The organism is Kitasatospora sp. NPDC004272, from assembly GCF_053603035.1.
The window spans coordinates 1-51,464 of record NZ_JBSGET010000046.1; the positions used below are offsets into that span (position 1 = coordinate 1).

Here is a 51,464-nt window from a genome sequence, read left to right on the forward strand (position 1 = left end):
CCATTCACCCCCACGGGGGGCGGGGGGGGCCGCCGTGTTCCTTGGACCCCGGGATCATCCCCCGCCCCGGGCCCCCCCCCGCGTACGCGGCCCCGGCCGGACGCGCGTCCGCACGGACCCTCTCTCCTTGCCCGCCGCCGGAAGGGCCCCCGTGACCGACCCGTACACCGCGCCCGGACTCACCCCCGGCCACCTCGGCGCCCCCGCCGTCGAGCCCGAGGGCGCCCCGCCCGGCCTGCCGTACGGCGTCGAACCGCCCGACCCGGAGGAACTGCGCACCCGCGCCGCCTGCTGCCTGAGCGTGGCCGGACTGCTGGGCGTGGCGGTGGCGCTGGCGCTCACGCTGTTCGTGCTCTGGCCCGAGGGCAAGAAGCCCGCCCCCGACTACCCCGGCGGCGGCAGCGGCCAGGTCCAGGTGTCGGTGGCGCAGGGCGCCAGCCTCACCCAGATCGGCAAGGCGCTGACGGCCAAGCACGTGGTCGCCTCCACCCAGGCGTTCACCGAGGCCGCCGCCAAGAGCCCGGCGGGCAACAACATCCACCCCGGCACGTACACCCTCAAGGAGGAGATGTCGGCGGTCTCCGCGCTCAACGTGCTGCTCGACCCGTCCAACGCCAACGCCCTGACCATCCCCGAGGGCTGGCGCTCCACCCAGGTGTTCACCGCGATCGACTCCCGGCTCGGCCTGAAGCCCGGCACCGCCAAGGCCACCGCCGAACAGCACCTCGGCGACCTCGGCCTGCCCGCCGGCGCCTCCGGCCACCTGGAGGGCTACCTCTACCCGGCCACCTACCCCGTCACCGGCGACAGCACCGCGCTGAGCCTCCTCAAGGACATGGTCAAGGAGGCCGACGGCAACCTCGACGGCCCCTCCGTCGCCGACGCCGCCACCGCCAACGGAGTGACCCCGTACGGCCTGCTGGCCGTCGCCAGCCTCGCCCAGGCCGAGGCCGACAACCCCGAGGACATGGCCAAGGTCGCCCGGGTCGTCTACAACCGGCTCGCCAAGAACATGCCGCTCCAACTCGACTCCACCATCAACTACGCGCTCGGCCGCTCCACCCTCACCACCACCCGGGACGACACCAGGCTCGACTCCCCGTTCAACACCTACGCCCACCCCGGCCTGCCGCCCACCCCGATCGGCAACCCCGGCCGGGACGCGCTGCGCGCCGCGATCCACCCCGCCGACGGCGACTGGCTGTACTTCGTCACCGTCCAGCCCGGTGACACCCGGTTCACCGACAGCGAGGAGCAGCAGCGCAAGAACGTCGACGAGTTCAACGCCTACCGGGCCCAGCACTCCTCGCCCCAGCCCTCCGACTCCCCGTCCCCGTGAACGGTGAACAACCCGTGGTCGGGCCATTTGGCTACGCTGCGGTACGGTAACGTCTCCCACCACGTGCTCCTGGTAGCACGCTGGTTCGACGGACACCCTGGATGCGGCAAAGGGGATCGATGACTGATCAAAGCGGGCGCTACGGCTCCCAGGGCGACCAGCCGTGGTACCCCGGGGAACAGCTCCAGCCCCAGGACCCGTACGGACAGCAGTACGTGCAGCAACAGCAGCAGCCGGGTTACCCGCAGCAGCCGGGGATGCCGCAGCAGGACGGCTCGTACGGCGGGCAGCAGCAGTTCGCGCAGCAACAGCAGCAGGGGTACCCGCAGCAGCAGGGCGGTTCGTACGGCGGCGAGCAGCAGTTCGTCCAGCAGCAGCAACAGCAGCCGGGGATGCAGCAGCAGGGCTACCCGCAGCAGCAGATGCCGCAGCAGGGCGGCTCGTACGGCGGGCAGCAGCAGTTCGGGCAGCAGCAGCAACAGCAGCCGGGGATGCAGCAGCAGGGCTACCCGCAGCAGCAGATGCCGCAGCAGGGCGGCTCGTACGGCGGCCAGCAGCAGTTCGGGCAGCAACAGCAGCAGCAACAGCAGCAACAGCAGCAACAGCAGCAGCCGGTGCAGCAACAGCAGCCGGTGCAGCAGCAGCGCCCCGCTCCGCGCCAGGAGCCGGCGGGTGGTCCCGGGCCGGACGGCATCGACTGGGAGGCCGAGGCCGCCGCGCTCGACGGCCCGGCCCGGGGCGGGCAGCGGGCCGCCGAGCCCGAGCACGACCGGGCGGACGAGCAGGAGGACTGGGCCGAGGACGAGTACCTCGACGAGGAGGAGGGCCGGGACGGCTCGTTCTTCTCCGAGCAGGACGACTCCCGCGAGGCCGAGCGCAAGCGCAAGGAGAAGGGCAAGAAGTCGGGCCGCCGCAACGGCGGCGCCTGCCTGGTGGTCGCCCTGGTGCTGCTCGGCGGCATGGGCGGCGCCGGCTGGTGGGGCTACGGCTTCTACCAGGACCACTTCGGCCCGCCGGCGGACTTCAAGGGCGACGGCAGCGGCGCGGTCAACATCACCGTCAAGAACGGCGCCGTCGGCGACTCGATCGGCAAGATGCTGCTGGACGCGGGCGTGGTCAAGAGCGTCAAGGCGTTCACCAACGCGTACGAGAAGGACTCCCGGGGCCGCGCCATCCAGCCCGGCACCTACACCCTGAAGCACCAGATGTCCGGGGAGGCGGCGCTCAAGGAGCTGGTGGAGGCCAACGGCGGCAACGTGCTGATCATCCCGGAGGGGCTGCGGGCCTCCGCGATCTACACCAAGATCGACGAGAAGCTCAAGCTCCAGGCGGGCAGCACCGCCCAGGCCGCCAAGGACCAGGCCGGCTCGCTCGGGCTGCCCGCCGAGGCGAACGGCAACCCGGAGGGCTACCTCTGGCCGACCCGCTACTCGGTCGCCGAGGGCATGAAGCCCGAGGACCTGCTCAAGCAGATGGTGTCCAACGCCGTCGAGAAGTACGGCGCGCTCAAGCTGGACGAGGCGGCGCAGAAGCTCGGCCTGAAGAACGGGTACGAGGTGCTGACCGAGGCCAGCATCCTGCAGGCCGAGGGCAACAACTCGGAGGACTACGGCAAGATGGCCCGCGCCATCTCCAACCGCCTGAACACCAACGTCACCCAGCACAAGCTCGCCCTGGACACCACGCTCCAGTACCAGTTGGGCCGCAAGGAGCTGACCTACAAGGAGGTCAACGACGGCTCGCTGAAGTACAACACCAACATGAACCCCGGTCTGCCGCCGACCCCGATCGGCAACCCCGGCGAGGAGGCCATCCAGGCCGTCCTCAATCCGACCCCGGGCGACTGGGCGTACTGGCTGGCGGTCTCGCCCACCGAGACCAAGTTCGCGGCGACGGACACCGAGCACGCGCAGAACACCAAGGACTGGTGCATCTCCCGGGGCATGCAGTACGACCCGAAGCAGGTCGTCTGCAAGTGAGCGCACGCGCGCGGCCGGTCCCCGCGACCGGCCGCGCCGCCGTGTTCCGGTGGGTGGAACGGCTTTGCGGGGCAGCCGGGTGGGGCGAGTAGCGTGATCCGGATGGAGACACCGGAGAAGACGCCGCACCTGCCCGAACCCGCCCTGCTGGAGGCCGCCCACGTCGACGTGGTGCGGGGCGGGCAGTACCTTTTGCGGGACGTCTCGCTGACCGTCCGGGCCGGCGAGCACTGGGCGGTGCTCGGGGCCAACGGGGCGGGCAAGAGCACCCTGCTGTCGCTGCTCGGCGCGGTCGAGCACCCCACCGCCGGCACCGTGAAGGTGCTCGGGCGGCAGCTCGGCCGGGTCGACGTCCGGGAGCTGCGGGCGCACCTCGGGCACGTCAACCCGCGGCACCCGCTGCGCTCCCCGCTGACCGTCCGCCAGGTCGTGCTGACCGGCACCACGCAGACCATCGAGCCGGACCTGTGGCACAAGCCCACCGCCGAACAGCTCGACCACGCCGAGGAGTTGATCCGCACCCTGGGCATCGCGCACCGCGCCGAGAACCCCTGGACCACGCTCTCCCAGGGCGAGCGCGGCCGGGCCCTGATCGCCCGCGCGCTGATGCCCGAACCCCGGCTGCTGCTGCTCGACGAACCCGCCACCGGGCTCGACCTCACCGCCCGCGAACAACTCCTGGAGAGCCTGGACGAACTGCGCGCCCGCTACCCCGAGGTGGCGTCCGTGCTGGTCACCCACCACCTGGAGGAGCTCCCCGAGACCACCAGCCACGCCCTGCTGCTGCGCGACGGCCTGACCACCGCGGCCGGCCCGGCCACCGAGGTGCTGACCACCGACCTGGTCTCCGAGTGCTTCCGGCACCCGATCCGGATCGCCCACAGCGAGGGCCGCTGGTCCGCCCGCACCCGCCGGGGCACCGAGTGAGCGCACTCCCCGCCTGGACGCTGCGCCCCGCCACCGCCGCCGACCTGGAACCGCTGGTCGAGCTGCGGGCCGGGGCGATGCGCCCCGACCTGGAGCGGCTCGGCCGCTACGACGAGCACCGGGTCCGGCAGCGGATGCGCGACGCGTACCGGCCCGAGCACACCTCGGTGGTCGAACTGCCGGGGCCCGCCGAGCCGTTGGCCGGCTGCCTGGCGCTCGCCCCCGACGAGCGCCCCGGCACCCTGCTGCTGGAGCACTTCTACCTCCGCCCGGAACTGCACGGCCGCGGCCTGGGCACCGCGGTGCTGCGCGCGGCGCTGGACCGGGCCGACGCCGCGGGCCTGGCCGTCCGGCTGAACGTGCTGCGGGGCAGCCCCGCCCGGCGGCTGTACGAACGGCACGGCTTCGCGCTGGAGTCCGAGGACCCGGTCGACGTTTACCTGCACCGCCCCGCCCGTCCCGTTGATCCTGGAAAGGCCGTTTCGTGACCACCCCGCACCGGGCCGCCGTGCTCGGCTCGCCGATCGCCCACTCGCTCTCCCCGGCCCTGCACAACGCCGGGTACGCCGCGCTCGGGCTCGCCGACTGGCACTACGACCGGTACGAGATCGACGAATCGACCCTGGCGGACTTCGTCGCCGGGCTCGACCCCGCCGAGTGGGCCGGACTGTCGCTGACCATGCCGCTCAAGCGGGCGGTCCGCCCGCTGCTGGACACCGTCAGCGCCACCGCCCGCGCGGTGGACGCCGTCAACACCGTGGTGATCGACCGCGACGGGCGGCGGCACGGCGACAACACCGACGTCCCCGGCCTGGTCAACGCGCTGCGCGAACGCGGCGTCGAACGGGTCGAGTCGGCCGCGGTGCTGGGCGCCGGGGCCACCGCCTCCTCCGCGCTGGCCGCGCTGGCCCAGGTCTGCGACGGCGAGGTGACCGCGTACGTGCGCAGCGCCGAGCGGGCCGCCGAGATGCGGGAGCTCGGGGAGCGCCTCGGCGTGCCGGTGCGCACCGCCGACTGGGCGGACGGCGCGCGGGCGCTGGACGGGCCGCTGACCGTCTCCACCACGCCGGTCGGTGCTACCGACGGCTTCGCGGCGCAGCTGACGGCGGCCCCGGGCGTGCTGTTCGACGTGCTGTACCACCCGTGGCCGACGAAGCTGGCCGCGGCCTGCCTGGAGCGCGGCGGCACCGTGCTGGGCGGGCTCGACCTGCTGGTGCACCAGGCGGTGCTGCAGTTCGAGCGGTTCACCGGCGTGGAGCGCGGCCCGCTGGCCGCGATGCGGGCGGCCGGGGAGGCGGCGCTCGCGGGCTGAGCGGGCTGAGCGGCAGGGTGGGTCGGCAGGCGTCGGGCAGGCGGGCGTCGGGCAGGCGGGCGGACGGGTCGAGCAGGTCGTCGTGCGGGGGGCGGCGGTGCTGTCCACTTCCTGACGTCCGCTGTCCGCCACGCGGACCGTGGCCCCGGTGACCTGCGGGACGTGAAAGGATCGGATCCGCCCCGTCGCGTTCCCGCGGCCGGGCAGGACGAGACGCCGGGCCGGCCGCCGTTCACGGCGCGGGCCGCTGACGAAGGAGCTTTCGGTGGGTAGCTTGCGCTGGCTCACGGCGGGGGAGTCGCACGGCCCCGCTCTGGTCGCGACGCTGGAGGGCCTGCCGGCCGGGGTGCCGGTCACCACCGCCATGGTGGCCGACGCGCTGGCCCGCCGACGGCTCGGTTACGGTCGCGGCGCGCGGATGAAGTTCGAGCAGGACGAGGTGACCTTCCTCGGCGGCGTCCGGCACGGCGAGACCATGGGCTCCCCGGTCGCGGTCATGGTGGGCAACACCGAGTGGCCGAAGTGGGAGCAGGTCATGTCGGCCGACCCGGTCGACCCCGAGGTGCTGGCTGGCCTGGCCCGCAACGAGGCGCTGACCCGCCCCCGCCCCGGCCACGCCGACCTGGCGGGCATGCAGAAGTACTCGATCGACGAGGCCCGCCCGATCCTGGAGCGCGCCAGCGCCCGGGAGACCGCGGCCCGGGTCGCGCTCGGCGCGGTCGCCCGCTCCTACCTCAAGGAGACCTGCGGCATCGAGATCGTCAGCCACGTGGTGGAGCTGGCCGCCGCCAAGGCCCCGGCCGGCGTGCTGCCGCTGCCCTCCGACGAGGCCCGCCTGGACGAGGACCCGGTGCGCTGCCTGGACGCCGACGCGTCCAAGGCGATGGTCGCCGAGATCGACCAGGCCCACAAGGACGGCGACACCCTCGGCGGCGTGGTCGAGGTGCTGGCGTACGGCGTGCCGGTCGGCCTCGGCTCGCACGTGCACTGGGACCGCCGGCTGGACGCCCGGCTGGCCGCCGCGCTGATGGGCATCCAGGCGATCAAGGGCGTCGAGGTCGGCGACGGCTTCGAGCTGGCCCGGATCCCCGGCTCGCAGGCGCACGACGAGATCGTCCCCACCCCCGAGGGCATCAAGCGCACCTCCGGCCGCTCCGGCGGCACCGAGGGCGGCCTGTCCACCGGCGAGCTGCTGCGGGTGCGGGCCGCGATGAAGCCGATCGCGACCGTCCCGCGCGCGCTGCAGACCCTGGACGTGCGCACCGGCGAGCCCGCCAAGGCGCACCACCAGCGCTCCGACGTGTGCGCCGTCCCGGCGGCCGGCATCGTCGCCGAGGCGATGGTGGCGCTGGTCCTGGCGGACGCGGTGGCGGAGAAGTTCGGCGGCGACAACGTCTCCGAGACCCGCCGCAACGTGCAGTCGTACCTCGACAACCTGATCGTCCGATGAGCACGCCGGCCACGCCCGCGGTGGTGCTGGTCGGCCCGCCCGGCAGTGGCAAGTCCACCGTCGGGCGGGTCCTCGCCGAACGCCTCGGGCTGCCGTTCCGCGACACCGACGCCGACGTCGAGCAGGCCGCCGGCAAGCCGATCCCGGAGATCTTCGTCGACGAGGGCGAGCCGCACTTCCGGCAGCTGGAGCGGGAGGCCGTCCGGGCCGCCGCCACCGGCTACGCCGGCGTGCTGGCGCTCGGCGGCGGCGCCGTGATGGCCGAGGAGACCCGGGCGCTGCTCGCCCCGCTGCCGGTGGTGTTCCTGGAGGTGGCGCTCGGCGACGCGGTCAAGCGGGTCGGCCTGGACGCCCCCCGCCCGCTGCTCGCGGTCAACCCCCGGGCCCGCTGGCGCGAGCTGATGGAGGCCCGCCGCCCGCTCTACCTGGAGGTCGCCACCGCCGTGGTCGACACCGAGGGCCGCACCCCCGAGCAGGTCGCCGACGCCGCACTCGAAGCACTGGAGTTGAAGGACCCCCATGTCTGACGCCGACATTGTCAGGATCCAGGTCGCGGGCAGCGACGGCCACGCCCCGTACGAGGTGCTGATCGGCCAGCAGTTGCTCGGCGAGCTCGCCCCGCTGATCGGCCCGAAGGCCAAGCGGGTCGCGATCATCCACCCGGAGGCGCTGGAGGCCACCGGCGAGGCGATCCGCGAGGACCTCGCCGGGCAGGGCTACGAGGCCATCGCCCTGCAGGTGCCGAACGCCGAGGACGCCAAGAGCGCCGAGGTGGCCGCGTACTGCTGGTCGGTGCTCGGCCAGACCGGCTTCACCCGCAGCGACGTCGTGGTCGGCCTCGGCGGCGGTTCCACCACCGACCTGGCGGGCTTCGTCGCGGCCACCTGGCTGCGCGGGGTGCGCTGGATCTCGGTGCCCACCACGCTGCTCGGCATGGTCGACGCGGCCGTCGGCGGCAAGACCGGCATCAACATCGCCGAGGGCAAGAACATGGTGGGCGCCTTCCACCCGCCTGCGGGCGTGCTGGCCGACCTCGGCACCCTGGAGACGCTCGGCAAGCACGACTACGTCTCCGGCCTGGCCGAGGTGATCAAGGCCGGCTTCATCGCCGACCCGGTCATCCTCGACCTGATCGAGGCCGACCCGGAGGCCGCCACCAGCCCGTCCGGCCCGCACACCCTGGAGCTGATCCGGCGCGCCATCCAGGTCAAGGCCGACGTGGTCTCCGGCGACCTGAAGGAGTCCGGCCGCCGCGAGATCCTCAACTACGGCCACACCCTGGGCCACGCCATCGAGCGCAACGAGCGCTACAAGTGGCGGCACGGCGCGGCGATCTCCATCGGCATGGTCTTCGCCGCCGAACTCGGCCGCCTGGCCGGACGGTTGGACGACGCCACGGCCGACCGCCACCGGGCCGTGCTGGCCTCCGTCGGCCTGCCGCTCACCTACCGCGCGGACGCCTGGCCGAAGCTGCTGGACGCCATGAAGATCGACAAGAAGTCGCGCGGCGACCTGCTGCGCTTCGTCGTCCTGGACGGCCTGGCCAAGACCTCCATCCTGGAGGGCCCGGACCCGTCCGTGCTGGTCGCCGCCTACGGGGAGGTCTCCGGATGAGCGGGCCCGTCCTGGTGCTCAACGGCCCCAACCTGGGCCGCCTCGGCTCCCGCGAGCCCGACGTGTACGGCTCCACCTCGTACGCCGGACTGGTCGAGCGGTGCGCGAAGCTCGGCGCCGAACTCGGTCTCGACGTGGAGGTCCGGGAGACCAACTCCGAGGCGGAGATGGTCGGTTGGCTGCACGAGGCGGCGGACGCCGGGACCCCCGTGGTGATCAACCCCGGCGCGTTCACGCACTACTCGTACGCCATGCGCGACGCCGCCGCGCAGCGCACCGCGCCGCTGATCGAGGTGCACATCTCCAACCCGTACACCCGCGAGACCTTCCGCCACAATTCGGTCATCGCGGCCGTCGCCTCCGGCACCATCGCCGGATTCGGCCTCGGTTCGTACGAACTCGCCCTGCGCGCCCTCGCCGAGCAGCTCACCAGCCGCTGACGGCACCCCGGCCCGGTGGCGGACTTGTGCCCGCCACCGGGCCCACGTGTACATTCGGCGCAGGGAGGTGGCGGTGAGCCAGTACGCGCAGAACCAGCACGCGGGGGGCCAGGTGCCGCCCCGGCCGGCTGCTGCCCCGCACCCGCATCCGCACCCGCACCCGACGGGCCATCAGCCGCCGTACTCCGGAAGCACCCAGCCGATGCCCGCCCTGGGGCCCACCGCGCCCCGGCCCGACCGGCCGACCGTGCCGCTCAAGGCCGTCGCCCCGATAGCCCCCGGCGGGACCGGACACTTCCTGCTGCCCAGCGGAACCGCCGTCCAACTGCCCGCCCCGCCCCCGCACCAGCCCGCGCTCCCCGCCCCGGTCCCGGTCGGCCCGATCGCCGTCCTGCTGATCGGCGCGGCCGGCGCCGGCAAGACCACCGTCGCCCGCTACTGGGCCGAGCGCCGCCCCACCCCCACCGCCCACATCAGCCTCGACGACGTCCGCGAGTGGGTCCAGTCCGGCTTCGCCAACCCGCAGTCCGGCTGGAACACCGACTCCGAGGCCCAGTACCGGCTCGCCCGCCGCACCTGCGGCTTCGCCTGCCGCAACTACCTCGCCAACGGCATCTCCTGCATCATCGACGACGCCGTCTTCCCCGACCGCCCCGCCATCGGCCTCGGCGGCTGGAAGCGCCACATCGGCCCCGGCATGATCCCCGTCGTCCTCCTCCCCGGCCTCGATCGCGTCCTCGCCCGCAACGCCGAACGCTCGGGCAACCGGCGCCTCTCCGACGACGAAGTCGCCCGCATCCACGGCCGGATGGCTGGCTGGCGCACCTCCGGCCTCCCGATCATCGACAACTCCAACCTCAGCGTGCCGGAGACGGCGGCGGCACTGGACCACGCGATCCTGAGCCGGTTGCAGGGGCGTTGAGGGTTTGCTGCGCGGTGAGGGGGTTCCGCTGCGCGGCGAGGGGGTGGGGTGTGCCGGGGACGGCGGCGGCGCGGCGGAGCGCGGTGCTGGGCCGGTTGCAGGGGCGTTGAGGGTTTGCTGCGCGGTGAGGGGGTTTCGCTGCGCGGCGAGGGGGTGGGGTGTGCCGGGGACGGCGGCGGCGCGGCGGCGCGCGATGCTGGGCCGGCTGCACGGGCGTTGAGGGTTCGCTGCGCGGTGAGAGGGTTGGGCGGGGGAGAGGCGGCGGGGCTGGGGCATGCGGTGCCGAGTGGGTTGCGAGCGGGCTGGGGTTTCGCTGCGCGGCGCGGGGGTTGGGGCGGGGAGGGACGGCGGCGGCGCGGGGGCGCGCGATGCTGGGCCGGCTGCACGGGCGTTGAGGGTTCGCTGCGCGGTGAGAGGGTTGGGCGGGGGAGAGGCGGCGGGGCTGGGGCATGCGGTGCCGAGTGGGTTGCGAGCGGGCTGGGGTTTCGCTGCGCGGCGCGGGGGTTGGGGCGGGGAGGGACGGCGGCGGCGCGGGGGCACGCGATGCTGGGCCGGTTGCAGGGGCGTTGAGGGTTCGCTGCGCGGCGAGGGGAGGTGGCGGCGGGGCTGGGGTGAGGGGGTGTGGGGTCGGGGGCGGGTGGGTCAGTTCTCGGTGAAGTAGTGGTCCTCGTTCAGGTCGTCGAGCAGGCTCGGGTGGGTGGGCTGCCAGTCGAGCAGGGTGCGGGTGGTCTCGGCGGAGGCGGGCATGTCGAGGGGGACGATGCGGGACAGGAAGCCGAAGTGTTCGGCGGCGCGGGCTTCTTCGACGGGGGCGGTGGGGAGGCCGAGGCGGATGCCGATGCGCTCGGCGATCTCGCGGAAGGGGACGCCCTGGTCGTCCACGCCGTGCAGCCGGCTGCCGGCGGGGGCGTGTTCGAGGGCGAGCCGGTAGAGGCGGGCCGCGTCGAGGGTGTGGACGGCGGGCCAGCGGTTGGTGCCCTCGCCGAGGTAGCCGGAGGTGCCGGTGGTGCGGGCGGTGCGGATCAGGATGGGGACGAAGCCGTGCCGGTCGAGCGGGCTGTGCACGACCGGGGGCAGCCGGACGACGCTGGTGCGCACGCCCTCGGCGGCCGCGTCGACCAGGGCCTGTTCGGCTTCGGTGCGCGGGGCGCCCGGGGCGACCCGGGTTTCGAGGGAGAGCCGGCCGGGGGCGCCGCCCGCGCCGGTGCCGCCGGTGCCGACGAGGGGCTTGCCGGTGCCCGCGAGCGCCTCGACCAGGGCCCGGACGGCCTTCAGGTCGTCGGCCATCGCGCCGGCGTAGTCGCCGCCGAGCATCGCCTCGTGCTTGAAGGCCAGGTGCACGACGCCGTCGGCGGCCGCGGCGGCGGCCCGCAGGCCGTCCAGGTCGTCGAGGTCGCCGCGGCGGACCTCCGCGCCGAGGGCGGTGAGGGCGGCGGCGGAGGCGTCGGAGCGGGCCAGGCCGGTGACCCGGTGGCCGGCCGCGAGCAGGTCGGGGACGAGGGCGGAGCCGAGGTGGCCGGTCGCTCCGGTGACGAAGACGTGCATAGTGGACCTCCAGTGATGAGACCTTGTCCCGTCACCATAGCCCGTGGAGCCGCGTGATGCGACCAAGTCCCGTCACGTAGACTTCGGATCATGGCCAGATGGGACCCGAACGCCCGCGAGCGGCTGGGGCGCGCCGCGCTGGAACTCTTCGTCCGGCAGGGCTACGACCGCACCACCGTCGCCGAGATCGCCGAACGCGCGGGCCTGGCCAAGAGCACTTTCTTCCGGCACTTCGCGGACAAGCGCGAGGTGCTCTCCGGCGGTGACGCGCTGGCCCGGCTGTTCACCGGCGCGATCGCCGCCGCCCCGCCCGGGGCCGGGCCGCTGGAGGCCGCCGGGGCCGCGCTGGCCGCCGCCGGGGAGCAGGCCTTCACCGCCGAGCGGTACGGGACGGTCTGCGAGCGCCAGCAGGTGATCGCCGCCAACCCCGAGCTCACCGAGCGCGAACTCCTCAAGCGCGAGGCCCTCGCCGCCGCCCTCGCCGCCGCCCTGCGCGAGCGCGGCGTCCCCGAGCCGGCCGCCGTCCTCACCGCCCAGCTCACCCTGCTCGCCCTGGGCACCGCCCTGGCCCGCTGGACCGCCCGCCCCGGCCAGGACTTCACGGCCCTGGCCCGCGAGGCGCTCACCACCCTGCGCGACACCGCCGCCACCCTCTGAAGGAGCCCCCGTGCGCCCGCCCGTCGCCGACATCGGCGAGCACGACGCCCTGATCGTCCGCACCGACCACACCGACGGCCACGAGCCCGGCTGGCAGGCCCTGCGCGCCGCGCTCGGTGCGGACGTCCACCTGGTCGACGACCCCGGCTGGGCCGACGCCGCCCCCGCCGAGGTGGTGGCCGCCGCCCGGGCCACCGCCGACGGCGGCCCGAACGTGCTGTTCCTCGCCGACCGCACCGCGCTGACCGGCCCCGGCCACCCGCTGCTCGCCGTCACCACGCTGCTCCCCGAGGACTGCGCGGAGCCCGGGTGGTACGCCCAGGAGATCGAGCACGGCGCCGAGTTCCGCGCCCTGGCGGCCGCCGTCGGGGAGATCAACGCCAACCTGTCGATCGGCAACCTCGGCTTCGAGGAGTTCGCCGCCGCCGCCCGCCGCGACCCGGAGGGCTGCTACCGGCCCGGGGCCGGCTGACCGGGCTGTCCGTGCGCCCTGGGAGGATGGACTCCTCGCCGACCACCACGACCGAGGAGTTGACGCCGGTGCCCGAGGGGCATGTGATCCACCGCCTGGCCAGGGAGAACGACGAGCGGTTCGGCGGCCGCCCGGTCCGGGTGTCCAGCCCGCAAGGGCGCTTCGCGGAGGGGGCCGCGCTGATCGACGGGCGGGTGCTGGACGAGGCGGAGGCGCACGGCAAGCACCTGTTCCTCGGCTTCGGCGAGCACTGGCTGCACGTGCACCTGGGCCTGTACGGCAAGTACGAGTTCGGTGCGGGCGGGGCCCCGGCGCCGGTCGGCCAGGTCCGGCTGCGGATGGTCAACGACGGCGGCTACGCCGACCTGCGCGGCCCGACCGCCTGCGAACTGCTCACCCCCGCCGAGAAGGCCGCCGTCCACCGCCGGCTGGGGCCGGACCCGCTGCGCCCGGGCGAGGCGGGCGACGCGGCCTGGCAGCGGATCTCCCGCAGCGGCAGCACGGTCGCCGCCCTGCTGATGGACCAGAAGGTGCTGGCCGGCGTCGGCAACGTCTACCGCGCCGAGGTGCTGTTCCGGCTCGGCATCAGCCCGCACCGGGCCGGCCGCGACCTCTCCCGCGCGGAGTGGGACGCGATCTGGGCCGACCTGGTCGCCCTGATGCACGACGGCGTGGCCGCCGGCCGGATCGACACCGTCCGCCCCGAGCACACCCCGGAGGCGATGGGCCGCCCCCCGCGGGTGGACGACCACGGCGGCGAGGTGTACGTCTACCGCCGGCACGACCAGCCCTGCCTGGTGTGCGGAACCCCGGTCCGCACCGAGGAGTTGGCGGCCCGGAACCTGTTCTGGTGCCCGCGCTGCCAGCAGGTCTGACGGGCCGTCGGCGGATCAAGCCTTGACGCAAGGTTGACCACGCCTTGGGCGAGGGCCCGGAACGGCGCTCCTATTGTCGGGTGCATGCCCGTGCAACCGTTCCAGGGCCCGCGCCCCACCCCGGCGCTCCCGGTCCTGCCGTACCGCAAGCCCACCAGGGGACGCGACTACTGGGTGCTGGACGACGTCCTGCCGGACCCGGACGCGGTGCGGGCCCGGCACCTGGCCCGCACCGACTGGGACGAGGGCTACCCGCACCGGCCGGAGTCCTGGCCGGGGCTGCGCGCGATGCCCGGGCTGGAGCCGGACGAGCTGGCGCACGTCGAGGAGCTGGTCCGCGGGGCCACCGGGGCGGAGCGGATCTGGGCGCTGGACGAGGCCGGGGGCGGCACCTTCAACCACAACTGCGTGCAGGTGGTCGGCGCGGGGGAGTGCGAGCCGCGCCCGCACACCGACTCGCGCTCGCTGTGCCGGTACGCCGCCGTGCTGTACCTCAACCCGGCCGTCCCCAAGCGCTGCGGCACCAGCTTCCACCGGCAGAGCTTCCCGGGCGGCCGGCTCGGCGGCAACAGCGTGGTCGCCCCGCACGACAACCTGGTGGACGCGCTCGGCACCCGCTTCGTCCCGCCGGACTCGTTCACCGAGGACCTGGCCGTCCCGCACCGCTACAACCGGCTGCTGCTCTACACCGCCAACCTGATCCACACCGCGACCGAGTACCACGGCGCGACGCTGGAGCAGAAGCGGATGACCTGCGTCTTCTTCTGGATGGCCTGAGCCGCCCGGACGGCCTGACCGCTCGTCAGCACGGCCCTGACCAGGCGTGATCTGCGCCACCCGGACCCGGGGGCGCCCTTGCCGCCGCGCCCCCGGCGGGCCTACGGTGGGCGGGCCGTGGTGTTCGGGAAGCCGGTGCACTGCGTCCGTCACGAGAGTGGGACGCAGGAGTCCGGAGCGGCCCTCGCCACTGTGATCGGGGAGTCGTCGGCTCCCACCCCGTGCCACTGGCCGCTCGCGGCCGGGAAGGCCGGGAGCCGGCGCGCAACACCCCGTCAGCCAGGAGACCGGCCACGGCATCTCACGAAGTGATCCACGAGGTGCTGGAGCGTGAACGCGGATGACCGCGCATGAGTCGACCCTGCCCGGGCACAAGCCCGGCTCCCCCCTTCCCTCCTTCCGCTGGCGGCGCGAGGACACCCTGCGCACGGCCGGCCTGATGGCGGTGATCCTGGCGCTGCACGTGGTGGCGTTCGGGACGCTGCTGTTCCTGGTGGCGCCGTACGACTACAAGGTCGGCACCCAGGTGTTCGGCGTCGGCCTGGGCGTCACCGCCTACACCCTGGGCATGCGGCACGCCTTCGACGCCGACCACATCGCGGTGATCGACAACACCACCCGCAAGCTGATGGCGGACGGCCGCCGCCCGGTCTCGGTGGGCTTCTGGTTCGCGCTCGGCCACTCCTCGATGGTGGTGCTGATGGCCGGCCTGGTGGCCGGGGGCGCGGCGCTGGCGGGCACCCTGATGGACGAGGACTCCACCACCCACCGGGTGCTCGGCACCATCGGCACCACCGCGTCCGGCGCCTTCCTCTACCTGATCGCGGCGCTCAACCTGGTGGCCCTGCTGGGCATCTGGCGGGTGTTCCGGGCGATGCGGGCCGGCCAGTACGACGAGGCCGAGCTGGAGAAGCACCTGAACGCCCGCGGCCTGCTGGCCCGGCTGCTGAACCGGGCCACCCGCTCGATCAGCCGCCCCGGCCAGATGTTCCCGGTCGGGATGGTGCTCGGCCTGGGCTTCGACACCGCCACCGAGGTGACCCTGATGGTGATGGCGGGCTCCGGCGCGGCCTCCGGGCTGCCCTGGTACGCGGTGGTCTGCCTGCCGCTGCTGTTCGCCGCCGGAATGAGCCTGTTCGACACCCTGGACGGCACGTTCATGAACTTCGCCTACCAGTGGGCGTTCGCCAACCCGGTCCGCAAGGTGTACTACAACCTGACCATCACCGGGCTGTCGATCGCGGTGGCCTTCGTGATCGGCACCATCGAGCTGGTCGCGGTGCTGCACGACAAGTTCGACCTGGCCGACCCCGTCACCGGATGGATCGCGGGCCTCAGCCTGGACAACGTCGGCTTCGTGATCGTCGGCCTGTTCGTGGTGGTCTGGGCCGCCGCGATCGGCTACTGGCGGATCGCCAAGCGCTCCCGGGCCTTCGGCGGAGCGGGCGCCGGGGCCTCCTGACGCACCGTCGGGCGGGTCGCGCAGTACAGTTCGGTGGACCTCCCCGGCCGCCGGAGCGCGGCCCGCCCCGACCCGAACAGGGACCCCGCGTGCCGGAACCCGACCTCGTCACCCAGGCCCTCGCCCGCAACCTCAAGCGGATGCGCCTCGACCGCGGCCACACCCTGGACGCGCTGGCCGCCCGTTCCGGGGTCAGCCGCGGCATGGTGGTCCAGATCGAACAGGCCCGCACCAACCCGAGCATCGGCACCGTGGTCCGGCTCGCCGACGCGCTCGGCGTCTCGATCGCCCGGCTGCTCGACTACGACGCCGCCTCGGCCGTCCGGATCGTCCCCGCCGAGGAGGCCGTCCGGCTGTGGACCGGCCCCGACGGCGGCAGCGGCACCCTGCTCGGCGGCGCCGAGGCCCCCGGCCCGCTGGAGCTGTGGGCCTGGCTCCTGCACCCCGGGGAGTCGCACGCCTCCGACCCGCACCCGCCCGGCAGCGTCGAGATCGCCCGGGTCGACGAGGGCGTCCTCACCCTCGTCCTGGACGGCCGTGAGCACCGCGTCCCGGCCGGGTCCACCGCCTCCTACGAGGCCGGGACCGCGCACGGCTACCGCAACGACGGCGAGGTGCCCTGCCGGGTCACCATGGTGGTCTCCGTCCCCCCGCCCGGCGCCTGAACGGGCGAGGGGCCCCGGGCGAACCCGGGGCCCCTCGCTCCGCGCGCCGTCAGCCGCCGTACCGGCGCCGGTACAGCTCGACCCGGCCCTCGGTGTCCATCAGGCGGGCCCGGCCGGTGTAGAACGGGTGGCTCGCCGAGGACGTCTCGACGTCGACCACCGGGTACGTCCGCCCGTCGGCCCACTCGACCGTCCGCTCGCTCGCGGCGGTGGAGCGGGTCAGGAACGACAGGCCCCCGGTCTTGTCCCGGAACACCACCGGACGGTACTCGGGGTGGATTCCCTGCTGCATGACTGCTTCCTCCTCGCTGGGTGCGTGCTGGATCGGACGGGTGCGGGTCAGCGGGCCTCGCGGAACTCCACGTGCCGCCCGGCCACCGGGTCGAACTTCCGCAGGACCATCCGGTCCGGGTCGTTGCGGCGGTTCTTGCGGGTCACGTACGCGAAGCCCGTCCCCGCCGTGGACCGGAGCGTGACCACCGGTCGCAGTTCGCTGCGTGCCATCGTCTCGACCTCCCTCTCCCGGCAACGATTGCCGTTTTCACTACGCCACAACACGGGCACCCCCGCGGGCATTCCCCACCCGCCCAGCCGGTTCCGACAGGCGGCCGCCCCGACCCGTTCGTACGCTCGGACCATGTCCGACGCGCACGCCGCCCGACGCGAACGCCTCCGCGAGTACTGCAGCGCCTCCGGGGCCGACGCCGCGCTGATCACGCGCGCCGCCAACGTCCGCTACCTCACCGGCTGCCCGCCGCTGGGCGCCGCGCTGCTGCTCACCCGCGACCGCGCGGTGCTCGCGGCGCCCGAGGGCGCCGAACCAGAGGAGGGCGGCGAGCGGCAGGCCGACCCCGAGGTCACCCGGTTGCCGGTGCCCGCCGAGGCGGACGCCGCGTCCGCCGCCGCCGAGGCCGCCGCCCGGCTGCGGGTGCGCGACCTCGCCGTCGAGGAGCACGACCTCACCGTGACCAGGCACCGCACCGTCGCCCGGCTCGCCGGGGCGGTCCGGCTGCTCGACCTGGACCGGGCGGTGGAACGGCTGCGGGTGGTCAAGGACGAGTACGAGATCGCCGACCTGCGGATCGCCGCCGAGATCGCCGACCAGGCCCTCGGGGAACTGCTCGAATCCATCCTGGTCGGCCGCACCGAGCGGCACCTGGCGATGGAGCTGGAGCGCCGGATGATCGACCACGGCGCCGACCGGGCCGCCTTCCCGGTCTCGGTCGGCACCGGCAGCCACTCCGGCCTGGAGCAGCACCAGCCCACCGACCGGCGGGTCGAGGAGGGCGACTTCCTCACCGTCGCGCTCGGCGCCCGCTACCGCGGCTACGGGATCTCCACCGCCCGCACCTTCGTGATCGGCGCCGCCCCCGCCGCCTGGCAGGTCGAGCTGCACCGCCTGGTCTTCCGTGCCCAGCGGGCCGGCCGGGAGGCCCTCGGACCCGGCGTCGAGCAGCACGTCCCGGACGACGCCGCCCGCTCGATCCTCCAGGCCGCGGGCCACGCCGAGCACTCCGTCCACGCCCTGGGACACGGCATCGGGCTGGAGATCCGGGAGGCTCCGCGCCTGGGGCCCGCCGACATGGGTAAACTGGACAATCGCGTGCCGGTCACCGTCGGTCCAGGGGTCCATCTCCCGGGCCGGGGCGGCGTCCGGATCGAGGACACGCTCGTGGTGCGGCCTCCCGAGGAGGGCGGGCCCGAGCTGCTCACCATCACCACCAAGGAGCTCCTCGCGCTGTGACCGGAGCCGGTCGCGGTGGCGCGCGGCTTGGTGTTCCTTGACAGCGGACATATCAGGAGTAAGTGCGCCCGTGGCTACCACGAACGATCTCAAGAACGGCATGGTCCTCAAGCTGGACGGCGGCAAGCTCTGGACCGTCGTCGAGTTCCAGCACGTCAAGCCCGGCAAGGGCCCGGCCTTCGTTCGCACCAAGCTGAAGGAGGTCCTCTCCGGCAAGGTCGTCGAGAAGACCTTCAACGCGGGCATCAAGGTCGAGACCGCCAACGTCGACAAGCGGACGATGCAGTACTCGTACCGCGACGGCGACGCGTTCATCTTCATGGACATGGACACCTACGACCAGGTCCCGGTCGACTCCGCCACCGTCGGCGACGCCGCCAAGTACCTGCTGGAGGGCTTCGAGGCCCTGGTCGCGCAGAACGAGGGCGTCCCGCTGTACGTCGAGCTCCCCGCCGCGGTCGAGCTGGTCATCTCCGAGACCGAGCCGGGCGTGCAGGGCGACCGCTCCACCGGTGGCACCAAGCCCGCCACCCTGGAGACCGGTGCCGAGATCCAGGTGCCGCTCTTCGTCACCACCGGCGAGAAGGTCAAGGTCGACACCCGCGACGGCAGCTACCTCGGCCGGGTCAAGTAACCGTGGCCGCTGCTCGTAGCAAGGCCCGCACCCGGGCCTTCCAGATCCTGTTCGAGGCGGACCACCGAAGCGTGTCCCCCGAGCGGGTGCTCGCCGACTGGATCGCGCGGGCGCGCGACCCCCGTCCGGACGAGGGCATTCCGCAGGTCGCGGAGTACACGATGCAGCTGGTCGAGGGGTACGCGCAGCACGCGCGCACCATCGACGACCTGATCTCCACCTACGCGGTGGGCTGGACGCTGGACCGGATGCCGATCGCCGACCGCAACGTGCTCCGGCTCGGTGCATACGAGCTGATCTGGGAGGACGGGACGCCCGACGCGGTGGTCCTGGACGAGGCGGTGGAGATCGCCAAGGAGTTCTCCACCGACGAGTCGCCGGCCTTCGTGAACGGCCTGCTCGCCCGTTTCATGGAGCTCAAGCCGAGCATCCGGCGCTGAGCCCCGCACGCCCCCCCCGGAGGCCGTCGGACCTGTTGGTCCGGCGGCCTCCGCGCGTAAGCTACCGGCAAGTAGTTTCTGTTCCGCCGCGCAGAAGGGCCGCGAAGCCATGCCGGAAAGCACCCCCGCCTTCGAGTTCGACCAGGGGATCGCGCTCACCCCGCACCCCGACGAGCCCGGCCGTCACGACGGCGAACTCGGCGACGGCTGGCAGATCGGCGGCGGCGTCAACGGCGGCCTGCTGCTCGCCTTCGCCGCGCACGCGCTCGCCCGGGAGGCCGGACCGGCCCACCCGCACCCGCTCACCGTCAGCGGCACCTACGTGTCCGCCTCCCGGCCCGGGCCCGCGACCGTCCGCACCGAGATCCTCCGGCGCGGCCGCAGCCTCACCACCGGCAGCGCGATCCTCTCCCAGGACGGCCAGGAGCGGCTGCGGGTCACCGCCTCCTTCACCGACCTCGCCGCGCTCGACGAAGAGGTCTCCACCACCGCGCTCCCGCCCGAACTGCCCGCCCCCGAGCAGTGCGTGGGCGTCGAGCACGCCCCGCGCGAACTCCTCACCCAGGCCGCCCTGCTGGAGCGCCTCGACCTCCGGCTCGACCCGGCCACCATCGGCTGGGCGGTCGGCCAGCCGTCCAAGCAGGGGCGCATCCAGGGCTGGTTCCGGCTCGCCGACAAGCGCCCCGCCGACGCGCTCTCCCTCCTCCTCACCGCCGACGCCCTCCCCCCGGTCACCTTCGACCTCGGCCGCCCCGGCTGGGCCCCCACCATCGAACTCACCGTCCACGTCCGCGCCCTGCCCGCCGACGGCTGGCTGCGGGTCTCGCACGCCACCCGCAACGTGGCCGGCGGGTACTTCGAGGAGGACTGCGAGGTCTGGGACGAGAACGGGCGACTGGTCGCCCAGTCCCGGCAGTTGGCCATGGCGCCCCGGTAGGGGGCGTTCGGGGGCTCGGGGAACGGCGAGACCGTGGCTGCTGCGGGTTCACTGCCGTGGCGCGCGTCGGCTTCCGGTTCGGTCAAAGGCGCGCAGCAGCACGGACACTTCGATGGGCCCCGGCCACCAGCAGCACGGACTCGCCGTTCCCGAGCCCCTGTCGGGGCTCTCTCCTGACGGTCAGTTGCAGAGTTGTGACAGGGCGTGTGTGTGGGACGGGTGTGGGCGGGGAGGAGTGGGGCAGCAGTTGCTCGACCGAGATCCCCGGGAGCCACCGATGTCCAGGAACAGCCGCCGGCCGCGCCGTTGCAGTGCAGAGCCCTCGCAGCGGAGCGAGGAGGCGTTCGTGACGGGCATCCTGACCAGCGAGGCGGACTTCGAGCGGGTGCGGTCCTGGCGGGTGACGGACGCGCCGGACTACGGGACGTACCTGCGGGAGGCCGGGGAGCTGCTGGCCGGGGCGGTGGAGGAGTACGGGACGGTCCGGGCGCGGATGTTCCACCCGGAGGACTTCGAGGACTACTGCCTGCTGCACGGGCTGGACGTGCGGGAGCAGGCCGCGCGGGACGGCTACCTGGTCAACCCGCCGCTGCGGACCCAGCTGGTGACCTACCGCGGCGAGGACCTCGCGGACTTCCTGCCCCGGCTGGTCCGGGCCCGGGAGGGCGGCCTCGTGCTGTGCCACGCCGACCTGCTGATGGACGGCGCGCTGTGCGGCGCCGAGGGCGCGGCGGCCGACCCGCGGGTGCGGTGGACGTACCAGCAGGCGTCGGAGGTGTTCCGGCGGGTGCTGGTGGGCGCGGGCTGCGGGGCCTACGAGTTCCGGGTGGTGGTGGACGCGCCGGGCGGGCCGCTGGAGGCCCGGGCGCGGGTGCTGCACTGGGAGGACGGCGCGGTGCGGATCAACGACGAGGACCTGGACCTGGTCACCGCGGTGCTGTGCGCCGGGCTGTACTGCGAGCTGCCGGGCGCCGCGGTGCTGCACGGGACGCAGGGCTCGGGCGCGCTGTGCGGGGAGTACCGGCAGGTGGCCTGGGCCTGGCGGAGCACCGGCTACGAGTGGTCGCCGGCCGAGCTGGCGGTGGCCGGGGTGGCCGCGGCCCCCGGGTTCAGCCTGGGCACGGTGGTCTGAGCTGGCGGCGGTTCCGGGGCGGCGACAGCGGGGCGGGACACCGGGCTATTGCCGGTGTCCCGCCCCGCTGTGACGTTTCTTCAGACGGCGAGTCGACCGCAGGTCAGCTCGCGTCCTCCTCGCGGACGGCGCGCCGCGCGTCCGGGTTCAGCACGCCCCAGCTGATCAGCTGCTCGGTGAGGATCGAGGGGGACTGGTCGTAGATGACGGCCAGCGTGCGCAGGTCGTCCTGGCGGATCGAGAGCACCTTGCCGTTGTAGTCGCCGCGCTGCGACTGGATGGTCGCGGCGTAGCGCTGCAGCGGGCCGGCCTTCTCGGACGGGACCTGGGTGAGCCGCTCCAGGTCGAGGACCAGGCGCGGCGGCGGCTCGGCGGCGCCGCCCGGGGTGCCGCCGGGCAGCAGCTCCTGGACCGGCACGCCGTAGAACTCGGCCAGCTCGGCGAGGCGCTGGACGGTGACCGCGCGGTCGCCGCGCTCGTAGGAGCCGACGACCACGGCCTTCCATCGGCCCTGGGACTTCTCCTCGACGCCGTGCAGGGAGAGCCCCTGCTGAGTGCGGATCGCCCGGAGCTTGGCCCCGAGCTGCTTCGCGTAGTCGCTGGACATGGATCTCCCCGGACGAGATTGCTGCGCGTGCGCTTGCTTCGCGTGCGCCGAAAAGTGAGCGACGGAGGGCTCGCTGCGGAGCACCTTCGTAACTCACTGTGAGGTTACGTAGAGTGAGGGTTGCGCGTCAAGCCGAATGGGGCACTCGTGCGAACGGGCGGCGAACGGCCTTCGATCAGCACGCTGCTACCATTGACGCGGCTCCGGCTGCGGCCGGAAACCATTCCAGACATCCTTTAAGACCCGTCCCGTGAGGCGGGGAAGGAGGTCCGCTTCGGCATGACCACACCCAGTTCCACCCCCCGCGCCCCGCACCAGGTGCTGGACGCCACCGACATCGCCCGGGTCGTCACCCGGATCGCCCACGAGATCGTGGAACGCGCCAAGGGCGCGGAGGACGTGGTGCTGCTCGGCATCCACACCCGCGGTGTCCACCTGGCCCGCCGGCTGCAGGCCAAGCTGACCCAGATCACCGGCCGGGACATCCCGTTCGGGACGCTGGACATCACCATGTACCGGGACGACCTGCGGCTGAAGCCCGCGCGGGCCCTGGAGCACACCGAGATCCCGGCCGAGGGCATCGACGGCAAGCTGGTGATCCTGGTCGACGACGTGCTGTTCTCCGGCCGGACCATCCGGGCCGCGCTCGACGCGCTGGGCGACATCGGCCGTCCGCGCGCCGTCCGCCTCGCCGTCCTGGTCGACCGCGGGCACCGCGAACTCCCGATCCGCGCCGACTACGTGGGCAAGAACCTGCCCACCTCGCTGCGCGAGGCCGTGCAGGTCCGGCTGGCCGAGTCCGACGGCCTGGACGCCGTCCTGCTGGGCGACCGCGACTACGCCGCCCGCTCCTCCCAGGCCCTGGCCGCCGACCCCGAACTCCCGGAGTAGAACCGCGTGAAGCGCCACCTCGTCTCCACCGCCGACCTCGGCCGCGACGACGCCCTGCTGATCCTGGACACCGCCGAGGAGCTCTCCCAGTTCTCCGGACGGGCCGTCAAGAAGCTGCCGACGCTGCGCGGCCGCACCGTCGTCAACCTGTTCTTCGAGGACTCCACCCGCACCAAGACCTCCTTCGAGGTCGCCGAGAAGCGGCTCTCCGCGGACGTCATCAACTTCTCCGCCAAGGGCTCCTCGGTCTCCAAGGGCGAGAGCCTCAAGGACACCGCGCTGACCCTGCAGGCGATGGGCGCCGACGCCGTGGTCATCCGGCACCACGCCTCCGGCGCGCCCGCCCGGCTGGCCGGCTCGGACTGGCTGCACGGCTCGGTGATCAACGCCGGCGACGGTACCCACGAGCACCCCACCCAGGCCCTGCTGGACGCCTTCACCCTGCGTCGCCACCTCAACCCCGGCACCGGGCGCGACCTGGCCGGCCGCCGGGTCGCCATCGTCGGCGACATCCTGCACAGCCGGGTCGCCCGCTCCAACGTGCACCTGCTGACCACGCTCGGCGCCGAGGTGGTCTTCGTCGCCCCGCCGACCCTGCTGCCGATCGGCATCGAGACCTGGCCCTGCGAGGTCTCCTACGACCTCGACAGCGTGCTGCCCAAGGTCGACGCGGTGATGATGCTGCGGGTCCAGCGCGAGCGGATGAGCGCCGCCTTCTTCCCCACCGAGCGCGAGTACTCCCGGCGCTACGGCCTGGACGGCACCCGGCTGGCCAAGCTGCCCGAGCACGCCGTCGTCATGCACCCCGGTCCGATGGTCCGCGGCATGGAGATCACCGCCGAGGTCGCCGACTCCCCGCGCTGCACCGTGGTCGAGCAGGTCGCCAACGGCGTGTCCGTCCGGATGGCCGTGCTCTACCTGCTGCTCGGCGGCGCGGTCTTCGCCGACGCCCCCGCCGACGCCCCCCGCACCACCGAACTCCCGGAGGCCGCCCAGTGACCACCTACCTGATCCGCAACGCCCAGATCCTCGGCGGCGCCCCCCAGGACATCCACGTCGTCGACGGCGTCTTCGCCGCGATCGGCGAGGACCTCGACGTCCAGGCCGACATCGACATCGACGCGCACGGCCTGATCGCCCTGCCCGGCCTGGTCGACCTGCACACCCACCTGCGCGAGCCCGGCCGGGAGGACGCCGAGACCGTCCTCACCGGCACCCGGGCCGCCGCGATGGGCGGCTACACCGCCGTGCACGCGATGGCCAACACCTTCCCGGTCGCCGACAGCGCCGGCGTGGTCGAGCAGGTCTGGCGGCTGGGCCGCGAGTCCGGCTACTGCGACGTGCAGCCGGTCGGCGCCGTCACCGTCGGCCTGGAGGGCAAGCAGCTCGCCGAGCTCGGCGCGATGCACGACTCCGCCGCCGGGGTGCGGGTCTTCTCCGACGACGGCAAGTGCGTGGACGACGCGGTGATCATGCGCCGCGCGCTGGAGTACGTGAAGGCGTTCGACGGCGTCGTCGCCCAGCACGCCCAGGAGCCCCGGCTGACCGCCGGCGCCCAGATGAACGAGGGCCTGGTCTCCGGCGAGCTCGGCCTCGGCGGCTGGCCCGCCGTCGCCGAGGAGTCGATCATCGCCCGGGACGTGCTGCTCGCCGCGCACGTCGGCTCCCGGGTGCACATCTGCCACCTCTCCACCGCCGGCTCGGTCGAGATCGTCCGCTGGGCCAAGAGCAAGGGCTGGGACGTCACCGCCGAGGTCACCCCGCACCACCTGCTGCTCACCGACGAACTGGTCCGCAGCTACGACCCGGTCTACAAGGTCAACCCGCCGCTGCGCACCGCCGAGGACGTCGAGGCGCTGCGCCGCGCGCTGGCCGACGGCACCATCGACGCCGTCGCCACCGACCACGCCCCGCACCCCGCGGAGGACAAGGACTGCGAGTGGGCGGTCGCCGCGATGGGCATGGTCGGCCTGGAGACCGCGCTGTCGGTCGTGCAGCAGACCATGGTCGACACCGGCCTGCTGAACTGGGAGGGCGTCGCGGACCGGATGTCGCACCGCCCGGCCCGGATCGGCCGGCTGGCCGGGCACGGACGGCCGATCTCGGTGGGCGAGCCTGCCAACCTGGTGCTGTTCGATCCCGCGTACCGTGGAGTGGTGAACCCCGACACCTTCGCGACCCGCTCCCGCAACAGCCCGTACCGGGGCATGGACCTGCCCGGACGGGTGCACGCCACCTTCCTGCGCGGCGAGGCCACCGTGCTCGCCGGCGAACTGGTCGAGCGCTGATGCGGCTCGCCACCGAGAAGGGCCACGTCACCGACTGGCCCGGGTACGTCGGCGCGACGGTGGGCCTGCTGGTCCTGATCGCGCTGGTGTACTGGCTGATGCGGCAGGGCTGGAACTGGCGGCGCACCCTCCAGTCCGACCTGCCGGAACTGCCCGCGGTGCCCGCGGAGACCGGCCCGGCGCTGCTGACGGCGCCCGGCCGCTACCACGGCTCCACCACCGCGGGGAACTGGCTGGACCGGGTCGTCGCGCACGGCCTGGGAACGCGCAGCCTCGCCGAACTGACCCTCACCGAGCGGGGCCTGCTGGCCCGCCGCCCCGGCGAGGCCGACCTGTGGATCCCCGCCGCCGCGCTCACCGGCGCCCGCACCGACTCCGGCATCGCCGGCAAGGTCGTGCCGAGCGGGCTGCTGGTGGTCGGCTGGACGCACGGGCCGCGCGCGCTGGAGAGCGGCTTCCGGCTGGACGCCGCCGACGCGCACGAGGACTGGGTCGAGGCCGTCGAGGCACTAGTGACACGTACGAAGACGATGAAGACGGAAGAGGCCGCCACATGACCGCACCTGCCCCCACCACGCAGCGCACCAGGCGGGAGCGCGTGCCTGCCGTGCTCGTCCTGGAGGACGGCCGGACCTTCCGCGGCCAGGCGTACGGCGCGGTCGGCGAGACCTTCGGCGAGGCGGTCTTCAACACCGGCATGTCCGGCTACCAGGAGACCCTGACCGACCCGTCGTACCACCGCCAGGTGGTCGTGATGACCGCCCCGCAGATCGGCAACACCGGCTGGAACGACGAGGACGACGAGTCGCAGCAGATCTGGGTGTCCGGCTACGTGGTCCGCGACCCCGCCCGGGTCGCCTCCAACTGGCGCTCGAAGCGCTCGCTGGACGAGGAGCTGGAGCGCCAGGGCGTCGTCGGCATCAGCGGCATCGACACCCGCGCGCTCACCCGCCACCTGCGCGAGCGCGGCGCGATGCGGGTCGGCATCTTCTCCGGCCCGGCCGTCGCCGACCAGGCCGAGCTGCTCGCCAAGGTGCAGCAGGCCCCGGAGATGAAGGGCGCCGACCTGTGCGCCGAGGTCGCCACCAAGGAGACCTACGTCGTCCCGGCGATCGGCGCGAAGAAGTTCACCGTCGCCGCCCTCGACCTGGGCATCAAGGGCATGACCCCGCAGCGGATGGCCGAGCGCGGCATCGAGGTGCACGTGCTGCCCGCCAACTCCACCGTCGAGGACATCTACGCCGTCCGGCCCGACGGCGTGTTCTTCTCCAACGGCCCGGGCGACCCGGCCACCGCCGACCGCCAGGTCGAGGTGCTGCGCGGCGTGCTGGCGAAGAAGACCCCGTTCTTCGGCATCTGCTTCGGCAACCAGCTGCTGGGCCGGGCCCTCGGCTTCGGCACCTACAAGCTCAAGTACGGCCACCGCGGCATCAACCAGCCGGTGCAGGACCGCACCACCGGCAAGGTCGAGGTGACCGCCCACAACCACGGCTTCGCCGTGGACGCGCCGCTGGACCAGGTGAGCGACACCCCCTTCGGGCGGGTCGAGGTCTCCCACGTCTGCCTCAACGACGACGTGGTCGAGGGCCTGCAGGCACTCGACATCCCCGCCTTCAGCGTGCAGTACCACCCCGAAGCGGCAGCCGGCCCGCACGACGCCGCCTACCTCTTCGACCGCTTCGTGAGCCTTATGGAGGGCCAGCGTGCCTAAGCGCACCGACATCAAGTCCGTTCTGGTCATCGGCTCCGGCCCGATCGTCATCGGCCAGGCGGCGGAGTTCGACTACTCGGGCACGCAGGCCTGCCGGGTGCTCAAGGCCGAGGGGCTGCGGGTCATCCTGGTCAACTCCAACCCGGCGACCATCATGACCGACCCGGAGATCGCCGACGCCACCTACGTCGAGCCGATCACCCCCGAGTTCGTCGAGAAGATCATCGCCAAGGAGCGCCCCGACGCGCTGCTGCCGACCCTCGGCGGCCAGACCGCGCTGAACACCGCGATCTCCCTGCACAAGGCCGGCACGCTGGAGAAGTACGACGTCGAGCTGATCGGCGCCGACGTCGACGCCATCAACAAGGGCGAGGACCGCGAGCTCTTCAAGGGCGTCGTCGAGGCCGTCAACGCCAAGATCGGGTACGGCGAGTCCGCCCGCTCGGTGATCTGCCACTCGATGGAGGACGTCCTCGCCGGCGTCGACACCCTCGGCGGCTACCCGGTCGTGGTCCGCCCCTCCTTCACCATGGGCGGCGCCGGCTCCGGCTTCGCGCACGACGAGGAGGACCTGCGCCGGATCGCCGGACAGGGCCTGGCGCTCTCGCCGACCACCGAGGTGCTCCTGGAGGAGTCCATCCTCGGCTGGAAGGAGTACGAGCTGGAGCTGATGCGCGACAAGCACGACAACGTGGTCGTCGTCTGCTCGATCGAGAACTTCGACCCGATGGGCGTGCACACCGGTGACTCGATCACCGTCGCCCCGGCGATGACCCTCACCGACCGCGAGTACCAGGTGCTGCGCGACATCGGCATCGCCGTGATCCGCGAGGTCGGCGTCGACACCGGCGGCTGCAACATCCAGTTCGCGGTCAACCCCGAGGACGGCCGGGTCATCGTCATCGAGATGAACCCGCGCGTCTCGCGCTCCTCCGCGCTGGCCTCCAAGGCCACCGGCTTCCCGATCGCCAAGATCGCCGCGAAGCTCGCCGTCGGCTACACGCTGGACGAGATCCCCAACGACATCACCGAGCAGACCCCGGCCTCCTTCGAGCCGACCCTCGACTACGTCGTCGTCAAGGTGCCGCGGTTCGCGTTCGAGAAGTTCCCGTCCGCCGACGCCACGCTGACCACCACCATGAAGTCGGTGGGCGAGGCCATGGCGATGGGCCGCAACTTCCCCGAGGCGCTGAACAAGGCGCTGCGCTCGCTGGAGAAGAAGGGCTCCCAGTTCACCTGGGTCGGCGAGACCGGCGACAAGACCGAGCTGCTGGCGAAGGCCGTCGTCCCGACCGACGGCCGGATCAACACCGTCATGCAGGCGATCCGGGCCGGCGCCACCCCGGAGGAGGTGTTCGAGTCCACCAAGATCGACCCGTGGTTCGTCGACCAGCTCTTCCTGATCAACGAGATCGCCGTCGAGCTGGGCGAGGGCGCCGAGCTCGACCCCGAGCTGCTGCGCCACGCCAAGCGGCACGGCTTCTCCGACCAGCAGATCGGCGAGATCCGCGGCCTGAAGGCCGACGTTGTCCGCGAGGTGCGGCACGCGCTGGGCATCCGCCCGGTGTTCAAGACCGTCGACACCTGCGCCGCCGAGTTCGCCGCCAAGACCCCGTACTTCTACTCGTCCTACGACGAGGAGAGCGAGGTCGCCCCGCGCACCAAGCCCGCCGTGATCATCCTGGGCTCCGGCCCGAACCGGATCGGCCAGGGCATCGAGTTCGACTACTCCTGCGTGCACGCCTCCTTCGCGCTCGCCGACGCCGGGTACGAGACCGTGATGGTCAACTGCAACCCGGAGACCGTCTCCACCGACTACGACACCTCCGACCGGCTCTACTTCGAGCCGCTCACCCTGGAGGACGTGCTGGAGATCGTCCACGCCGAGCAGCAGGCCGGACCGCTGGCCGGCGTGATCGTCCAGCTCGGCGGCCAGACCCCGCTCGGCCTGGCCCAGGCGCTCAAGGACAACGGCGTGCCGATCGTCGGCACCCCGCCGGAGGCGATCCACCTCGCCGAGGAGCGCGGCGCGTTCGGCCGCGTCCTGAAGGAGGCCGGGCTGCCGGCCCCCAAGCACGGCACCGCGTTCTCCTTCGAGGAGGCCAAGGCGATCGCCGACGAGATCGGCTACCCCGTGCTGGCCCGCCCGTCCTACGTGCTCGGCGGCCGCGGCATGGAGATCGTCTACGACGAGCCCTCGCTCGCCTCCTACCTGGAGCGGCACGCCGGCCTGATCTCCGAGCACCCCGTGCTGATCGACCGCTTCCTCGACGACGCCGTCGAGATCGACGTCGACGCGCTGTACGACGGCGAGGAGCTGTACCTCGGCGGCGTCATGGAGCACATCGAGGAGGCCGGCATCCACTCCGGCGACTCCGCCTGCGCGCTGCCCCCGATCACCCTCGGCGGGTACGACATCAAGCGGCTGCGCTCGGCCACCGAGGGCATCGCCAAGGGCGTCGGCGTGCGCGGCCTGATCAACATCCAGTTCGCGCTGTCCGGCGACATCCTCTACGTGCTGGAGGCCAACCCGCGCGCCTCCCGCACCGTGCCGTTCACCTCCAAGGCCACCGCCGTCCCGCTGGCCAAGGCCGCCGCCCGGATCTCGCTCGGCGCCACCGTCGCCGAACTGCGCGCCGAGGGCCTGCTGCCGCGCGAGGGCGACGGCGGCACGCTGCCCGCCGACGCGCCGATCTCGGTCAAGGAGGCCGTGATGCCGTGGTCGCGCTTCCGCGACGTGCACGGCCGCGGCGTCGACACCGTGCTCGGCCCGGAGATGCGCTCCACCGGCGAGGTCATGGGCATCGACCGGGTCTTCGGCACCGCGTACGCCAAGTCCCAGGCCGGCGCGTACGGCGCCCTGCCCACCACGGGCAAGGTGTTCGTCTCGGTCGCCAACCGCGACAAGCGCAACCTGGTCTTCCCGGCCCGCGCGCTGGTCGAGCTCGGCTTCGAACTGCTCGCCACCACCGGCACCGCCGAGGTGCTGCAGCGCGGCGGCATCCCCGCCACCGTGGTGCGCAAGCACTCCGACGGCGAGGGCCCGGGCGGGGAGAAGACCATCGTCCAGCTCATCCACGAGGGCGGGGTCGACCTGATCATCAACACCCCGTACGGCACCGGCGGCCGCCTCGACGGCTACGAGATCCGCACCGCCGCGGTCTCCCGGGGCGTGCCCTGCCTGACCACCGTGCAGGCGATGGGCGCGGCCGTCCAGGGCATCGCCGAGCTGCGGCGCGGCGAGATCGGCGTGATGTCGCTGCAGGAGCACGCGACGCTGATCAACTCCGGCCGCAACTAGGCCGAAACCGTGGGGGGCACGCCGGTCCGGTTGCCGGGTGCCCCCCACGTCCATGTCCCGGCTCGGCACGGCTTACGGCTCACGGCCCACGGAGGGTTGCCCGCGCGATGTACAAGCTCCTGTTCAACCTGGTCTTCAAGAAGATGGACCCGGAGAAGGCCCACCACCTGGCGTTCTTCTGGATCCGGCTGGCCGCCTCGGTGCCCGGCCTGCGCTCCCTCGTGCGCGCCGTGCTCGCCCCGCGCGACCCCCGGCTGCGCACCACCGCGCTCGGCCTCGACCTGCCCGGCCCGTTCGGCCTCGGCGCGGGCTTCGACAAGAACGGCATCGGCATCGACGGCCTGTCGATGCTCGGCTTCGACTACGTCGAGATCGGCACCGTCACCGGCGAGCCGCAGCCCGGCAACCCCGCCCCCCGGCTGTTCCGGCTCGTCGAGGACCGCGCCCTGATCAACCGGATGGGCTTCAACAACCAGGGCTCCGCCCGGGTCGCCACCCGCCTCGCCGCCCGCCCGCACACCAGCAACACCCCCGTCCTCGGCGTCAACATCGGCAAGACCAAGGTCGTGCCGGAGGACGAGGCGACCGCCGACTACCTGAAGAGCGCGAGGGCGCTGGCGCCCCACGCCGACTACCTGGTCGTCAACGTCTCCTCGCCGAACACCCCCGGACTGCGCAACCTGCAGGCCGTCCAGGTGCTCGGCCCGCTGCTCTGGGACGTCCGCAAGGCCGCCGACGAGGTCACCAACCACCACGTCCCGCTGCTGGTGAAGATCGCCCCCGACCTCGCCGACGAGGACATCGACGAGATCGCCGACATGGCCCTGCACCTCGGCCTCGACGGCATCATCGCCACCAACACCACCATCGGCCGCGAGAACCTGCGCACCCCCGCCGCCCGGATCGAGGAGATCGGCATGGGCGGCCTCTCCGGCGCCCCGCTCAAGGCCCGCTCCCTGGAGGTGCTGGAGCGGCTGCGCAAGCGCACCGACGGCCGCCTCGCCATCGTCTCGGTCGGCGGCATCGAGACCGCCGAGGACGCCTGGCAGCGGATCCTGGCCGGCGCCGACCTCGTCCAGGGCTACTCTGCGTTCATCTACGAGGGGCCGTTCTGGATGCGCAAGGTCCACAAGGGCCTGTCGGCCCGGCTGCGGGCCGCGGGGTACGCGAGCATCGGGGAAGCGGTGGGCAAGGGCAACCGCTGAGCCGCCGGCCCGCCGGCCCGCCGGCCGCGGGGGCCCCGGGGGTCTCGGGGGCAGGAGCTTCGGGGAGCGGGCGGGGAGGGCGACCGCCGAGCCGCCGGCCGGGGGAGCGGCGGCGGGCGGAGGGTCGGACGAGGACGACCGCTGTGGCGGCAGGCGTGGCGGAAGGGAGCGGCGGGGATGGCCGATCCGGTGGTGGTCCGGGCCGAGGTGGGCGGCGGCCCGGTCGCCTTCGGGCTCGCCGTGATGCGCACCGGCCGGGACGCCCTCGAATCCACCCCGGCCGGCGCGTCCGGCGTCGCGGTCGGCTCCGAGCCGCTGCGCGACCCGACGGCGCCGCTGCGGACCCCGGACGAACTGCGCGCGCGGCTTCGCCGCCCACACCGACGCGGTGGGGCTCGCCCACCGCACCACCACGACGGAAGACGGAAGACAGCAGATGACTGACAGCACGCCCTTCGGCACCCGCCTGCGGACCGCCCTCGACACCCGGGGCCAGCTCTGCGTCGGCATCGACCCGCACGCCGCGCTGCTCACCGCCTGGGGCCTGAACGACGACCTGGCGGGCCTGGAGACCTTCTCGCGCACCGTGGTCGAGGCGCTGGCGGACCGGGTCGCGGTGCTCAAGCCGCAGTCCGCGTTCTTCGAGCGGTTCGGCAGCCGCGGCGTGGCCGTGCTGGAGCGCTCGGTGGCCGAGGCGCGGGAGGCCGGGGCGCTGGTGCTGATGGACGCCAAGCGCGGCGACATCGGCTCGACCATGGCGGCGTACGCGGAGGCGTTCCTGTCGCCGGACAGCCCGCTGTTCTCCGACGCGCTGACCGTCAGCCCGTACCTGGGCTTCGGCTCGCTGCAGCCGGCCGTCGACCTGGCGCACGCGAACGGCTGCGGGCTGTTCGCGCTGGCGCTGACCTCGAACCCGGAGGGGCACGAGGTGCAGCGGGCCGTCGGCGCGGACGGGCGGAGCGTGGCGCAGGCCGTGCTGGGGCGGTTGGCGGCGGAGAACTCCGGCGCCGAACCGCTGGGCTCGTTCGGCGCGGTGGTCGGCGCGACGCTCGCCGACGCGGGGGTGGACCTGGCGATCAACGGCCCGCTGCTGGCCCCCGGGGTGGGCGCGCAGGGCGCCACCGCGGCCGACCTGCCGCGGGTCTTCGGCGACCAAGTCCGCAACGTGGTGCCCTCGGTGAGCCGTGACGTGCTGAAGCACGGGCCCTCGGTGCAGGCCCTCCGGCAGGCCGCGCAGGTGTTCGTCGACGATGTGAGGGCCGTCACAAACCGATGAGTATCGGGGCGCCAACTCGGTTGATTTGACCGGAAAACTCCCAGGTCGGCCCCTGCTGACCTGGACTTTTCGTGTTCTTTTCCTGACGCGGCGGCCCAAGTTGGGTAGTGTCCGGCGGTAGGACGCCAGTTGGCGGTGGTCACGGCCACCTCCGCAGGTCAGAGACCTGTGGCGTCCCGGCACCACCAAGTCATGGCTCATCCCTTCCATCCACACCTGAGGTGAACGGCGTGGCTCTTCCGCCCCTTACTCCCGAACAGCGCACCGCCGCGCTCGCCAAGGCCGCCGAGGCTCGCCGGAAGCGTGCCGACGTCAAGAACCGGCTGAAGCACTCGGGCGCCTCGCTGCACGACGTCATCAAGGCCGGCAAGTCCGACGACGAGGTCATCGGCAAGATGAAGGTCTCCGCCCTGCTGGAGTCCCTGCCGGGTGTCGGCAAGGTGCGCGCCAAGCAGATCATGGAGCGCCTCGGCATCTCCGAGAGCCGTCGCGTGCGCGGCCTCGGCACGAACCAGATCGCCTCCCTGGAGCGGGAGTTCGGCGGCGCCGCCTCCTGATCGGAGGCCGGTGTCGGCGGAACGTCCGCGATCCGGGATAATCGGTACATGAGTGAGCGTCCGCGGCTGACCGTGCTCTCCGGCCCCTCCGGGGTCGGCAAGAGCACGGTCGTCGCTCATATGAGGAAGCAGTTCCCCGAGGTCTGGCTGTCGGTGTCGGCGACGACCCGGCACCCGCGCCCGGGTGAGCGCGACGGCGTGCAGTACCACTTCGTCGACCACGAGCAGTTCGACAAGCTGGTGGCCAACGGCGAGCTGCTGGAGTGGGCGGTCTTCGCCGGGAACCGGTACGGGACGCCGCGGCAGGCGGTGCTCGACAAGCTGGACAAGGGCGAGCCGGTGCTGCTGGAGATCGACCTCCAGGGGGCCCGGCAGGTCAAGGAGTCCATGCCCGAGGCGCAGCTGGTCTTCCTGGCCCCGCCGAGCTGGGAGGAGCTGGTGCGCCGGCTCACCGGCCGGGGCACCGAGTCGCAGGACGTGATCGACGAGCGGCTCGCCGCGGCGAAGGTCGAGCTGGCGGCCGAGGCGGAGTTCGACACGACGCTTGTCAACACCTCCGTCGAGCAGGTGGCGGCCGAACTGCTAGCCTTGCTCGGTGTAGCCTGACCGGATCGGTTGCATCCAGCCGATACCTGTAAATCACTTCGGAAGGTTTAGCGTGTCCTCTTCGATGACCGCGCCCGAGGGCATCATCAACCCGCCGATCGACGAGCTGCTTGAGGCCACCGACTCCAAGTACAGCCTGGTGATCTACGCGGCCAAGCGCGCCCGCCAGATCAACGCGTACTACTCGCAGCTGGGCGAGGGCCTGCTGGAGTACGTCGGCCCGCTGGTCGACACCCACGTGCACGAGAAGCCGCTGTCGATCGCGCTGCGCGAGATCAACGCCGGCCTGCTCACCGCCGAGGCGGTCGAGGGCGCCTGAGCCCCGGTACCACCCGCAGGGCCCGTTCCGATGCCGTTCCCGGCACCGGGGCGGGCCCTGCGGCCGTGTGCCCGGCGACACGTCGCAGCCGTCCGGCGGGGGGTCGTAAGGTGGGCCCGAGTCCGTCGCAGCCCGTCACGGCCCGTCGCAACGCCCGTCGCAGCAAGGAGAGCCGACCGTCATGAACGCGTCCCGTGTGGTCCTCGGGGTGAGCGGCGGGATCGCCGCCTACAAGGCCTGCGAACTGCTGCGGAGGTTCAGCGAGTCCGGGCACGAGGTGACGGTGGTGCCGACCGCGGCGGCGCTGCACTTCGTCGGCGAGGCGACCTGGGCGGCGCTGTCCGGGCGGCCGGCGGCGACCGAGACCTGGGAGCGGGTGCACGAGGTCCCGCACGTGCGGATCGGGCAGCAGGCGGACCTGGTGGTGGTCGCCCCCGCGACCGCGGACCTGCTGGCGAAGGCCGCCCACGGCCTGGCCGACGACCTGCTGACCAACACCCTGCTGACCGCGCGCTGCCCGGTGGTGTTCGCGCCCGCCATGCACACCGAGATGTGGGAGCACCCCGCCACCCAGGAGAACGTCGCCACGCTGCGGCGGCGCGGCGCGATCGTGATCGAGCCCGCGGTGGGCCGGCTCACCGGCGTCGACACCGGCAAGGGCCGGCTGCCCGACCCGGCCGAGATCTTCGCGGCCTGCCGCCGGGTGCTGGTGCGCGGCGGCCTGGAGCGGGACCTGACGGGCCGTCACGTGGTGGTCTCGGCGGGCGGCACCCGCGAGCCGCTCGACCCGGTGCGCTTCCTCGGCAACCGCTCCTCCGGCAAGCAGGGGTACGCGCTGGCCGCCACCGCGCTGGCCCGCGGCGCCCGGGTCACCCTGGTCGCGGCGAACACCGCGCTGCCCGACCCGGCCGGGGCGGACGTGGTCCGGGTCGGCACCGCGATGCAGCTGCGCGAGGCGGTGCTGCGGGCCGCCGAGGACGCCGACGCGGTGGTGATGGCCGCCGCCGTCGCCGACTTCCGGCCCGCCGAGTACGCCACCGGCAAGATCAAGAAGGTGGACGGGGTCGAGCCCGCGCCGATCGCGCTGGTCCGCAACCCCGACGTGCTGGCCGAGGTGTCGGCCGACCGGGCCCGCGAGGGACAGGTGGTGGTCGGCTTCGCCGCCGAGACCGACGACGTCCTCGCGCACGGCCGGGCCAAGCTCGCCCGCAAGGGCTGCGACCTGCTGGTGGTCAACGAGGTCGGCGACGGCAAGGCGTTCGGCCAGGACACCAACAGCGCCGTGCTGATCGGAGCGGACGGTTCCGAGGTCCACATCGCGGACAGTCCGAAGGAGATCCTGGCCGACGCGATCTGGGACCAGGTCGCCGCCCGGCTGCCCCGCGCGGAGCCGGAAACGGAGCGTTAACCCGGGCAACACCCCTGGTCGCCCCGGTAGTTGGCTCCGGCCGGCCGGCCGGTCCGACGGCGACCCGGGCTGACCGGCGAAGATCCGCACGGTGTGATTCGCGTCCCGGACACGACAGACCTTCGCACGCAGCACCCACGATCGGTAGCCGACCGTTACACTCCACTCCAGGAATCAAGTCTTTCCGGATGCCTCGGGACTTCCGAGCGCATTCAGTCAGCAGCCGCTGCAACCCCAGGGAGCGCTGTGTCTCGCCGCCTGTTCACCTCGGAGTCCGTCACCGAGGGACACCCCGACAAGATCGCTGACCAGATCAGCGACACCATCCTGGACGCCCTCCTCAAGGACGACCCGACCTCCCGCGTCGCCGTGGAGACCCTGATCACCACCGGCCTGGTGCACATCGCCGGCGAGGTCACCACCAAGGCGTACGCGCCGATCGCGCAGCTGGTCCGGGAGAAGATCCTGGAGATCGGCTACGACTCGTCCAAGAAGGGCTTCGACGGCGCCTCCTGCGGCGTGTCGGTGTCGATCGGCTCGCAGTCCCCGGACATCGCGCAGGGCGTGGACACCGCCCACGAGCACCGGGTCGAGGGCGACGTCGAGGACGAGCTGGACCGCCAGGGCGCCGGCGACCAGGGCCTGATGTTCGGCTACGCCTGCGACGACACCCCCGAGCTGATGCCGCTGCCGATCACCCTCGCGCACCGGCTCTCCCGCCGCCTGACCGAGGTCCGCAAGAACGGGACCATCCCGTACCTGCGCCCCGACGGCAAGACCCAGGTCACCATCGAGTACGACGGCGACCGCGCCGTGCGCCTGGACACCGTGGTGGTCTCCTCGCAGCACGCCAGCGACATCGACCTGGACTCGCTGCTCACCCCCGACATCCGCGAGTTCGTGGTCGAGCCCGAGCTCAAGGCGCTCGCCGACGAGGGCATCAAGCTGGTCACCGAGGGCTACCGGCTGCTGGTCAACCCGACCGGCCGGTTCGAGATCGGCGGCCCGATGGGCGACGCCGGCCTGACCGGACGCAAGATCATCATCGACACCTACGGCGGCATGGCCCGCCACGGCGGCGGCGCCTTCTCCGGCAAGGACCCGTCCAAGGTCGACCGCTCCGCCGCCTACGCGATGCGCTGGGTCGCCAAGAACATCGTCGCCGCGGGCCTGGCCAGCCGCGCCGAGGTCCAGGTCGCCTACGCGATCGGCAAGGCCGAGCCGGTCGGCCTGTTCGTCGAGACCTTCGGCACCGAGACCGTCCCGGTCGCGAAGATCCAGGACGCCGTCACCCGGGTCTTCGACCTCCGCCCGGCCGCCATCATCCGCGACCTCGACCTGCTGCGCCCGATCTACCAGCAGACCGCCGCGTACGGCCACTTCGGCCGCGAGCTGCCGGACTTCACCTGGGAGCGCACCGACCGCGCCGAGGCGCTGAAGGCCGCCGTCGCGAGCTGAGCCCGCTGCTGCGCTCGGAGCCGCCGGCCGGGGAGTCCCTCCCCGGCCGGCGGCTCCGTCGTGTTGTCGGCGGGGTCCGCTAGGTTGGGGGCGTGAGCAGCGCGGACGGCACCGGGGAGCAGTTGGCGTTCATCCGGGAGACGGTGCGCCGGGCGAAGCCGAGGGCCGCGCGCGGGGTGGTGCTCGCCGAACGGAAGCCGGTCGCCCGGGTGCTGGTCGACAAGGGCGTGCTGAGCCTCGACCAGTACTTCGACTACGCGGTGCCCGAGGCGATGTCCGAGGACGCCCAGCCCGGCGTCCGGGTCCGGGTCCGCTTCGGCGGCCGGGTCGGCGCGCACGGGCGGCGCGAGGGCGGCTCGCTGCACGACGGGTTCGTGGTCGAGCGGCGGGACGACTCCGACTACGCGGGCCCGCTGGCCCCGCTCGCCCGCGTCCTGTCGCCCGAGCGGGTGCTCACCCCGCCGCTGCTGCGGCTGTGCCGGGCCGTCGCCGACCGCTACGCCGGCACCCTCGCCGACGTGCTGCAACTGGCCGTCCCGCCGCGGCACGCCGGGGCGGAGGGCGAACCCTCGCCGCGCCCGCTGCCCCCGCCGGGGGTTCCGGCGCCCGGCAGCTGGGAGCGCTACCTGCACGGCCCGGAGTTCCTGGCCTCGCTGGCGGGCGGCCACGCGCCGCGCGCGGTGTGGACGGCGCTGCCCGGCCCCGACTGGCCCGCCGAGATCGCCCGCGCCGTCGCCGCGACCCTCGCCGCCGGGCGCGGCGCGCTGGTGGTGCTGCCGGACGGGCGCGCGGTCGCCCGCGCGGACGCGGCGCTGCGCGCCCTGCTCGGCGAGGGGCGGCACGCGGTGCTGGCCGCCGAGGCCGGCCCGCAGGAGCGCTACCGGCGCTGGCTGTCCGTCAGCCGCGGCTCGGTGCACGCCGCGATCGGCACCCGGGCGGCGGTGTTCGCACCCGTGCGCGACCTCGGACTGGTGGTGGTCTGGTCGGACGGCGACAGCAGCCACAGCGACCCGAACGCCCCCTACCCGCACGTGCGCGAGGTCGCGCTGCTGCGGGCCGCCGAGGAGGGCGCGGCGGTGCTGCTCGGCGGTGTGTCGATGACGGTCGAGGCCGCGCAGCTGCTGCGCTCCGGCTGGGCGCGCCCGCTGGCCGCCGCCCGGGAGACGGTCCGCCGGACCGCGCCCCGGGTGCGCACCGTCACCGAGTACGACCAGGCCCGCGACGGCGCGGCGCAGGCCGCCCGGCTGCCCTCGGTCGCCTGGGAGACCGCCCGGGAGGCACTGACCTGCGGGCCGGTGCTGGTCCAGGTCCCGCGCCGGGGCTACGCGCCCCGGCTGGCCTGCGCCCGCTGCCGGGAGGCGGCCCGCTGCCGGGCCTGCGGCGGCCCGCTGGAGTCCCCGGCGGCGGACGCGGCGCTGGTGTGCGCCTGGTGCGGCACGGAGGAGCAGGACTGGCACTGCGCCGAGTGCGGGTCGTTCCGGCTGCGGGCCGCGGTGGTGGGCGTGCGGCGCACGGCGGAGGAGCTCGGCAAGGCGTTCCCGCGGGTGCCGGTGCGCACCTCCGGGCGGGACGCGGTGCTCGCGACCGTGCCGGGCGCGCCCGCGCTGGTGCTGGCCACGCCGGGCGCCGAACCGGTCGCCGACGGCCCCGGCTACGCGGCGGCCCTGCTGCTCGACGGCTGGGCCCTGCTCAACCGGCCCGACCTGCGGGCCGGCGAGGAGGCGGTGCGGCGCTGGCTGACCGCGGCCGCGCTGGTCCGACCGGCCGACGAGGGCGGCACCGTCGTGGTCGTCGCGGAGGCGGCGGCGCGGGCGGTGCAGGCCCTGGTGCGGTGGGACCCGGCCGGGCACGCGGGCGTCGAACTCGACGAACGGGAGGAGCTGCGCTTCCCGCCGGTCTCCCGGATGGCCTCGGTCACGGGGCCCGCGCAGGCGGTCGCGGACCTGCTGGGACTGCTCCGGCTCCCCGCGGGCGCGGACGTGCTGGGCCCGGTGCCGGTCTTCGGCGGGGGCGGAGGCGGGGCCGGGAGCGGAGGCGCAGCCGGGGCCGGGGGCGGGGGTGGCGCGAAGGGGGCGCGGGAGGAGGGGGTGGAGCGCGCGTTGGTACGGGTCGCGCCGGGGCAGGGGGCCGCGCTGGCCGCCGCGCTGAAGGCGGCGCAGATCGCGCGACTGGCCCTGCGGGGGGCGGAGACGGTGCGGATCCGGGTGGACCCGACGGACATCGGGTAGGACGGAGCGGGGGCGCGGCGGGTTTCTCCGCGCCCCCGGACGTACGGCGGGGTCAGCGGGTGCGCTGGGGCATCAGGGGGCTGGCCTGGCGGGCCTGCGGGATCGGGGGGCGGGCGGCCGTCGCGGCGGCGGCGGGGACGGGCGGTGGCGGGGGTGCGGGGGCGTCGATCTCGCGCGGGGAGGGGAGCAGCTCGCCGGTGGGGCGGCGCATGCCGTAGCGGCGGTGCACGGCCTGCTTGGTGACGCCCAGCGCGGAGCCGACCGAGTCCCAGGAGAAGCCGAGGGCGCGGTCGAACTCGACGGCGGCGGCGACCAGGGTCTCGACGCTCTCGCGCAGCTCCTGGGCGAGGCGGACGGTCGGGGCGGGCGCGCGGCCGTAGACCACGAATCCGGCGGAGGTGCTGGGGCGGCGGGGACGGTAGACGTTGCCCAGCTGGGCGGTGAGCGTCCGAAGGGCGTCGACCTGGCGTCGGACCCGTTCGATGTCCCGCACCAGCAGGTGCAGGGACGCCCGGGCCCGGGCGTCGTGGTTGATCTGCTCGGCCATGGCCTCGTTGCCACCTCTCGGTCGGGTCGCGTGCTCGGGGCGCTCGCGCGTCCCGGTCAATTCGCATTGACCAACGCACGGCGGGTCGTTGGGTCACGCGCGGAGTGCGACTCGGGATATGCCAGTGGCCGCTCCGAACCGGCGGCGGGGATTGCATAGACTTCCCGGAGGCCGTCGTTTCCGGGCGGTCGTGTCGGTGCAGAGGGAGTCGCAGTCTTGGCAGTTCAGCCGATCCGGATCTTCGGCGACCCGGTGCTGCGGGCGACCGCGAAGCCGGTGACCGTCTTCGACAAGGAACTGCGGAAGCTGGTGAAGGACCTCACCGACACCATGCTGGAGGCGCCCGGCGCGGGGCTGGCGGCGCCGCAACTGGGCGTCTCGCTGCGGGTGTTCACCTACAACGTGGACGGCGTGGTGGGCCACCTGATCAACCCGGACCTGTCGCTCAGCGAGGAGGAGCAGGACGGCCCGGAGGGCTGCCTGTCGCTGCCCGGCCTGCGGTTCGACACCAAGCGGGCGTACGGCGTGGTCGCCCGGGGCGTCAACATGCACGGGGAGCCGGTGGAGGTGGAGGGCACCCAGCTGCTGTCGCGGTGCATCCAGCACGAGACCGACCACCTGGACGGGATCATCTTCATCGACCGGCTGGACCGGGAGACCCGGAAGGCCGCGATGAAGGCGATCCGGGAGAGCGACTGGGGCGGCGGCCCGGCGCCGACGGTGCGGATCTCGCCGCATTCCACGTTCGGGCCGATTCGCTGACCGCGCGCCGGGCCGCGCCGCCCGCGCGCCCGTCTCCCCGAGCGGATCGGGAAAGCCGGTGATCGGGTGGGACGCCCGTCCGACGGTCATTCTCCGGCAATCCGATCTTCCGACCTTCCCACTCCACTGAAAGGCCCCCGCCCGTGCGTCTCGTCTTCGCCGGCACCCCCGAGGTCGCCGTTCCCGCCCTGGACGCCCTGCTGGCCTCCCGGCACGAGGTGGTCGCCGTGGTGACCCGCCCCGACGCGCCGGCCGGGCGCGGGCGCAAGCTGGTGGCCAGCCCGGTCGCGCAGCGCGCCGCGGAGGCGGGCATCGAGGTGCTCAAGCCCGTCCGGCCGAGCGAACCGGAGTTCATGGCCCGGCTCGCCGAGATCGCCCCCGACTGCTGCCCCGTGGTGGCGTACGGCGCGCTGATCCGGCCCGGCGCGCTGGAGATCCCGGTGCACGGCTGGGTCAACCTGCACTTCTCGCTGCTGCCCGCGTGGCGCGGCGCCGCGCCCGTGCAGCACGCGGTGATGGCGGGCGACGAGGTCACCGGCGCGTCCACCTTCCGGATCGAGGAGGGCCTCGACTCCGGGCCGGTGTTCGGCGTCCTCACCGAGACCGTCAAGCCCACCGACACCAGCGGCGACCTGCTCGGCCGGCTCGCCCGCGCGGGCGCCGAACTGCTGGTGCGCACCATGGACGCGATCGAGGACGGGCAGGCCCGCCCCGAGCCGCAGCCGCTCGCCGGGGTCACGCTGGCGCCCAAGCTCACCGTCGAGGACGCCCGGATCGAGTGGACCCACCCCGCGCTGCGGGTCGACCGGGTGGTGCGCGGCTGCGCGCCCGCGCCCGGCGCCTGGACCACCTTCCGCGGCGAGCGGCTCAAGGTCACCGGGCCGGTCCGGCTGCTGCCGGACGAGAGCGCGCTGGCGCCGGGCGAGCTGGCGGTCGCCAAGAACAGCGTCCGGGTCGGCACCGGCAGCCACGAGGTGGAACTCGGCGAGGTCCGCCCGCAGGGCAAGAAGGCGATGCCGGCCGCGGACTGGGCGCGCGGCGCCCGGATCGAGTCCGGGGAGCGCTTCGAGGGCTGAGGCGCGGGCGGGGCCTTCGGGCGGCGGGCGCGCGGCGGGTTCGGCCTAGACTTGGGGCGAGGCCCCTCGGCGGGCCGGACCTGATCCGCAGCACCTTTGGTTTCGAGGCACCGTTTTGAGCACCCCCGCCGGCGCGAAGCGCGCCCCCCGCCCGCACCGCCGTCCCAAGAAGGACCCCGCCCGGATCGTCGCGTTCCGGGCGCTGCGGGCCGTCGACGAGCGCGACGCGTACGCCAACCTGATCCTGCCCTCGCTGCTGCGCGAGGCCGAGCGCAAGGGCATGGAGCGGCGCGACGCCGCGCTCGCCACCGAGCTGGTGTACGGCACGCTGCGCGGCCAGGGCACCTACGACGCGGTCATCGCGGCCTGCGTGGACCGCCCGCTGCGCGAGGTCGACCCGCCGGTGCTGGACGTCCTCTCGCTGGGCGCGCACCAGCTGCTCGGCACCCGGATCCCCAGCCACGCCGCGGTGTCCGCGACCGTCGAACTGGCCCGGGTGGTGCTCGGCGACGGCCGCGCCAAGTTCGTCAACGCCGTGCTGCGCAAGATCAGCGCCCAGGACCTGGCGGGCTGGGTCGCCCAGGTCGCCCCGCCGTACGAGGACGACGCCGAGGACCACCTCGCCGTCGTCCACTCCCACCCGCGCTGGGTGGTCTCCTCGCTGTGGGACGCGCTCGGCCGCTGGCAGCCGGACGCGAGCGGGCGGCAGGCGATGGAGCAGCTGCTGGAGGCCGACAACGCCCGCCCCGAGGTGACCCTGGTGGCCCGCCCCGGCCGCTCCTCGGTCGCCGAGCTGCGCGAGGCGCTGCCCGAGGTCGAGGACGGCCGCTGGTCGCCGTACGCGCTGCGACTCACCGACGGCGGCGACCCGGCCGGGGTCGACGCGGTGCGGGAGAACCGGGCCGGCGTCCAGGACGAGGGCAGCCAGCTGGTCGCGCTCGCCCTCGCCAACGCCCCGATCGACGGCCCCGACCGGCTCTGGCTGGACGGCTGCGCGGGCCCCGGCGGCAAGGCCGCGCTGCTCGGCGCGGTCGCCGCGGAGCGCGACGCGGCGCTGGTCGCCTCCGAGAAGCAGCCGCACCGCGCCCGGCTGGTCGCCCGCGCGCTGGACGGCAACCCCGGCCGGTACGCCGTCATCACCGCCGACGGGACGCGCGGCGCCTGGCAGCGGGGCGCCTTCGACCGCGTCCTGGTCGACGTGCCCTGCTCGGGCCTGGGCGCGCTGCGCCGCCGCCCCGAGGCGCGCTGGCGGCGCCGCCCCGAGGACATCGCCGGATTCGGGCCGCTGCAGCGGGAGTTGCTGCGCTCCGCGCTGGACGCGGCCCGTGTCGGCGGCGTGGTCGGCTACGCCACCTGCTCGCCGCACCTGGCGGAGACCCGGGCCGTGGTCGACGACGTGCTGCGCGGCCGGGAGGACGTCGAGTGGATCGACGCCCGCCCGTTGCTGCCCGGCGTCCCCGACCTCGGCGAGGGCCCGGACGTCCAGCTCTGGCCGCACCTGCACGGGACGGACGCGATGTACCTGGCGCTGCTGCGGCGAACCGCCTGACCGTACGCGGGAGTCGAGCCGGCGACTCGCCCGGCCGCCGGTCGCCCTGCCCGGGGAGGTGCCGTTCCACGAGGCGCAGCCAGGGCTCCACGCGCCCTGCCCCGCTTCGGCACCGACCTGACGGAGGGGCAGTTCCCGTTCGGGGGCGGGCGTGTCCCCCGGGGCGGGGGCGGCTCCCGGTGCGGTGGCCGTTCGGACGGGCAGCGGGTACTGGACAAGCGGGCCGGGGCGGCAGAGGGTGGTGACCATGGAGTACACCCACCTCGGCCGCACCGGCCTGTCCGTCTCGCCGCTCTGCCTCGGCACCATGAACTTCGGCCCGCACACCGTGGAGGCCGACGCGCACCGGATCATGGACGCCGCGCACGAGCACGGCATCAACTTCTTCGACACCGCCAACGTCTACGGCTGGGGCGAGAACAAGGGCCTCACCGAGACCATCATCGGCAACTGGTTCGCCAAGGGCGGCGGTCGGCGCGAGAAGACCGTGATCGCCACCAAGCTGTACGGCGACATGGGGGACTGGCCCAACGAGGGCAAGCTCTCCGCGCTCAACATCCGCCGCGCCGTGGACGCCAGCCTGCACCGCCTGCAGACCGACCACATCGACCTGTACCAGATGCACCACGTCGACCGGGACACCCCCTGGGACGAGATCTGGCAGGCGATGGAGGTGCTCACCCTCCAGGGCAAGATCATCTACGTCGGCTCCTCCAACTTCGCCGGCTGGCACCTCGCGCAGGCCCAGGAGGCCGCCAAGGCCCGCAACTTCCTCGGCCTGACCAGCGAGCAGTCGCTCTACAACCTGATCGAGCGCAGCGTCGAGCTGGAGGTGGCCCCCGCCGCCCAGCACTACGGCCTCGGCCTGATCCCGTGGTCCCCGCTGCACGGCGGCCTGCTCGGCGGCGTGCTGCGCAAGGAGCGCGAGGGCGTCCGCCGCGCCTCCGGCCGCGCCCTGGACACCCTGAACGAGCGCCGCGAGCAGATCCAGGCGTACGAGGACCTGTGCGCGGAGCTCGGCCACGAGCCCGGCGACGTCGCGCTCGCCTGGCTGCGCACCCGGCCGGCCGTCACCGCCCCGATCATCGGCCCCCGCACCGAGGAGCAACTGGCCGCCGCCGTCCGCTCGTTGGACGTCCAGCTGGACGCCAAGACGCTGGAGCGGCTGGACGAGATCTTCCCCGGCTACCGCACCGCGCCCGAGCACTACGCCTGGTGACGGCGGGCCGTCGGCCCGGAGCGGGTGGGCCGGGGGCCTGAGGCGGGCGGCCTGGAGGGCTTGACGGTTCAGCCGGTGGCGCGGACGTGGACCCCGCCCGAGCCGTCCGGACCGGGGGGCCGCCGCCGGACGCCGCCCTCCGGGCCCCCGCTGCCGGGAGCAGGGCGGCCTCGGCCGGCTCGTCGCCGGGCGGGGCCGCCCTCGGGTCGTCCGGGCGGGGCGCCGCGCCGCCGGGCCCGGGGAGGTCGTAGGTGCGCGGGAAGGCGTCGAGTCAGAAGTACACCGCGCAGCCGCGCCGTTCGAGGGCGTCGACCAGGTGCGGGGCGGGCTGGCCGGCGGCCCAGCGCAGGTCGAGCTTCTCCAGGGAAGGGAGTTCGGCCAGCCAGGACGGGACCTTTGCCAACGGGTTTCCGCGCAGGTCGAGTTCGCGCAGCAGGGGCAGTTCGGCCAGGGTGCGGGGCAACGACTCCAGCCGGTTGTCGCGCAGTTCCAGGCAGCGCAGTTCGCGCAGTCCCGGGAGCGAACCGGGCAGCGCGGTGAGCGAGTTGCCGCGCAGCCGCAGTTCGCGCAGCCGGGCCAGGTCGCCGATCCGGTCCGGAAGCGCGGTCAACCGGCAGTCCTGCGCGCGCAGTTCGAGCAGACCGGTCAACGCGCAGACAGTGTCCGGGAGTTCGGTGAGGGGGTTCTCGCCGACGTTGAGGTAGCGCAGCCAGTGCAGGCGACCCAGGGTGGCGGGCAGCGCGGTCAGCCGGTTGTCGTGCAGGTAGAGGAAGTCGGACAGTCCGGTCAGGTCGCCGATCCGCTCGGGGACGGCGGTGAGCGCGTTGTGCCCCAGGTCGAGCGTCCGGAGGGCGGTGAACTCGCCGATGGTGTCCGGGAGTTCGGTCAACCGGTTGTCCGCGAGGATCAGCACCTCGGCGTCCGTGCGCTCCCACACCTCGTCCGGCACGGTGTCCAGCCCCGCCCGCCACAGGTTCACCGTCGTGTCCGTCACCGCGCCCCCTCCGGCCGGTGCGCGGTCTCCGGGGCGTCGGCGGGGTCGGGGCGGGTGGCGGTCAAGGCTGCTCCGTTCACGGGCGGGCGCGGGTGAGGGTGTGGACGATACTGCGGAACGCCGGGCGGTGCCGGGTTCGTGGGGGTGTTCAGGGGGTGGGGCGCTGGAGGACGTTCAGGTTGCCCGCGTCGGGGTCGCCGAAGGAGAAGAACAGGACGAGCCGCTGCTGCTCGTCGTGGTCCAGTTCGAAGCGCCAGCGGTAGGGAGCGCCGATCGGCCCGGGGCGGGCGGGGGAGGGGAGGGTGATGCGGGGGGACGCGGTGGGGGCGGGGCGGGAGTCGGTGGAAGTCCGGGTGGTGAGGTCGAGCACGAGCTGCTGGCCCGACTTCCGGTCGTCGAGTGCCCAACTGCCGGTGCCGGAGAGGCGCCAGCCCTCGTCGAAGTCGTAGTCCTTGCCGTCGAGGTGCTCGATCCGGGCGGCGCCGTCCTCCTGGAGGGTCAGCCGGGTGCCGTCCGCGCCCACCCAGTCGCCGGCCGCCTCGGCGCTGGTCACGCCGTGCGTCCCGGTGCCTTCGGCGTACTGGTAGGGCCCGGCGCAGGCGCCCAGCAGCGACGGCAGTGACAGCAGCAGCGGGGCGAGGAGCAGGGCTCGGGCGGGGCGGGTGCGCATGGTTCGGGTCCTTCCGATCTCGGTGCGGGCCCACCTTCGCAGAGAAACTGAACGCGTTCAAGTTAGTGGTGTCGCGGACGGCGCTCCAGGGGATCCGGGTGAAAGTACGTCAGGATGACCGGGTGAAGCCGATCAGCCACCAGGTGCCCTACTACTCCCAGTGGGAGTCGCCCGAACTCGTGCCCGACATCCTGGACGGCACGCTGCGGGCCGCCGACGACCCGCTGTGGGAGCGCTCCGGCGCCGCCGACGAGGACGAGTACGAGTACTGGTCGTGGCGGCTGTGCGGGATGGCCTGCCTGCGGATGGTGCTCGACCACTGGTGGGGCGTCGCCCCCGCCGCCGTCCGGCTCGCCGAGGAGTGCCAGCGGGCCGGCGCGTACGTCCGGCACCCCGACGGGCGGCTCGACGGCCTGATCCACGCCCCGTTCGCCGCGTACGCCCGCACCCGTTGGGGGCTGCACGCCGAAGCCGTCGCCCGGTTGCCCGCCGAACGGGTCGCCGCCGAACTCGCCGAGGGCCGGCTCCCGATGCTCTCCGTGCACCCCGGCATCCGCACCCTTGCTCCCGAAGTCCCGCGCACCGGCGGTCACTTGGTGCTCGCCGTCGGCGCCGACGACGAGGCGCTGCGGATCCACAATCCGTCCGGCTTCCCCGACGGTTCCCAGCGCGCGGCCCGCGTGCCCTGGAGCGACCTCGACCGCTTCTACGCCGGGCGCGGCATCGTCCTCGGCCCGCCGCCGTACTGAGGGACGGGGACGGGGCGAGGGGACGGGCTGAGGGGCGGGGGGAACGGGCGCGGGGCGAGGGGACGGGCTGAGGGGTGGGGGGAACGGGCGCGGGGCGAGGGGCGTTCGCGTCGGGCCGTCGGGGTCAGGCCGCGTTGGGGAGGCCCATGGGGGTGCTCGGGGCGAGGTCGGCGCGGCAGGCGGCCGAGATCGGGTGCAGGGCGTCGAGGAGCTCGTCCAGCTCGGAGCGGTGGAAGTGGGTCCAGACCCGGGAGGCGGCGAGGTCGGTGGCGGCCTCCAGCGCGAGGTGGCGGCGGCGGCCCGCGAGGGTCAGCGAGCCGTTCGGGGCCAGCCACTGGCGTTCGATCAGACGGGCGGTGGCCTCGTCCCACTCGGTGTCGCTCCAGCCGCGGTGCGGCTGCAGGTTCTCGCGGCGGGTGTCGAGGGCGCAGCGGAGCACCAGGGCCTCGCAGCCGTCGAGGCCCTCGGCGACCAGGGCGGCGACGTGGCCGTCGCCCCGGTGCTCGCGCAGTACGGTGGTGGCCTGCCACAGGCGGGCCAGGCGGTCGTCCGGGCGGGGGAGTTCGGCGTTCGCGGCGGCCAGCACGCGCCCACAACAGTCCAGTCCGTCGACGGCGCGTTCCAGCAACTCCACCGAACGGTCGATCAAGTCCGGCTGCACGTCGACCAGGAGGCGCTGCAGCGCCCCCGTCGCACCCTCGACCCGGGCCTCCAGCGCCCGCTCCGGGCTCGCCAGCGCCCAGAGCCCCGGCAGCGCCCGTTCCACCATCTGCGGTGCGAAGTTGAAGAACGCGGCCACCACCGGCGCCGCGTCCACCGCGCCCAGCGGGGCCGAACGCCCGCCGAAGTACCCGCGCCAGTACCCGCGCAGCCCCGCCGCCTCGTACGCGGCGCGGGCCTCCGGGGAGAAGTAGGTGAGTGCGTGGACGGGTTCGAAGAGCCACCAGAGGGCACGGGCGGGGTGGACGACCTGGGTCATCGGAACGCCTTTCGGTGAGGGTCGAGCAGCGCGTTTCCGCTTGCTCTGGGAGCCTGCCAGAGCCGGACGGTGCCGGAAAGGGAAAGTGTTTCGGGCGCGTGAACACTTCGGCGGAGCGGGCTCCGGGTGCTTGCTCGGGGCATGCCAGGTGTGCTGTGCGGGGGACGGCGGGGAGGGGCGCGGAGGGCCGGCCGCCCGCGGGGGATGATGGTCACGAGCGGTCGCACCGGCCGCCCGCACCGAATCGTGAAGGTACCCTCGCCATGGCGCAGATCAACCCCAGCATCCTGTCCGCGGACTTCGCCCGCCTCGCCGACGAGGCCGAGGCGGTGCGCGGATCGGACTGGCTGCACGTCGACGTGATGGACAACCACTTCGTCCCCAACCTCACGCTGGGCGTGCCGATCGTCGAGTCGCTGGCCCGCGCCACCGACACCCCCCTCGACTGCCACCTGATGATCGAGCAGCCCGACCGCTGGGCCCCGCAGTACGTCGAGGCCGGCGCCGGATCCGTCACCTTCCACGTCGAGGCCGCCGCCGCGCCCGTCCGCCTCGCCCGGGAGATCCGCGCCAAGGGCGCCCGCGCCGCGATGGCGCTGCGCCCCGCCACCCCGATCGAGCCCTACGAGGACCTGCTGCCCGAACTCGACATGGTGCTGATCATGACGGTCGAACCCGGCTTCGGCGGCCAGGCGTTCCTCGACATCATGCTCCCCAAGATCCGCCGGACCCGGCAGTTGATCGACAAGCACGGCCTCGACCTGTGGCTCCAGGTCGACGGCGGCGTCGCCCCCGCCACCATCGAAGCCTGCGCCGAGGCCGGCGCGGACGTGTTCGTGGCCGGCTCGGCGGTGTACGGCGCCGCCGACCCGGCGGAGGCCGTCCGGGCGCTGCGCGCGCAGGCGGAGGCGGCCAGCGCCGAGGCGTGGTGGGCCTGCAAGCACTGAGGTCGGGACGGGGACGCTGTCGGGCTCGGGACGGGGACGCTGTCGGGGCTCGGGGCTGGGGGCTCGGAGCTGGGGATTGGGGCGCGGGCGCGGGGTGGGGTGCTGCCGTGCGGTGCTGCTGCGGTGCCGTCCGAGTGCGATCCGGCGGCGCCGGAAACCGCGACGCGTCGTTCCGGCGTCCAGTGAAGCGCCCGGGCACCGGTCCGGGCACGAGGACGGCGGAGCGGAGCCAAGGTGCGGAGCGGGGCGGACGCAGGTGCGGCGGCGACAGCGGGGGCGGGGGCGACGGGCGCCGAGCGGCAGTCGGACGGCGAGCAGTCGGACGGCGAACGGCAGCCGGGGGACGAGCGGTCGGATGCCGGACGGCTGGGTGCCGGCGGCGCGGGTCTCGGACGGCGGCGGCTGGTCGGGGCGCTCGCGGTGAGCGTGCTCGGTGCCGGGGCCGTGGCCGGGGCGGTCGGCGGGGCGATGGTCGAGGACGTGCTCCCCGGCGGCGTCCGGCTGCGGCGGCTGCTCGGACTGACCGGGCCGGACGGCACGGTGCCGCAGATCGCGGCCGGGCCGGTCCGCACCGAGACGGTGCGTTCCGCCGCGCGGGGCCGGGACGTCCGGTTGGTGGTGTTCGACCCGCCGGGCGAGCACCCCGACGACCTGCCGGTCTGCCTGGCCCTGCACGGCCGCGACGGCGACGCGGCCACCTTCACCGGGCTCGGCACCGCCCAGTTCCTCGCCGCCGCCGTCGCGGCCGGCACCCCGCCGTTCCGGGTGGTCGCCGTCGACGGCGGCGCCGCCACCTACTGGCACGCCCGCACCCCCGGCGACGACCCGATGGCCATGCTCACCGGCGAGTTGCCCCGCTGGCTCGCCGACCGTTCGATGCCCGAACCGACCCGCGCCCTGGGCATCTCGATGGGCGGCTCCGGCGCCCTCCAGTACGCCCGGGCCCGCCCGGGGCGGCTGGCCGCCGTCGCGCTGCTCAGCCCCGCGCTGTTCCGCACCTGGAACGACGCCCGCAACGTCGACGCCTACCGCGACGAGGCCGACTGGCGCGAGCACGAACCGTTGCTGCACACCGACGCCGTCACCGGGTCCGGCACCGGGGCCGGGGCCGGCCGGATCGCGCTCTGGTGCGGCACCGAGGACCCCTTCTGCCCCGCCGCCCGCCGCCTGGCCGCGCTGCCCGGCGTACGGGCGTCCCTCCCGCGCGGCGAGCACACCGGCGGCTTCTGGCGGCGCGTCATGCCGGAGGCGATGGCCGAGCTCGGCGCGAGCTGAGCGTCCGCCCGTCCGCCCGCCCGTCCGCCCGTCCGCCCGTCCGCCCGTCCGCCCGTCCGCCCGTCCGTCCGCCCACCCGTCCGCCCGTTCGTCCGTCGTCCGTCCGGCCGGGTGGGCGGCCTCCGGACGTGCGGCCCGTCGTACCCCGGGGCGGCGGGCCGTCCGGCCGATACTGGCGGCCATGAGCAACCTCGACCGGAAACCCGCCCCGGCCGTCTGCGGACGCCAGGCCGCCACCGGCCCCGTCAAGGACCTGTTGACCGGGCGCCGCGTCCCGCTCGGCGAATCCACCGTGGTCCGGCGGCTGCTGCCCAACCTCGGCCGCCGGATGGTCGGCGCCTGGTGCTTCGTCGACCACTACGGCCCCGACGACATCGCCGACGAACCCGGCATGCAGGTCCCGCCGCACCCCCACACGGGCCTGCAGACCGTCAGCTGGCTGCACGAGGGGAGCGTGCTGCACCGGGACAGCCTCGGCAGCCTGCAGACCGTCCGCCCCCGCGAACTCGGCCTGATGACCTCCGGCCGGGCCATCGCGCACTCCGAGGAGTCCCCGCGCGAACACGCCCCCCTGCTGCACGGCGCCCAGCTCTGGGTCGCCCTCCCCGACGCCCACCGGCACACCGCCCCCGCCTTCGAGCACCACCCCGAACTCCCCGTCGTCACCGCCGACGGCCTGCACGCCCACCTCATCCTCGGCACCCTCGACGGCGCCACCTCACCGGGCACCACCCACACCGCCCTCACCGGCGCGGACCTCACCCTCCGCGAGGGCGCCGCCCACCGCCTCCCCCTCGAACCGGACTTCGAGTACGCCGTCCTCGCCATGACCGGCAGCGTCGACGTCGACGGCGTCCCCGTCGAACCCGGCTCCCTCCTCCACCTCGGCTGCGGCCGCCGCGAACTCCCGCTGCGCGCCCGCACCGACGCCGCCCTGCTGCTCCTCGGCGGCGAACCCTTCGAGGAGCGCATCGTCATGTGGTGGAACTTCATCGGCCGCTCGCACGAGGAGATCGCCCGGGCCCGCGCCGACTGGGAACGGGGCGACCGGTTCGGCGAGGTGCACGGGTACGACGGCGAGCGGCTGGCCGCCCCGCCGCTGCCCGCCACGCCGCTGAAACCGCGCGGGCGGGAGCGCTGAGTCGCCGGTCGGGGCGGTTCGGGGGAGAGCGGTCCGGTCTCCGGTTCGCGTGCGGATTCCAGGTCCGATCGGGGCGCGTCGGATTTTCGTCGACTTGCGTGGTGGAGCGTCAATGTGTGGGCCCGGCAAGAATCGTGCGGGTTTCCACGGAGGCGTTTCGGCCGTACCGCCCGTCCGGTCGATTCTGTTCGAACACAAGGGGGGTCGGAAGGATTTTCCGGCCTCGGGTTCGGCGTCCTCCGTCCGGGCGGACCACCGGCACCGGTCGTGGTCGAAGTGTCGGGACCGGCGGCGTCCCCGCCACCGGGATTTCACCGGAGCGCGAATCGCACCGCGGCGCGCGGGGCGGCCCCCCCTGCCGTCGGCGGCCGGGGCGCG

52 protein-coding genes and 1 riboswitch are annotated in these 51,464 nt (G+C 73.9%); of the genes, 44 read left to right on the forward strand and 8 right to left on the reverse strand.

From position 1 onward, the window contains the following. The first annotated feature begins 151 nt into the window (after positions 1-151). From mltG (ACWEO5_RS16330) to ACWEO5_RS16375, 10 genes are all read left to right on the forward strand, one after another. The gene (gene mltG / locus ACWEO5_RS16330) at positions 152-1,339 is read left to right on the forward strand and encodes an endolytic transglycosylase MltG (protein WP_452163008.1); all 1,188 of its coding nucleotides are present in this window, start codon (positions 152-154) and stop codon (positions 1,337-1,339) included. Between the two features lie 119 nt (positions 1,340-1,458). Next, on the forward strand, positions 1,459-3,318 hold the full coding sequence (gene mltG / locus ACWEO5_RS16335; protein ID WP_452163009.1) for an endolytic transglycosylase MltG: 1,860 nt from the start codon (positions 1,459-1,461) through the stop codon (positions 3,316-3,318). A 102-nt stretch (positions 3,319-3,420) separates the two neighbouring features. Further along, a complete protein-coding gene (locus ACWEO5_RS16340) occupies positions 3,421-4,245 on the forward strand; it encodes an ABC transporter ATP-binding protein (protein ID WP_344551449.1) in 825 nt (274 codons plus the stop codon). Beyond that, positions 4,242-4,733, forward strand: coding sequence for an N-acetyltransferase family protein (locus ACWEO5_RS16345; protein ID WP_452163010.1), 492 nt, complete (start codon positions 4,242-4,244; stop codon positions 4,731-4,733). Before ACWEO5_RS16340 ends, ACWEO5_RS16345 begins: the two co-directional genes overlap by 4 nt. Beyond that, on the forward strand, positions 4,730-5,557 hold the full coding sequence (locus tag ACWEO5_RS16350) for a shikimate dehydrogenase (protein ID WP_452163011.1): 828 nt from the start codon (positions 4,730-4,732) through the stop codon (positions 5,555-5,557). The genes ACWEO5_RS16345 and ACWEO5_RS16350 overlap by 4 nt, the downstream gene beginning before the upstream one ends. Positions 5,558-5,822: 265 nt before the next feature. After that, complete coding sequence (aroC, locus tag ACWEO5_RS16355) at positions 5,823-7,007, forward strand: chorismate synthase (RefSeq protein ID WP_344551446.1); 1,185 nt, start codon at positions 5,823-5,825, stop codon at positions 7,005-7,007. Continuing rightward, entirely contained in the window at positions 7,004-7,534 is a 531-nt protein-coding gene (locus ACWEO5_RS16360) for a shikimate kinase (protein ID WP_344551445.1), read from the forward strand. Before aroC ends, ACWEO5_RS16360 begins: the two co-directional genes overlap by 4 nt. Beyond that, positions 7,527-8,621, forward strand: a complete 1,095-nt coding sequence (aroB, locus tag ACWEO5_RS16365) for a 3-dehydroquinate synthase (RefSeq protein ID WP_452163012.1) — start codon at positions 7,527-7,529, stop codon at positions 8,619-8,621. The genes ACWEO5_RS16360 and aroB overlap by 8 nt, the downstream gene beginning before the upstream one ends. Continuing rightward, on the forward strand, positions 8,618-9,061 hold the full coding sequence (gene aroQ / locus ACWEO5_RS16370; protein WP_452163013.1) for a type II 3-dehydroquinate dehydratase: 444 nt from the start codon (positions 8,618-8,620) through the stop codon (positions 9,059-9,061). The genes aroB and aroQ overlap by 4 nt, the downstream gene beginning before the upstream one ends. Positions 9,062-9,263: 202 nt before the next feature. After that, on the forward strand, positions 9,264-9,983 hold the full coding sequence (locus ACWEO5_RS16375; RefSeq protein WP_452163014.1) for an AAA family ATPase: 720 nt from the start codon (positions 9,264-9,266) through the stop codon (positions 9,981-9,983). A 642-nt stretch (positions 9,984-10,625) separates the two neighbouring features. On the opposite strand, the gene ACWEO5_RS16380 is transcribed toward ACWEO5_RS16375, so the two are convergent. Next, positions 10,626-11,528: an SDR family oxidoreductase gene (locus tag ACWEO5_RS16380; protein ID WP_452163015.1), complete on the reverse strand. Its 903-nt coding sequence runs from the start codon at positions 11,526-11,528 to the stop codon at positions 10,626-10,628. 90 nt (positions 11,529-11,618) lie between these two features. Here ACWEO5_RS16380 and ACWEO5_RS16385 point away from each other — a divergent pair, with 90 nt between their 5' ends. The 6 genes from ACWEO5_RS16385 (at position 11,619) to ACWEO5_RS16410 (ending at position 16,436) form a co-directional block, all read left to right on the forward strand. Next, the gene (locus tag ACWEO5_RS16385) at positions 11,619-12,185 is read left to right on the forward strand and encodes a helix-turn-helix domain-containing protein (RefSeq protein ID WP_452163016.1); all 567 of its coding nucleotides are present in this window, start codon (positions 11,619-11,621) and stop codon (positions 12,183-12,185) included. 10 nt (positions 12,186-12,195) lie between these two features. Continuing rightward, a complete protein-coding gene (locus tag ACWEO5_RS16390; protein ID WP_452163017.1) occupies positions 12,196-12,657 on the forward strand; it encodes a DUF6924 domain-containing protein in 462 nt (153 codons plus the stop codon). A gap of 68 nt (positions 12,658-12,725) precedes the next feature. Further along, positions 12,726-13,532, forward strand: coding sequence for an Fpg/Nei family DNA glycosylase (locus ACWEO5_RS16395; RefSeq protein ID WP_452163041.1), 807 nt, complete (start codon positions 12,726-12,728; stop codon positions 13,530-13,532). 84 nt (positions 13,533-13,616) lie between these two features. Next, complete coding sequence (locus ACWEO5_RS16400) at positions 13,617-14,309, forward strand: DUF6445 family protein (protein WP_452163018.1); 693 nt, start codon at positions 13,617-13,619, stop codon at positions 14,307-14,309. A gap of 101 nt (positions 14,310-14,410) precedes the next feature. Continuing rightward, positions 14,411-14,619: riboswitch (cobalamin riboswitch) on the forward strand. A 30-nt stretch (positions 14,620-14,649) separates the two neighbouring features. Further along, on the forward strand, positions 14,650-15,771 hold the full coding sequence (locus ACWEO5_RS16405) for a HoxN/HupN/NixA family nickel/cobalt transporter (protein WP_452163019.1): 1,122 nt from the start codon (positions 14,650-14,652) through the stop codon (positions 15,769-15,771). An 89-nt stretch (positions 15,772-15,860) separates the two neighbouring features. After that, entirely contained in the window at positions 15,861-16,436 is a 576-nt protein-coding gene (locus ACWEO5_RS16410) for an XRE family transcriptional regulator (protein WP_452163020.1), read from the forward strand. Between the two features lie 49 nt (positions 16,437-16,485). On the opposite strand, the gene ACWEO5_RS16415 is transcribed toward ACWEO5_RS16410, so the two are convergent. Both ACWEO5_RS16415 and rpmG read right to left on the reverse strand, forming a co-directional pair. Then, a complete protein-coding gene (locus ACWEO5_RS16415) occupies positions 16,486-16,728 on the reverse strand; it encodes a type B 50S ribosomal protein L31 (RefSeq protein ID WP_344551436.1) in 243 nt (80 codons plus the stop codon). Positions 16,729-16,775: 47 nt separating this feature from the next. Further along, the gene (gene rpmG / locus ACWEO5_RS16420) at positions 16,776-16,940 is read right to left on the reverse strand and encodes a 50S ribosomal protein L33 (protein ID WP_344551435.1); all 165 of its coding nucleotides are present in this window, start codon (positions 16,938-16,940) and stop codon (positions 16,776-16,778) included. A gap of 133 nt (positions 16,941-17,073) precedes the next feature. On the opposite strand from rpmG, the gene ACWEO5_RS16425 reads away from it, so the two are divergent. The 5 genes from ACWEO5_RS16425 to ACWEO5_RS16445 all read left to right on the forward strand — a co-directional run bounded on the left by ACWEO5_RS16425 (position 17,074) and on the right by ACWEO5_RS16445 (position 21,323). Next, positions 17,074-18,180: an aminopeptidase P family protein gene (locus ACWEO5_RS16425; RefSeq protein ID WP_452163021.1), complete on the forward strand. Its 1,107-nt coding sequence runs from the start codon at positions 17,074-17,076 to the stop codon at positions 18,178-18,180. 70 nt (positions 18,181-18,250) lie between these two features. Further along, positions 18,251-18,814, forward strand: a complete 564-nt coding sequence (gene efp, locus ACWEO5_RS16430; RefSeq protein WP_452163022.1) for an elongation factor P — start codon at positions 18,251-18,253, stop codon at positions 18,812-18,814. Positions 18,815-18,816: 2 nt separating this feature from the next. Then, entirely contained in the window at positions 18,817-19,254 is a 438-nt protein-coding gene (nusB, locus tag ACWEO5_RS16435; protein WP_344551433.1) for a transcription antitermination factor NusB, read from the forward strand. Between the two features lie 109 nt (positions 19,255-19,363). Continuing rightward, on the forward strand, positions 19,364-20,191 hold the full coding sequence (locus tag ACWEO5_RS16440; protein ID WP_452163023.1) for a thioesterase family protein: 828 nt from the start codon (positions 19,364-19,366) through the stop codon (positions 20,189-20,191). A gap of 346 nt (positions 20,192-20,537) precedes the next feature. Beyond that, positions 20,538-21,323, forward strand: coding sequence for a hypothetical protein (locus tag ACWEO5_RS16445; RefSeq protein WP_452163024.1), 786 nt, complete (start codon positions 20,538-20,540; stop codon positions 21,321-21,323). Positions 21,324-21,426: 103 nt separating this feature from the next. Here the strand turns inward: ACWEO5_RS16445 and bldD are convergent, their stop codons facing one another. Next, a complete protein-coding gene (bldD, locus tag ACWEO5_RS16450) occupies positions 21,427-21,930 on the reverse strand; it encodes a transcriptional regulator BldD (protein WP_030459171.1) in 504 nt (167 codons plus the stop codon). A 279-nt stretch (positions 21,931-22,209) separates the two neighbouring features. On the opposite strand from bldD, the gene pyrR reads away from it, so the two are divergent. The 15 genes from pyrR (at position 22,210) to ACWEO5_RS16525 (ending at position 39,178) form a co-directional block, all read left to right on the forward strand. Then, entirely contained in the window at positions 22,210-22,821 is a 612-nt protein-coding gene (gene pyrR, locus ACWEO5_RS16455; RefSeq protein ID WP_344551430.1) for a bifunctional pyr operon transcriptional regulator/uracil phosphoribosyltransferase PyrR, read from the forward strand. 6 nt (positions 22,822-22,827) lie between these two features. Further along, on the forward strand, positions 22,828-23,820 hold the full coding sequence (locus ACWEO5_RS16460) for an aspartate carbamoyltransferase catalytic subunit (RefSeq protein WP_344551429.1): 993 nt from the start codon (positions 22,828-22,830) through the stop codon (positions 23,818-23,820). Beyond that, positions 23,817-25,109, forward strand: a complete 1,293-nt coding sequence (locus ACWEO5_RS16465; protein ID WP_344551428.1) for a dihydroorotase — start codon at positions 23,817-23,819, stop codon at positions 25,107-25,109. Before ACWEO5_RS16460 ends, ACWEO5_RS16465 begins: the two co-directional genes overlap by 4 nt. Next, complete coding sequence (locus ACWEO5_RS16470) at positions 25,109-25,666, forward strand: PH-like domain-containing protein (RefSeq protein ID WP_344551427.1); 558 nt, start codon at positions 25,109-25,111, stop codon at positions 25,664-25,666. The genes ACWEO5_RS16465 and ACWEO5_RS16470 overlap by 1 nt, the downstream gene beginning before the upstream one ends. Further along, entirely contained in the window at positions 25,663-26,820 is a 1,158-nt protein-coding gene (gene carA / locus ACWEO5_RS16475; RefSeq protein ID WP_452163025.1) for a glutamine-hydrolyzing carbamoyl-phosphate synthase small subunit, read from the forward strand. Before ACWEO5_RS16470 ends, carA begins: the two co-directional genes overlap by 4 nt. Next, entirely contained in the window at positions 26,813-30,121 is a 3,309-nt protein-coding gene (gene carB, locus ACWEO5_RS16480; RefSeq protein ID WP_452163026.1) for a carbamoyl-phosphate synthase large subunit, read from the forward strand. Before carA ends, carB begins: the two co-directional genes overlap by 8 nt. A gap of 107 nt (positions 30,122-30,228) precedes the next feature. Next, on the forward strand, positions 30,229-31,326 hold the full coding sequence (locus tag ACWEO5_RS16485; protein WP_452163027.1) for a quinone-dependent dihydroorotate dehydrogenase: 1,098 nt from the start codon (positions 30,229-30,231) through the stop codon (positions 31,324-31,326). A 177-nt stretch (positions 31,327-31,503) separates the two neighbouring features. Further along, entirely contained in the window at positions 31,504-31,770 is a 267-nt protein-coding gene (locus tag ACWEO5_RS16490) for a hypothetical protein (protein WP_452163028.1), read from the forward strand. Next, positions 31,763-32,602, forward strand: coding sequence for an orotidine-5'-phosphate decarboxylase (pyrF, locus tag ACWEO5_RS16495; protein ID WP_344551421.1), 840 nt, complete (start codon positions 31,763-31,765; stop codon positions 32,600-32,602). The genes ACWEO5_RS16490 and pyrF overlap by 8 nt, the downstream gene beginning before the upstream one ends. A gap of 230 nt (positions 32,603-32,832) precedes the next feature. Beyond that, positions 32,833-33,159, forward strand: a complete 327-nt coding sequence (gene mihF, locus ACWEO5_RS16500) for an integration host factor, actinobacterial type (protein WP_030459182.1) — start codon at positions 32,833-32,835, stop codon at positions 33,157-33,159. A 48-nt stretch (positions 33,160-33,207) separates the two neighbouring features. Next, entirely contained in the window at positions 33,208-33,765 is a 558-nt protein-coding gene (gene gmk, locus ACWEO5_RS16505; RefSeq protein ID WP_014134532.1) for a guanylate kinase, read from the forward strand. Positions 33,766-33,817: 52 nt separating this feature from the next. Beyond that, complete coding sequence (rpoZ, locus tag ACWEO5_RS16510) at positions 33,818-34,084, forward strand: DNA-directed RNA polymerase subunit omega (protein ID WP_030459184.1); 267 nt, start codon at positions 33,818-33,820, stop codon at positions 34,082-34,084. Positions 34,085-34,265: 181 nt separating this feature from the next. Next, the gene (gene coaBC, locus ACWEO5_RS16515) at positions 34,266-35,492 is read left to right on the forward strand and encodes a bifunctional phosphopantothenoylcysteine decarboxylase/phosphopantothenate--cysteine ligase CoaBC (RefSeq protein ID WP_452163029.1); all 1,227 of its coding nucleotides are present in this window, start codon (positions 34,266-34,268) and stop codon (positions 35,490-35,492) included. A gap of 246 nt (positions 35,493-35,738) precedes the next feature. Then, on the forward strand, positions 35,739-36,950 hold the full coding sequence (gene metK / locus ACWEO5_RS16520; protein WP_452163030.1) for a methionine adenosyltransferase: 1,212 nt from the start codon (positions 35,739-35,741) through the stop codon (positions 36,948-36,950). Between the two features lie 92 nt (positions 36,951-37,042). Then, on the forward strand, positions 37,043-39,178 hold the full coding sequence (locus ACWEO5_RS16525) for a primosomal protein N' (RefSeq protein ID WP_452163031.1): 2,136 nt from the start codon (positions 37,043-37,045) through the stop codon (positions 39,176-39,178). A gap of 52 nt (positions 39,179-39,230) precedes the next feature. Here ACWEO5_RS16525 and ACWEO5_RS16530 read toward each other — a convergent pair whose 3' ends face one another. Beyond that, complete coding sequence (locus ACWEO5_RS16530; protein ID WP_452163032.1) at positions 39,231-39,725, reverse strand: hypothetical protein; 495 nt, start codon at positions 39,723-39,725, stop codon at positions 39,231-39,233. Between the two features lie 216 nt (positions 39,726-39,941). Between ACWEO5_RS16530 and def the strand changes: the two genes are divergently transcribed. The 4 genes from def (at position 39,942) to ACWEO5_RS16550 (ending at position 44,331) form a co-directional block, all read left to right on the forward strand. Continuing rightward, positions 39,942-40,487, forward strand: a complete 546-nt coding sequence (gene def, locus ACWEO5_RS16535; protein ID WP_344551416.1) for a peptide deformylase — start codon at positions 39,942-39,944, stop codon at positions 40,485-40,487. Between the two features lie 143 nt (positions 40,488-40,630). Continuing rightward, positions 40,631-41,563: a methionyl-tRNA formyltransferase gene (fmt, locus tag ACWEO5_RS16540; protein WP_452163033.1), complete on the forward strand. Its 933-nt coding sequence runs from the start codon at positions 40,631-40,633 to the stop codon at positions 41,561-41,563. A gap of 115 nt (positions 41,564-41,678) precedes the next feature. Further along, positions 41,679-43,112 (forward strand): RsmB/NOP family class I SAM-dependent RNA methyltransferase, encoded by a 1,434-nt coding sequence (locus ACWEO5_RS16545; RefSeq protein WP_452163034.1) that lies wholly within the window; start codon positions 41,679-41,681, stop codon positions 43,110-43,112. 247 nt (positions 43,113-43,359) lie between these two features. Further along, complete coding sequence (locus tag ACWEO5_RS16550; RefSeq protein WP_344551413.1) at positions 43,360-44,331, forward strand: aldo/keto reductase; 972 nt, start codon at positions 43,360-43,362, stop codon at positions 44,329-44,331. A 271-nt stretch (positions 44,332-44,602) separates the two neighbouring features. Here the strand turns inward: ACWEO5_RS16550 and ACWEO5_RS16555 are convergent, their stop codons facing one another. Next, positions 44,603-45,325 (reverse strand): leucine-rich repeat domain-containing protein, encoded by a 723-nt coding sequence (locus tag ACWEO5_RS16555; RefSeq protein ID WP_452163035.1) that lies wholly within the window; start codon positions 45,323-45,325, stop codon positions 44,603-44,605. A gap of 148 nt (positions 45,326-45,473) precedes the next feature. Continuing rightward, the gene (locus ACWEO5_RS16560) at positions 45,474-45,995 is read right to left on the reverse strand and encodes a hypothetical protein (protein ID WP_452163036.1); all 522 of its coding nucleotides are present in this window, start codon (positions 45,993-45,995) and stop codon (positions 45,474-45,476) included. A gap of 122 nt (positions 45,996-46,117) precedes the next feature. On the opposite strand from ACWEO5_RS16560, the gene ACWEO5_RS16565 reads away from it, so the two are divergent. Continuing rightward, positions 46,118-46,744, forward strand: a complete 627-nt coding sequence (locus ACWEO5_RS16565; RefSeq protein WP_452163037.1) for a C39 family peptidase — start codon at positions 46,118-46,120, stop codon at positions 46,742-46,744. A gap of 124 nt (positions 46,745-46,868) precedes the next feature. Here the strand turns inward: ACWEO5_RS16565 and ACWEO5_RS16570 are convergent, their stop codons facing one another. Then, positions 46,869-47,723 carry an SCO6745 family protein gene (locus ACWEO5_RS16570; RefSeq protein ID WP_452163038.1) on the reverse strand — a complete coding sequence of 285 codons (855 nt, stop codon included), beginning with the start codon at positions 47,721-47,723 and terminating at the stop codon, positions 46,869-46,871. 263 nt (positions 47,724-47,986) lie between these two features. On the opposite strand from ACWEO5_RS16570, the gene rpe reads away from it, so the two are divergent. The 3 genes from rpe (at position 47,987) to ACWEO5_RS16585 (ending at position 51,086) form a co-directional block, all read left to right on the forward strand. After that, on the forward strand, positions 47,987-48,670 hold the full coding sequence (gene rpe, locus ACWEO5_RS16575) for a ribulose-phosphate 3-epimerase (protein WP_344551408.1): 684 nt from the start codon (positions 47,987-47,989) through the stop codon (positions 48,668-48,670). A gap of 234 nt (positions 48,671-48,904) precedes the next feature. Continuing rightward, entirely contained in the window at positions 48,905-49,945 is a 1,041-nt protein-coding gene (locus ACWEO5_RS16580) for an alpha/beta hydrolase (protein WP_452163039.1), read from the forward strand. Between the two features lie 181 nt (positions 49,946-50,126). Beyond that, positions 50,127-51,086, forward strand: a complete 960-nt coding sequence (locus ACWEO5_RS16585; RefSeq protein WP_452163040.1) for a pirin family protein — start codon at positions 50,127-50,129, stop codon at positions 51,084-51,086. The last annotated feature ends 378 nt before the right edge of the window (positions 51,087-51,464 follow it).

Excerpts from the sequence above, each read along its gene's own strand:
- gmk (WP_014134532.1), top strand. The coding sequence starts at position 33,208 with ATGAGTGAGCGTCCGCGGCTGACCGTGCTCTCCGGCCCCTCCGGGGTC.
- ACWEO5_RS16570 (WP_452163038.1), bottom strand. The coding sequence starts at position 47,723 with ATGACCCAGGTCGTCCACCCCGCCCGTGCCCTCTGGTGGCTCTTCGAA.
- rpe (WP_344551408.1), top strand. The coding sequence starts at position 47,987 with ATGGCGCAGATCAACCCCAGCATCCTGTCCGCGGACTTCGCCCGCCTC.
- ACWEO5_RS16490 (WP_452163028.1), top strand. The coding sequence starts at position 31,504 with ATGGCCGATCCGGTGGTGGTCCGGGCCGAGGTGGGCGGCGGCCCGGTC.
- ACWEO5_RS16425 (WP_452163021.1), top strand. The coding sequence starts at position 17,074 with ATGTCCGACGCGCACGCCGCCCGACGCGAACGCCTCCGCGAGTACTGC.
- pyrF (WP_344551421.1), top strand. The coding sequence starts at position 31,763 with ATGACTGACAGCACGCCCTTCGGCACCCGCCTGCGGACCGCCCTCGAC.
- ACWEO5_RS16360 (WP_344551445.1), top strand. The coding sequence starts at position 7,004 with ATGAGCACGCCGGCCACGCCCGCGGTGGTGCTGGTCGGCCCGCCCGGC.
- ACWEO5_RS16485 (WP_452163027.1), top strand. The coding sequence starts at position 30,229 with ATGTACAAGCTCCTGTTCAACCTGGTCTTCAAGAAGATGGACCCGGAG.
- rpmG (WP_344551435.1), bottom strand. The coding sequence starts at position 16,940 with ATGGCACGCAGCGAACTGCGACCGGTGGTCACGCTCCGGTCCACGGCG.
- ACWEO5_RS16400 (WP_452163018.1), top strand. The coding sequence starts at position 13,617 with ATGCCCGTGCAACCGTTCCAGGGCCCGCGCCCCACCCCGGCGCTCCCG.
- aroQ (WP_452163013.1), top strand. The coding sequence starts at position 8,618 with ATGAGCGGGCCCGTCCTGGTGCTCAACGGCCCCAACCTGGGCCGCCTC.
- bldD (WP_030459171.1), bottom strand. The coding sequence starts at position 21,930 with ATGTCCAGCGACTACGCGAAGCAGCTCGGGGCCAAGCTCCGGGCGATC.
- ACWEO5_RS16440 (WP_452163023.1), top strand. The coding sequence starts at position 19,364 with ATGCCGGAAAGCACCCCCGCCTTCGAGTTCGACCAGGGGATCGCGCTC.
- ACWEO5_RS16550 (WP_344551413.1), top strand. The coding sequence starts at position 43,360 with ATGGAGTACACCCACCTCGGCCGCACCGGCCTGTCCGTCTCGCCGCTC.
- ACWEO5_RS16530 (WP_452163032.1), bottom strand. The coding sequence starts at position 39,725 with ATGGCCGAGCAGATCAACCACGACGCCCGGGCCCGGGCGTCCCTGCAC.
- ACWEO5_RS16415 (WP_344551436.1), bottom strand. The coding sequence starts at position 16,728 with ATGCAGCAGGGAATCCACCCCGAGTACCGTCCGGTGGTGTTCCGGGAC.
- ACWEO5_RS16385 (WP_452163016.1), top strand. The coding sequence starts at position 11,619 with ATGGCCAGATGGGACCCGAACGCCCGCGAGCGGCTGGGGCGCGCCGCG.
- ACWEO5_RS16405 (WP_452163019.1), top strand. The coding sequence starts at position 14,650 with ATGACCGCGCATGAGTCGACCCTGCCCGGGCACAAGCCCGGCTCCCCC.
- ACWEO5_RS16375 (WP_452163014.1), top strand. The coding sequence starts at position 9,264 with ATGCCCGCCCTGGGGCCCACCGCGCCCCGGCCCGACCGGCCGACCGTG.
- carA (WP_452163025.1), top strand. The coding sequence starts at position 25,663 with ATGACCGCACCTGCCCCCACCACGCAGCGCACCAGGCGGGAGCGCGTG.
- pyrR (WP_344551430.1), top strand. The coding sequence starts at position 22,210 with ATGACCACACCCAGTTCCACCCCCCGCGCCCCGCACCAGGTGCTGGAC.
- ACWEO5_RS16380 (WP_452163015.1), bottom strand. The coding sequence starts at position 11,528 with ATGCACGTCTTCGTCACCGGAGCGACCGGCCACCTCGGCTCCGCCCTC.
- mltG (WP_452163009.1), top strand. The coding sequence starts at position 1,459 with ATGACTGATCAAAGCGGGCGCTACGGCTCCCAGGGCGACCAGCCGTGG.
- ACWEO5_RS16560 (WP_452163036.1), bottom strand. The coding sequence starts at position 45,995 with ATGCGCACCCGCCCCGCCCGAGCCCTGCTCCTCGCCCCGCTGCTGCTG.
- ACWEO5_RS16340 (WP_344551449.1), top strand. The coding sequence starts at position 3,421 with ATGGAGACACCGGAGAAGACGCCGCACCTGCCCGAACCCGCCCTGCTG.
- ACWEO5_RS16585 (WP_452163040.1), top strand. The coding sequence starts at position 50,127 with ATGAGCAACCTCGACCGGAAACCCGCCCCGGCCGTCTGCGGACGCCAG.
- coaBC (WP_452163029.1), top strand. The coding sequence starts at position 34,266 with ATGAACGCGTCCCGTGTGGTCCTCGGGGTGAGCGGCGGGATCGCCGCC.
- aroB (WP_452163012.1), top strand. The coding sequence starts at position 7,527 with ATGTCTGACGCCGACATTGTCAGGATCCAGGTCGCGGGCAGCGACGGC.
- ACWEO5_RS16470 (WP_344551427.1), top strand. The coding sequence starts at position 25,109 with ATGCGGCTCGCCACCGAGAAGGGCCACGTCACCGACTGGCCCGGGTAC.